General features: G+C 73.1%; 44 protein-coding genes, 1 tRNA gene and 2 pseudogenes (1 of these 47 running past the window's edge). 25 read left to right on the forward strand and 22 right to left on the reverse strand.

Going from position 1 to position 57,671, the window contains the following annotated elements; genetic code table 11:
- Positions 1–508: 508 nt before the first annotated feature.
- Entirely contained in the window at positions 509–1,201 is a 693-nt protein-coding gene (locus tag ABD287_RS13105; RefSeq protein WP_344172738.1) for a hypothetical protein, read from the forward strand.
- Positions 1,202–1,252: 51 nt separating this feature from the next.
- Positions 1,253–1,492 carry a hypothetical protein gene (locus ABD287_RS13110; protein ID WP_344172740.1) on the forward strand — a complete coding sequence of 80 codons (240 nt, stop codon included), beginning with the start codon at positions 1,253–1,255 and terminating at the stop codon, positions 1,490–1,492.
- Between the two features lie 411 nt (positions 1,493–1,903).
- On the opposite strand, the gene ABD287_RS18555 is transcribed toward ABD287_RS13110, so the two are convergent.
- Positions 1,904–2,305 carry a transposase gene (locus ABD287_RS18555; protein ID WP_425565615.1) on the reverse strand — a complete coding sequence of 134 codons (402 nt, stop codon included), beginning with the start codon at positions 2,303–2,305 and terminating at the stop codon, positions 1,904–1,906.
- Positions 2,209–2,769, reverse strand: coding sequence for a transposase (locus tag ABD287_RS13115; RefSeq protein WP_344172742.1), 561 nt, complete (start codon positions 2,767–2,769; stop codon positions 2,209–2,211). The genes ABD287_RS18555 and ABD287_RS13115 overlap by 97 nt, the downstream gene beginning before the upstream one ends.
- Positions 2,770–3,018: 249 nt before the next feature.
- Between ABD287_RS13115 and ABD287_RS13120 the strand changes: the two genes are divergently transcribed.
- The 5 genes from ABD287_RS13120 to ABD287_RS13140 all read left to right on the forward strand — a co-directional run bounded on the left by ABD287_RS13120 (position 3,019) and on the right by ABD287_RS13140 (position 5,642).
- Positions 3,019–3,150, forward strand: a complete 132-nt coding sequence (locus tag ABD287_RS13120; RefSeq protein ID WP_344172744.1) for a hypothetical protein — start codon at positions 3,019–3,021, stop codon at positions 3,148–3,150.
- 47 nt (positions 3,151–3,197) lie between these two features.
- On the forward strand, positions 3,198–3,671 hold the full coding sequence (locus ABD287_RS13125; protein ID WP_344172746.1) for a hypothetical protein: 474 nt from the start codon (positions 3,198–3,200) through the stop codon (positions 3,669–3,671).
- Complete coding sequence (locus tag ABD287_RS13130; protein WP_344172748.1) at positions 3,668–4,426, forward strand: HAD domain-containing protein; 759 nt, start codon at positions 3,668–3,670, stop codon at positions 4,424–4,426. Before ABD287_RS13125 ends, ABD287_RS13130 begins: the two co-directional genes overlap by 4 nt.
- Positions 4,427–4,526: 100 nt before the next feature.
- Complete coding sequence (locus ABD287_RS13135) at positions 4,527–4,730, forward strand: hypothetical protein (protein WP_344172750.1); 204 nt, start codon at positions 4,527–4,529, stop codon at positions 4,728–4,730.
- Between the two features lie 738 nt (positions 4,731–5,468).
- The gene (locus ABD287_RS13140) at positions 5,469–5,642 is read left to right on the forward strand and encodes a hypothetical protein (RefSeq protein ID WP_344172752.1); all 174 of its coding nucleotides are present in this window, start codon (positions 5,469–5,471) and stop codon (positions 5,640–5,642) included.
- A gap of 88 nt (positions 5,643–5,730) precedes the next feature.
- Here the strand turns inward: ABD287_RS13140 and ABD287_RS13145 are convergent.
- Together ABD287_RS13145 and ABD287_RS13150 are read right to left on the reverse strand one after the other, a co-directional pair.
- Positions 5,731–5,807, reverse strand: a tRNA-Pro gene (locus ABD287_RS13145).
- Positions 5,808–5,872: 65 nt separating this feature from the next.
- On the reverse strand, positions 5,873–6,019 hold the full coding sequence (locus tag ABD287_RS13150; protein ID WP_344172754.1) for a hypothetical protein: 147 nt from the start codon (positions 6,017–6,019) through the stop codon (positions 5,873–5,875).
- A gap of 341 nt (positions 6,020–6,360) precedes the next feature.
- Here ABD287_RS13150 and ABD287_RS13155 point away from each other — a divergent pair, with 341 nt between their 5' ends.
- Positions 6,361–6,903, forward strand: a complete 543-nt coding sequence (locus tag ABD287_RS13155; RefSeq protein ID WP_344172756.1) for a hypothetical protein — start codon at positions 6,361–6,363, stop codon at positions 6,901–6,903.
- Positions 6,904–7,086: 183 nt separating this feature from the next.
- Here ABD287_RS13155 and ABD287_RS13160 read toward each other — a convergent pair whose 3' ends face one another.
- The 3 genes from ABD287_RS13160 to ABD287_RS13170 form a co-directional block, all read right to left on the reverse strand.
- On the reverse strand, positions 7,087–8,115 hold the full coding sequence (locus ABD287_RS13160) for a ketoacyl-ACP synthase III family protein (protein ID WP_344172758.1): 1,029 nt from the start codon (positions 8,113–8,115) through the stop codon (positions 7,087–7,089).
- A gap of 81 nt (positions 8,116–8,196) precedes the next feature.
- Entirely contained in the window at positions 8,197–16,653 is an 8,457-nt protein-coding gene (locus ABD287_RS13165; RefSeq protein ID WP_344172760.1) for an SDR family NAD(P)-dependent oxidoreductase, read from the reverse strand.
- A complete protein-coding gene (locus ABD287_RS13170; protein ID WP_344172762.1) occupies positions 16,650–22,328 on the reverse strand; it encodes an amino acid adenylation domain-containing protein in 5,679 nt (1,892 codons plus the stop codon). Before ABD287_RS13170 ends, ABD287_RS13165 begins: the two co-directional genes overlap by 4 nt.
- A 150-nt stretch (positions 22,329–22,478) precedes the next feature.
- Between ABD287_RS13170 and ABD287_RS13175 the strand changes: the two genes are divergently transcribed.
- Both ABD287_RS13175 and ABD287_RS13180 read left to right on the forward strand, forming a co-directional pair.
- The gene (locus ABD287_RS13175; RefSeq protein WP_344172764.1) at positions 22,479–24,221 is read left to right on the forward strand and encodes an ABC transporter ATP-binding protein; all 1,743 of its coding nucleotides are present in this window, start codon (positions 22,479–22,481) and stop codon (positions 24,219–24,221) included.
- On the forward strand, positions 24,218–25,975 hold the full coding sequence (locus ABD287_RS13180) for an ABC transporter ATP-binding protein (RefSeq protein WP_344172767.1): 1,758 nt from the start codon (positions 24,218–24,220) through the stop codon (positions 25,973–25,975). Before ABD287_RS13175 ends, ABD287_RS13180 begins: the two co-directional genes overlap by 4 nt.
- On the opposite strand, the gene ABD287_RS13185 is transcribed toward ABD287_RS13180, so the two are convergent.
- The 9 genes from ABD287_RS13185 to ABD287_RS13225 all read right to left on the reverse strand — a co-directional run bounded on the left by ABD287_RS13185 (position 25,941) and on the right by ABD287_RS13225 (position 38,817).
- Positions 25,941–27,335 (reverse strand): class I SAM-dependent methyltransferase, encoded by a 1,395-nt coding sequence (locus ABD287_RS13185; protein WP_344172769.1) that lies wholly within the window; start codon positions 27,333–27,335, stop codon positions 25,941–25,943. The two genes, ABD287_RS13180 and ABD287_RS13185, sit on opposite strands and share 35 nt — an antisense overlap.
- The gene (locus tag ABD287_RS13190; RefSeq protein ID WP_344172771.1) at positions 27,328–29,655 is read right to left on the reverse strand and encodes an ABC transporter ATP-binding protein/permease; all 2,328 of its coding nucleotides are present in this window, start codon (positions 29,653–29,655) and stop codon (positions 27,328–27,330) included. Before ABD287_RS13190 ends, ABD287_RS13185 begins: the two co-directional genes overlap by 8 nt.
- Positions 29,652–30,638: an ABC transporter permease gene (locus ABD287_RS13195; RefSeq protein ID WP_344172773.1), complete on the reverse strand. Its 987-nt coding sequence runs from the start codon at positions 30,636–30,638 to the stop codon at positions 29,652–29,654. The genes ABD287_RS13190 and ABD287_RS13195 overlap by 4 nt, the downstream gene beginning before the upstream one ends.
- The gene (locus ABD287_RS13200; RefSeq protein ID WP_344172775.1) at positions 30,638–32,212 is read right to left on the reverse strand and encodes an ABC transporter substrate-binding protein; all 1,575 of its coding nucleotides are present in this window, start codon (positions 32,210–32,212) and stop codon (positions 30,638–30,640) included. The genes ABD287_RS13195 and ABD287_RS13200 overlap by 1 nt, the downstream gene beginning before the upstream one ends.
- 98 nt (positions 32,213–32,310) lie before the next feature.
- Entirely contained in the window at positions 32,311–33,507 is a 1,197-nt protein-coding gene (locus tag ABD287_RS13205) for an MFS transporter (RefSeq protein ID WP_344172777.1), read from the reverse strand.
- A 296-nt stretch (positions 33,508–33,803) separates the two neighbouring features.
- Positions 33,804–36,770 (reverse strand): helix-turn-helix transcriptional regulator, encoded by a 2,967-nt coding sequence (locus tag ABD287_RS13210; protein ID WP_344172779.1) that lies wholly within the window; start codon positions 36,768–36,770, stop codon positions 33,804–33,806.
- Positions 36,771–36,800: 30 nt separating this feature from the next.
- Complete coding sequence (locus tag ABD287_RS13215) at positions 36,801–37,388, reverse strand: GNAT family N-acetyltransferase (RefSeq protein ID WP_344172782.1); 588 nt, start codon at positions 37,386–37,388, stop codon at positions 36,801–36,803.
- Positions 37,389–37,494: 106 nt separating this feature from the next.
- Positions 37,495–38,100: a hypothetical protein gene (locus ABD287_RS13220; RefSeq protein WP_344172785.1), complete on the reverse strand. Its 606-nt coding sequence runs from the start codon at positions 38,098–38,100 to the stop codon at positions 37,495–37,497.
- Between the two features lie 354 nt (positions 38,101–38,454).
- Entirely contained in the window at positions 38,455–38,817 is a 363-nt protein-coding gene (locus ABD287_RS13225; RefSeq protein ID WP_344172787.1) for an STAS domain-containing protein, read from the reverse strand.
- A gap of 421 nt (positions 38,818–39,238) precedes the next feature.
- Between ABD287_RS13225 and ABD287_RS13230 the strand changes: the two genes are divergently transcribed.
- Positions 39,239–39,553: an AbrB/MazE/SpoVT family DNA-binding domain-containing protein gene (locus tag ABD287_RS13230; protein ID WP_344172789.1), complete on the forward strand. Its 315-nt coding sequence runs from the start codon at positions 39,239–39,241 to the stop codon at positions 39,551–39,553.
- On the forward strand, positions 39,554–39,844 hold the full coding sequence (locus ABD287_RS13235; protein WP_344172791.1) for a hypothetical protein: 291 nt from the start codon (positions 39,554–39,556) through the stop codon (positions 39,842–39,844).
- 205 nt (positions 39,845–40,049) lie between these two features.
- On the opposite strand, the gene ABD287_RS13240 is transcribed toward ABD287_RS13235, so the two are convergent.
- Positions 40,050–40,979, reverse strand: coding sequence for an aminoglycoside phosphotransferase family protein (locus tag ABD287_RS13240; RefSeq protein ID WP_344172793.1), 930 nt, complete (start codon positions 40,977–40,979; stop codon positions 40,050–40,052).
- Between the two features lie 198 nt (positions 40,980–41,177).
- Here ABD287_RS13240 and ABD287_RS13245 point away from each other — a divergent pair, with 198 nt between their 5' ends.
- The 3 genes and pseudogenes from ABD287_RS13245 to ABD287_RS13255 all read left to right on the forward strand — a co-directional run.
- Positions 41,178–41,852, forward strand: a complete 675-nt coding sequence (locus tag ABD287_RS13245; protein ID WP_344172795.1) for a response regulator transcription factor — start codon at positions 41,178–41,180, stop codon at positions 41,850–41,852.
- Positions 41,849–43,201 (forward strand): annotated as a pseudogene (locus tag ABD287_RS13250) (sensor histidine kinase); the annotation flags it as partial. The gene ABD287_RS13245 and the pseudogene ABD287_RS13250, both read left to right, overlap by 4 nt.
- Before the next feature lie 231 nt (positions 43,202–43,432).
- A pseudogene (locus ABD287_RS13255) lies at positions 43,433–43,774 on the forward strand (GerMN domain-containing protein); the annotation flags it as partial.
- Between the two features lie 7 nt (positions 43,775–43,781).
- Here the strand turns inward: ABD287_RS13255 and ABD287_RS13260 are convergent.
- From ABD287_RS13260 to ABD287_RS13270, 3 genes are read right to left on the reverse strand one after another with little or no spacing between them, the layout of a single operon-like run.
- Entirely contained in the window at positions 43,782–44,651 is an 870-nt protein-coding gene (locus tag ABD287_RS13260; protein WP_344172797.1) for an ABC transporter permease, read from the reverse strand.
- A complete protein-coding gene (locus ABD287_RS13265; protein WP_344172799.1) occupies positions 44,638–45,585 on the reverse strand; it encodes an ABC transporter ATP-binding protein in 948 nt (315 codons plus the stop codon). Before ABD287_RS13265 ends, ABD287_RS13260 begins: the two co-directional genes overlap by 14 nt.
- A complete protein-coding gene (locus tag ABD287_RS13270; protein ID WP_344172802.1) occupies positions 45,582–46,748 on the reverse strand; it encodes a LolA family protein in 1,167 nt (388 codons plus the stop codon). Before ABD287_RS13270 ends, ABD287_RS13265 begins: the two co-directional genes overlap by 4 nt.
- Before the next feature lie 103 nt (positions 46,749–46,851).
- Here ABD287_RS13270 and ABD287_RS13275 point away from each other — a divergent pair, with 103 nt between their 5' ends.
- The 3 genes from ABD287_RS13275 (at position 46,852) to ABD287_RS13285 (ending at position 50,602) form a co-directional block, all read left to right on the forward strand.
- A complete protein-coding gene (locus tag ABD287_RS13275; RefSeq protein ID WP_344172805.1) occupies positions 46,852–47,526 on the forward strand; it encodes a response regulator transcription factor in 675 nt (224 codons plus the stop codon).
- A gap of 67 nt (positions 47,527–47,593) precedes the next feature.
- The gene (locus ABD287_RS13280) at positions 47,594–48,919 is read left to right on the forward strand and encodes a HAMP domain-containing sensor histidine kinase (protein WP_344172912.1); all 1,326 of its coding nucleotides are present in this window, start codon (positions 47,594–47,596) and stop codon (positions 48,917–48,919) included.
- 78 nt (positions 48,920–48,997) lie between these two features.
- On the forward strand, positions 48,998–50,602 hold the full coding sequence (locus ABD287_RS13285; RefSeq protein ID WP_344172807.1) for a histidine kinase N-terminal 7TM domain-containing diguanylate cyclase: 1,605 nt from the start codon (positions 48,998–49,000) through the stop codon (positions 50,600–50,602).
- A gap of 37 nt (positions 50,603–50,639) precedes the next feature.
- Here the strand turns inward: ABD287_RS13285 and ABD287_RS13290 are convergent, their stop codons facing one another.
- Both ABD287_RS13290 and ABD287_RS13295 read right to left on the reverse strand, forming a co-directional pair.
- Positions 50,640–50,936 (reverse strand): MoaD/ThiS family protein, encoded by a 297-nt coding sequence (locus tag ABD287_RS13290; protein WP_344172809.1) that lies wholly within the window; start codon positions 50,934–50,936, stop codon positions 50,640–50,642.
- On the reverse strand, positions 50,933–52,048 hold the full coding sequence (locus tag ABD287_RS13295) for a WD40/YVTN/BNR-like repeat-containing protein (protein WP_344172813.1): 1,116 nt from the start codon (positions 52,046–52,048) through the stop codon (positions 50,933–50,935). The genes ABD287_RS13290 and ABD287_RS13295 overlap by 4 nt, the downstream gene beginning before the upstream one ends.
- A 357-nt stretch (positions 52,049–52,405) precedes the next feature.
- Here ABD287_RS13295 and ABD287_RS18560 point away from each other — a divergent pair, with 357 nt between their 5' ends.
- From ABD287_RS18560 to ABD287_RS13330, 7 genes are all read left to right on the forward strand, one after another.
- A complete protein-coding gene (locus ABD287_RS18560) occupies positions 52,406–52,657 on the forward strand; it encodes a chorismate mutase (RefSeq protein WP_425565616.1) in 252 nt (83 codons plus the stop codon).
- Positions 52,654–53,496 carry a prephenate dehydrogenase gene (locus ABD287_RS13305; RefSeq protein ID WP_344172817.1) on the forward strand — a complete coding sequence of 281 codons (843 nt, stop codon included), beginning with the start codon at positions 52,654–52,656 and terminating at the stop codon, positions 53,494–53,496. Before ABD287_RS18560 ends, ABD287_RS13305 begins: the two co-directional genes overlap by 4 nt.
- Positions 53,497–53,694: 198 nt before the next feature.
- The gene (locus tag ABD287_RS13310; protein ID WP_344172819.1) at positions 53,695–54,159 is read left to right on the forward strand and encodes a chemotaxis protein CheW; all 465 of its coding nucleotides are present in this window, start codon (positions 53,695–53,697) and stop codon (positions 54,157–54,159) included.
- Positions 54,143–55,609, forward strand: a complete 1,467-nt coding sequence (locus ABD287_RS13315; protein ID WP_344172821.1) for a CheR family methyltransferase — start codon at positions 54,143–54,145, stop codon at positions 55,607–55,609. Before ABD287_RS13310 ends, ABD287_RS13315 begins: the two co-directional genes overlap by 17 nt.
- Positions 55,606–56,148, forward strand: coding sequence for a chemotaxis protein CheW (locus ABD287_RS13320; protein ID WP_344172823.1), 543 nt, complete (start codon positions 55,606–55,608; stop codon positions 56,146–56,148). The genes ABD287_RS13315 and ABD287_RS13320 overlap by 4 nt, the downstream gene beginning before the upstream one ends.
- Entirely contained in the window at positions 56,145–57,623 is a 1,479-nt protein-coding gene (locus ABD287_RS13325; RefSeq protein WP_344172825.1) for a methyl-accepting chemotaxis protein, read from the forward strand. Before ABD287_RS13320 ends, ABD287_RS13325 begins: the two co-directional genes overlap by 4 nt.
- A protein-coding gene (locus ABD287_RS13330) for a hybrid sensor histidine kinase/response regulator (protein WP_344172827.1) crosses the window boundary here: on the forward strand, positions 57,624–57,671 show its beginning. The gene runs 2,079 nt beyond the window's last position; the window shows 48 of its 2,127 coding nt (coding positions 1–48); its start codon is at positions 57,624–57,626; the stop codon falls past the right edge of the window.

Below are 57,671 nucleotides of genomic sequence, written 5' to 3' on the forward strand. Positions count from 1 at the left end.
ACCGAGGGCCCCGCGCCCTCTCCAACACCGTCCGTTATGGACGAGGTGCCCGTGTCGTCCCCGCCGACGATCACGCCCTTGCTGAGATCACCTCATTGTCACCCGGACATCTACCCTGTGATCATGGAAGCGGAGGGGATAGCTTTCTGTCTATGTCCTTTCTTTCTGTACTTCGTGGTGGTGTGGCCGTGGTGGCCGTCCTGGGCGTGGGTCTGGTGTTGGGCGTTCCGGCAGGGGCGTCGCCGGTCGAGGATGGCACGGTCGCCGGGACGGTGCTTGACGCCAACGGCAAGCTTGCCGCTGGCCGTCTTGTGGTCCTTCAGCCGGCCCGTGGCGGCCAGAATTTCAGCTCCCGCACGACCGAATCCGGCTCGTACGCGGTGAAGGCGCCGGCCGGCCGCTATAGGTCGAGATCATCACCGATCACGATTTCAAGCAGTACGCTCCGGGCAGTAAGGGGTGGGACGGCGCCACGATCTTCACCCTGAACGCCGGAGCGTCGCTAAAGGTGGATGAGAAGCTGTTGCCGAGGGGGTCGGCGTCCGGCACGTTTAAGCGCCTGGACTCCGAGTACCAGGGTGGGAACCGCGTCTACGTGCGGAGCGTGGCGGACCCGAACGAAACGTACGACACGCTCGTCGACCAGGAGACCGGTGAGTTTCGGTTCCCGAACCTGCACGTCGGCATCTACACCATTTCGGCGTCCCTCTGGCCTCAATTCGCGGGCGAGCAGTTCGTGCCGCACACCCCCGACCCGGCGAAGGCGCAGCGGTTCACCATCACGCCGGACGGCTCCGTGACGGCGTCTGACGTGTTCGCACCGCTGCGCACGATCACCGCGCATGTGAACGCGGCCGATGGCAAGCCGGCGGTGAAGGAAAGCGTGGACATCTTCCCGTCCCATTCGGGCTCTGTCGGCTGGACCTACCGGGACACGGACGCCAACGGGAACGTGACGTTCGATGCGCTGCCCGGCCTGTATCACTTCGCCACCAAGCCCGACGGCATCGGCAACTTCCGGCAGTATTTCCCCTCCACCCTGGTGCGGAGCAAGGCGAAGACGTACGAGGTGACCAGCGATGGGACGACCGACACGCCCACGGATACTCTGTTGCCGAAGACCACGGCATCCGGGCGTCTGGTGACGGCCAACGGCGAGCCAGTCCAGCGTGTGTATGTAGAGTTGGTGGTGGACGGCTAGGGGATCACTTGGAAGCGGGCCGACGATGATGGCCGGTTCAAGTTCCCCATCGTGCCGCAGTACAGCGACTACCGAGTTCGGTTCCGCATTTATGGAGAGAACGACAATTTCGTCGAGCAGTACGCCTACGGAAAGACGACGGCTGCCGCCGCTGACCCGGTCGCCGCGGTAGCGGGCAAGGACACGGTGGTGAATGATACCCTGCTGTCGGATCTGCGCCCGATCGCCGGCCAGAACCGGCAGGAGCACGTTGCCGCGGGCCACGTTGCGCCCGACGGCCTTCGTTCGTGACGTCTCGGCAGACGTTCGTGTTTAGTTGATGTTACTTCGATGGCCCGACACCCTCATGGTGGGTGTTGGGCCATTTCGCAGATGGGCTGCGGGAGACATCGACGTGTAACTACCGTCCGCTCTTCATCTTCTGAGGATCGGAGCAGCGCGATTCGCCGCGCAGGTCCGTGCGAGTCGGCTGGTCTGACGGCAGACAGATATGGAGTCGACCCTGAGCCAATGGTTGGCTCAAGCTACCTGTAAGGCGGTTCCGTCGGGAGCCGCAGGAGCAGTTGCTTGGCTGGGCTCTGCCGCTGCATGGATCCGCACCCCGCCACGTCATCGGGAAAACCGTCAAACGCGACCTGACCATCACAGCCCGCAAGCAGCAAAAGGTTAAAGAACAAGATTAGACCCTGGTAAATAGGCGTTTCAGGTATGGCGGTGGCGGGCGAGTCGGCGGGTCATGATGATGGTCATAGCCCATTGGGTCATCGCGGCGTGGTGTTGTGGTAGCCGTTCGTAGTCGCGGACGGTGCGCCGGCAGCGGTTGATCCAGGAGAACGTGCGTTCCACGCACCACCTGGGGGTAGGACGACGAAGGTGGTCTGCCCGGCGAGTTTGGCTACGACCTGGATGGTGAGTCTGAGCTGGGTGGTGGCCCAGCTGACGAGTTGGCCGGTGTGGCCGGAGTCGGCCCAGACCAGCCGGACGTCGGGGAAGCAGGCGCGTAGCGCCTACAGCAGCGGTGGGGCGCCGTTGCGGTCCTGTACGCCTGCGCCGGTGATCAGGACTACGAGCAGTAGCCCGCAGGTGTCCATGGCGATGTGCCATTTCCGTCTGTTGATCTTCTTGCCGGCGTCGTAGCCGCGTTGGGTCTGGCTGACGGTCTCCGCGCCTGGCACGGACTGCGAGTCGATGATCGCGGCCGTCGGTTTCCGGTGGCGGCCCTCGGCGTATTCGTGGACCTGTTCGCGCAGGTGGTTGTGTATCCGGGTCAGGGCGCCGTCGGCGGTCCAAATCTTGAAGTAGTGGTAGACGAGTTTTGGGGTGGGGAAGTCGGCGGGTGGGGCGTCCCACTGGGAGCCGGTGCGGTCCAGGTAGCGGATCGCGTCCACCACGTCGTGGCGTGGGTAGATGATCGGGCGTCCCCGCCTGGTCCCGGCCGGGACGTGCGGAGCGATTACGGTCCATTCGGCGTCGCTGGTGTCTGACGGGTAGTGGCGGGGCCGGGCGGTCGGGAGGTGATCGCCCAGGGTGGTCGCTGCAGCGACGCCAGCGACAAGGTGTACAGACACCGTTGGGCCTGCGGTCGGGCTGGTCGTCACTTTCGCTCCTACCGAGGGCCCTTCCTCATGTCACCTCACCACGCCGCACCCACGCATGATCGTCGATCGGCCGCGTGTCCGAAACCCACCCGAACCCCTTATTACCAGGCTCTAAGTGACGTCACGGACCCGGCGGCGCGGCTTGACCGAGCTGACGCCAACGGCACCTCCGCCGCGGGCGGGTTCGCCTTCTTCGGTCGCTGGGATGACACCCATCTCATGTACGAGCAGCGTGGGTTGCTGCCGCGCGGGAGCCTTGGTCGGCTGTGCGAGCTGCTGGTGGGCGACCCTGTCGACGACTGCGCGGTGAAGGCGCTATCGGAGCCGCTCGAAGATGGGGTCGAACGGTGAACGCTCACGAGCAAGCCGACACAGCGGCGCCAGGTGCCGTTCCGATCGTGGCGGGCATTGCCGCCCGAATTAGGGAGCTGATCGACAAGTCCGGTCTCACCGTCATCGAGTACGCGACACAAGCGGGCGTTGACCCGGACCGGCTCGCCTGCAACCTCGCCGCCGGGGGCGGTTTCTCTTTCTCGGCGCTCGACGTGGCGTTGATCGCCAACTACGCCAAGGTGTCTACCCGCTGGCTGCTTACCGGCGAGCGGCGCATGATCCGGCTCGTGACCTGCGGGCCGTCCAGCTGTCGGGCCGGCTGGCGGAAGGTCGGCGGTCGTTCGGGCGCGTACGTGCGCCTCGCCGAACCGGACAGCGAGCGCCATCATGTGCTCGTGCCCGTCGATCCGACAGCCGGCGACTACCAAGACCTCATCGACGCGACCGTCGGCGACCTGCGGCACCGCGCGGAAACCGGGCGGCGCGCACAGCTTGTGCTCGACACAATCAACGACAACCCGGAGGGAGCCCCGAAATGAACAACCTTCCCCCGATCTGGCTCCTCGACGTCGACGGCGTCATCAACGCCACCAAGCCCGAGTGGGGCGCGGCGCCCCATCGAGGCGACGCCTGGGCGGGCACCACGAGTTGGCGGATGCGGTGGGCGCCCGCCCTCCTCGACCGTCTGCGCGCCCTACGCTCGGCCGGACGTGTCGAGATCGTGTGGTGCAGCACCTGGTGCGCGTACGCCGACCAGCTCGAACGCCTGTTCCGCCTTCCTGCCCTGGACCGGGCGTTCACTGATCCCGTTGTTGGCCCGGAGGCGGACCGGTTGAAGATCGAGGCAGCCCGCAAGGTGCTGCGTGGGGGCCGGCGGCTGGTCTGGACCGACGACGAGGCTGTCCCAGAACCGGGCAGCCTGCTGCACGACGAGTTGACCGCCGACGGCCGGGCGCTCCTGATCCGCCCCCAGCCCAGGGTGGGACTGTCCCGCGAGGACATGGACAAGATCGAGGCGTTCGCCACCGGCACCGGCGCTGTTCGGCCGCCCGCCGCCCGGGCACTTCGGCTGAGGCGATTGAACGGGCGAGCGCCGCCCTGGGTGGTGGGCGGTGACCTCCTCGGGCGGGTTGTCCTCGTGGTGGCGTGCCCCCGCCGCGGCGATCGCCGGCATGAGAAGTCCGGCGCAGTGCGCCCGCTGCTGGTCGTACTACGACCTAGCCGCCGTCCGGGTGACCGCCAGGTACGCGGACTGTTCGGTGTGGTCGACCCCATGCTGTGCGCAAACCGTTGACGACCGGGCCATCGGGCGCGGCGACTACCTGTCCCTTACGAGCGACGGAAAGGAACGCCCCCATGGCGGTTTCGAGCGTGACGCCCTGTTCCACGAGCCCATGAGCGCCGACCGGGCCACCGCCATCTACAACGTCCTCGTCCAGCACGCCGACGCCCGACCTGACGACCGTCCCTACTTCGCTCACCGACAGGGACTCGCGCTGGGAGTTGCTCACCACCGGCGCCTGGTCACCAAGACCAGCGGCGGGCACCTGGAACGGTTGGCCGATGCCGACTTCCGGGCCACCTACGAGCCCGCCTGACATGCCCGCCTGGCTGCCCGTCCTGACTTTGCTGCTCGGTGGGGCGGGCAGCTGGGTCCTACGCCACCGGCTGCGTGACGACTGGGTTGATGGGCCCCGGTACGTGGGTCGGCGTCGGCGGCGGCGGGACCGCTGACGAGGCGAGCCGGGGGAGGGGCGCAGGGGGCACAACGGTGTGGTCGGGATCGGCGTCCGCAGATGTATTGTCGTGAACGTCGCAGATCCCTGTTCCCGCAGGTCAAGTGACAGATTCCCGGCAGAAGGCTTCCCCCGCGACCGTCGATCGTTGGCCTGATAGGCCCTCCGTGCGCGACCACCCCGACAACCGTCGACAGTGGACATCGCGTTTGCGCAGGCCAAAGCCCACACCCGGCCGACACGCCCTGACCGCCTCTCCGGGTTCGGCTACTGGCGGCGCCTACACCGAAGGCCACATTTGGCAGATCAACGGCTGAACCCCCGCCCGGGCAGCCGGTGCCATGCTCGGCGCTCCCACCAGCAATAGTCCCCTGGAGGAGCACCGATGAACGGCCGCACCAAGCGCGCCACCACCTACCTGGCCGAGCCGCAGCGAACCGCCGAACGCGCCGACCACACGGGCCGCCACTGGGCACGTCTCGGGGCAGCGGTCACGTTCGCAGTCTTGCTGGGTTTTGAGATCACGTCGTGGATCAGCACCGTGTTCGGGAATCCGCTCCCGCACGTCGACCATCCGCGGATCATCCTGAGGTGTCGGTGGTGTGGTTGCTCGTCGCGCCGATGTCCACCGACGTTCGGCAGATCGCCCGGCATGCCCATCGGCTGCCAGGGTCCGTGGTCGAGGCGTTCACCCTCGGGTACCGGCTCCGCTGCGAGCACGAGCACAGTGGTCCGACACGCCCGGGCGGGGACCACCGGGGGACCAATTTGTAGCAGGCCGCGCCCCCAAAGCGCCCCCCAAACGCGAATCGCCCCACCTGCCCAAGATCGGCTAGGTGGGGCGTTTTTGCAGGTCAAAGCGTGGTCGGGCTGACAGGATTTGAACCTGCGACCCCTTGACCCCCAGTCAAGTGCGCTACCAAGCTGCGCTACAGCCCGCTTCGTGGCACGAGACTAGCAGATCCGACCGGCGCCTCCATGAGGGCCCGCCGCCCGCCGGAGGCTTAGCCGCCGGCCTGATACACGCCGCTAGGCAGGTCGCTTGGGAGGGTGCGCGGTTCAGCCAATGTCGGCGCCGAGTCCCGGGCGCCGGTGGACTGCTCCATCTTGACGGCGGGATCTTCGACCTCGACAGCCGACTGCTGGAGCATCTGATGCGCCCCGAGTTTCCGGACGGGTCGGTTGCGCTCTTGTTCGTCCTCTGTAAGGGAATGGCGGCTTGGCGACACGTACCGGGGTCCCGTCGCAGGTTTCGATCTTTTCCAGGTTGGTCGTACGGTCGCTGCGGTGCCGCTGGGAGCAGCCCGCCGCCGGTGAAGTGCGGGCCCGCTGTGCGGCGCTTTGCCCACGAGTCAGGCGACCAGGTCTTGGCTCAGGCGACCCGATCTTGGCGTACGCGGATCTTCGGGCCATGGCCGAGTCGTCGCGAATCGGCTCGGCGGAGCCGCGGTCGCTCTATCGTGGGAATCGCACGTGACCGGGGACGGAGTCCGTGACTGTGCTCGTGGAGGGCATTGTGGTGGTGAAAGTCTTGTTGGGTTCGTTGACCGAGGCCGAGCAGGGGCTGGTTCGCGAGACCGACCGGGATTCGTTGGTCGCGCTGGACGAGGACAGGCTGGTCGAGCTGCACACGCGGGTGCGCCGAGCACGCGACAAGCACGTGAAGGTGTACCGGCGGCGGGCTGCCACGCGGGTGGGTGAGGTCGGCGGACGAGGCAAGGCCCGGCCGAAGAACACCCGGGACGCGGGCAAGGCAGAGATCTTCGAGGACGCATTGGCGCGGGTGAGCAGGCGGCTGGCGATGGCCGCGCAGGCCAGCGCCCGGGCATTGAAGGCTGAACGGCTGGCCGAGGCCACAGCCGCCCGCGACACTGCACCGCCCGCCACCTCCCGCCGTTCGGTCGCCCCCGCGGGTCGACCGGTGGCCGCTGCTGGTCGCCCGCCCCGCCCCGCCGATGCGCCACAGCGGCGTAAGCAGCACGCCGCCACCCGGGCGGCGGGCGCCCGTCGGCAGGCGCGGCGCGACAGTCGCTGACGCATGCTGGCGCCCGGCATTGCCGAGCCTGCGAACCGACGGTGCGACCCTTGTAGCTCTGGGCGGCGGGGGTCATGGCGTCCTGGAGCCGTGAAGACATGGCCCGCGCCACCAGTGTGGTGGCCAGCTCCGCCCCACCCCGGCCGATCCGGCCGGTGATGGTGGCGTGAACATGGGATCCGCTCACTGCGGTCTCGGACCGGCCTCCAGGACCAGGCAGGTGAACGTGAATCCGATACCCACGCCGATCAGGGCCAGCCGGTCGCCGGGCGCGACCAGCCGGTGGCGGACCAGATGGTCGAGCGCGACCAGCTGATCCACCGCGCCCAGGTGACCGACCCTCAGGCCCAGCTGGTGCAGTGTGCGGGCCGGGTCAAGGCGAAGCGGCTCGACGTAGGCGGTCTTGAACAGGGCCTGCCCGACGAACGGCGGGCACACCCACCTCAACTGGCTGAGTGAGGCGCCCGCCTCGGCGAGGGCCTGCGCCGTCACCCGTTGCACGCCGGCGATGGACCGGGCCAGCACCGACGCGGGCGTGTGCCGCCCGGCGGCGAAGAACTGGCGGGCCCGCTCCCGCAGCACCAGCGGGCGTAGCGCCGCAGTGGAGGCGCCGGTGAGCGGCTCGTCGCCGCGTTGCAGGCCGACCAGACCGGCGTCGGTGTATGAGGCGGAGGCCAGCAGCCGCAGCCGGCCACCGCCGCGGCCGAGGACAGCGGCGCCGGCGCCATCGCCGAACACGACGCCGGAGTCGACATTCCACCGGTCGAACTGGGGGGCGCTGAACCGGTCCGCCGCGGTGACCAGCGCCGCTGACGGGCCCGCCTGGCCCGCCAACTGTCCGGCGGCCAGCTCCAGACCCGCCAGGGCGCTGTTTGACAGGCCACCCAGATGCAGCGACAGGCCGGGCCACTGCTCACCGATCACCTCGGCGGCCACCGCGCACGCTGACGACCACAGGTCCAGACCCTGGAAGTAGACCGATCCGTGCAGGTGGAGACCGGGAGTTACCGACCCGCCGGCGTGGGCCATGGCGGCCCGACCGGCGCGCACCGCCATGTCAGGTGGGTCGAGGTCGGACTCGGAGACCGACACCAGACCGGCTTCGGCCGCGTCCGCGGGGGCGTACCGACCATCGGCGACCGCTTCGGCGACCGGGGTGAGGTCGCCGAGGACACTGCCGGTCCCGGTGATCCAGACATCGTCGTAACGCACTCAGCCCAGCCCCGCGGCCAGGTCTCGGATCGCATCGACCTCGACCGGAGAAGGGGTGTGCGGCCAGTGGGGTGGCACGGGTCACGCTCCGTTGGGGAGGGCGGCGGAGACCAGCGGGGCCAGCTCCGGTGAATGGATAATCGAGTAGTGGTGGCCGGGCGCCCGGTGGACGCGCAACCGCGGACAGTACGGCCCCCACCCGAGGTCGGGCTCGTCGTAGGCATCGTCCACGCCCATGCCGATCCGGGCGTTCCGTGGGGATGGGTCATCGGCGCGCAGCAGCACAACCGGAACGCTGTCGTCCAGGGCGACGGCGTGGTGGTCGGCCAGGTCACGCAGGTGCCGACTGAACGCCGCCAACCGCTGCCGTCTGCCATCGTTGGGGTGCATCAGACCGGCCTCGGTCAGGGCCTGGGTGAGGCCCGCGGTGTCCAGATCGTCGGGCAGGCCAAGCTCCAGGAAGGCCTCGATGGACCGCAGGTAGCGTAGGTGCAGCTCCGCCTCGGTGCGTGGCTGGTCCAGGCCCTCCAGCGCGATGATCCGTTCCGGACTGTTGGCGTCGATCATGACGACCAGGTCGACCGACGCGCCGTCGCGGCGCAGCGCGCCGGCCAGGTGGTGGGCGACAGTGCCGCCCATCGACCAGCCGCCGAGCAGATACGGCCCGTCACCGGCGTGCCGGCGCACAGCGTGGCCGTACAGCTCTGTCAGCGCGTCGATGCCGTCGGGCGCCCGGTGGCCGGCCAGCTCCGGGTCCGTCAGGGCCAGCACCGGCCGCTCGGTCACCAGTGACCGGGCCAGCTCGGCGTAGCAGCGCACATCCCCACCGGACGGGTGGAGCAGAACCAAGGGCGCCCCGGCGCCGTCACGTAGCGGCACGACGATGTCGTCGACGATCCGCGGCGTAGCCAGCAGGCGTCTGGCCACCTCGGAGCGCCCCTGCGGCTGCGCTGCCCGGGTCTGCGGATCGGGTGTGGACGGCGACGGTGACGCGGTCAGGGCGGCGGCCAACCCGGCGATTGTCGGGTCGGCCAGGAACCGCGCCGGCGGCACGGCCACCGCGCGGTCGGCGGCGACCCGGCGGAGCATCCGTAGGGCGCTCAGCGAGTCTCCGCCCAGGGCGAAGAAGTCCGCTGCCCGGTCGGTCGGCGGCACGCCTAGCAGCGGGCGCCACAGGTCGGCGATCTCCTGTTCGAGACCGGGCCGAGGGGGGCCCGCCTCGTGGGCGGAGTCGCGGCCCGCTGCGAGGGTCGCCGGTGGGTCGTCGGCATCTGGCAGCGGCAGCGCCGCCGACCAGGCGGCCGGGTCGGCGAGGGCGTGGGCATGGGTGGTCAGCCCGGCGAACAGCCGGTCGAGGTCCCCGGCGGCGAACACCTCGTCCACGCTGGCGAGCGAGAGCACCAGTTCCTCGCCGACCTCGTACAGCCGCAGCTCCAGCAGCACCTGTGGGGTTCGGATGAACTGGGTGTGATCCCGTTCGTCAACCCGGCCGAGCGGGCCGGCGCCACTGTCCAGCGCCCCGCCCAGGGCGGCGTTGAGGCCAAGGGTGCTCTGGAACACCACTGGGGCGACGGGCCGGTGGCTGCCACGCAGCCGGGCCAGCTCCCGCGACACCTCCACGCCGGTGGTCAGCTGGTGGGCCAGCGACTCGGTGATCTGCTCCTGCACCGCCCGCGCCGCGGCGGCGAAGTCCCAGCCCGGCCGCAGCTCCACCGGCACCAGGGCGGTGGCGGAGAAGGCGCCGATCATCCGGTCCACATCGGGATGCAGCGGGTGTCGGCTGAACTGCAAGGTGTTCATCAGGAACCGGCGGTGCCCGGCCAGGCCGGCCACCGCGACGGCATAGCCGGCCGCGAGCGCCGCCGACGGCGTCACCCCGTGTGTCGCGCACTGTGCGCGCAGCCGCGCCCAGCTGGCGGCCGGCAGGCGCGCCTCCCGGCCGCCCATGGCGTGGACGGTCACCGAGGCAGGTTCGGCGGCCAACGGCAGGGCCGGGGCGGCGGGCAGGTCGGCGAGCCGGTCGGTCCACCACTGGCGGTCGGCCCGCCACTCCGGTCGGTCCGCGGCCTCGGTGACCGTGGTGACGTAGTCGCCGAAGTCGATCAGGAGCGGGGCGTGTACCGCGTTGGGGTCGGCCAGGTACGCGAGCAGCTCCCGGGCGAAGATCTGCGCGGACCAGCCGTCCGCGGTGAGCAGGCTGAAGGCCACATGCAGCCGGCCGGCCCCACCGGGCAGCAGGGTGAGGCCGATCGCGAACCCGGGCCCGTGCTGGGGGTCCGGCCCGGTTGCCCCCATCCGCTCCCGGACCGCGGCCAGCCCGTCCCGCACGTCGTCGTCGGCGGCGTCGCGTAGGTCGACCACGCTCACCGGGGCCGTGGTGGCGGCGGGGTCGTCCAGCGACAGGATCCGCTGGGAGCCGTCGGGCAGCACCCGGGCGCGCAGCATCGGCTGGTGGGCCATCATCCGCCCGACCGCGTCGGTCAGGGCGCCCGGCGCCCGGTCGGCGTCGACGCCGGAGAGCGCGACGTCGGTGTAGTAGTGGGCGGAGTCGTAGGACAGCTCCCAGCCGCCCTGCTGCCCGACGAAGTACGCCTGCTGCAACGGCAGCAGTGGGAAGGGCGCCTCCGGGTCGGGCCGGCGTCGCAGCCGTAGCCCGGCGGCCACCGGACCGGCGCCGCCGGCACGGCCGTCCAGGAGCACGGCCAGCTCGGTGAGCGTGGACTCGGAACGGATCTCGGGCAGGGACAGCTCCACGCCGAGACGCTGGCGGACGAGGGCGGTCATCCGGACGGCTAGCAGCGAGTCTCCGCCGAGGCTGACGAACGTGGCATCGTCCGCGATGTCGTCGCGGCCGAGCAGGTCAGCCCAGATGCCGCGCAGGGGGTCGCGGGTGGCGGGGGCCGCCGTCGCGGCTGGCCGCGGGGCGGCCGGGCCGTCCCATGTGTGCTCCGGCGCGGACAGCTCGGTGAGGAGGTCGACGTAGTCGGCGAACGCGGTCGCGGCGTCGGCGGGGTCGAGGGCCGCGGTATTGACGTCCCACTGGAGCGCCAGCGCCCCACGGCGGGTGAAGACCTGGTGGTCCAGCCACACCTGGGGGGTCTGGCTGACGCCGTGGACCACCGGGCCCAGCCACTCGTGGTCGTGTTCGATGCCGTCGGCGGACCGTGCGATGCCGAGCATCCCGGTGAACACCACCGGGACGTTGCCCTGGTGGCCGCCGTGGCGGGCCAGCTCGGCCAGCAGCTCCAGGCCGCCGTACTCGCGGTGGTCCAGGTCGTCGAAGAGAAGACGCTGGGCGTGGCGGACCCGGTCGGCGAAGGTGGCCGGCCGCCGGTGGTCGACCTCGTGCAGCAGCAGGGAGGAGAACTCGCCGACGACGTTGTCCACGTCCGGGTGGATGGCGGGGCGGTCGAAGACGGTCAGGGTCAGGCTGAAGTGGTCGCTGCCGGACCAGCGGGCCAACGCGGTCGCGTAGGCCGCCAGCAGGGCCGCGGTGGGCGTCGCGCCCACGTCGGTGGCCCGCTGGCACAGCCGTTGCCAGGCTTCGGCGGGCAGCTCACCAGCGAGGCGCCGGAAGCGCGGCGGCCCGTCGTTGGTGTCGTGGACTGGCAGCGGCGGGGCCGGCGGCAGCTCCCGCGCGGTCCAGTAACGGCGGGCCTGCGCGTACCCCTCAGTCGTGCGGCGCTGCTCCAGGGCGGCGACGCAGTCGGCGAAGTCGACGCCGATCGGGGGCAGCAGCACGTCAGGGTCGCGGTACAGCGCGCACAGCTCGCGGTCCAGGATCAGGTAGCTGGCCGAGTCGCACACCAGGACGTCGACCGACAGCAGCAGCCGCGACGTTCCGTCGGGCAGGTGCACGACCTCGCTGACGATGAGTGGCCAGCGGGTCGGGTCGGCCACCCGGTGCGACAGCCGTTCCCGGCATGCGTTCAGCTCCGCGGACGCCTGGTCGGGCTCGTGTCCGCGCAGGTCGGTGACCGGGACCCGGTAGCGGGGCATGGTCGGCAGCACCAGGTTCTGCCCGTCGGCGGTGACGACGGCGCGCAGCATCGGGTGCCTCGCGATGACGGCGTTCCAGACCCGTTCGTAGCGCGGCACGTCCAGCTCGGCGCATTCGTGTTCCAGGTAGAAGTGGCAGCCGACGGAGCCCAGCGCGTAGTCGTCGGAGCGCCCCACCCGGTACGCGTGCTGGACCCTGGTCAGGGGGAACGGCGCCGTCGCCGCCGGGCGCGCGTCGGCGTCCAGCGCCGGCGCGGTTTCCGGTGTGGCCGTTGGCGCCGGCTGCGCGGCGCTGTCGAGGCGCTGCGGGAGCAGGGCGGCCAGCGCCGCCACCGTCGGACAGGTGAGCAGGTCGCGTAGCCGCAGCTGGACGCCGTGTGCGTCGCGTAGCGTCGCCAGCACCCGCGTGGCCAGCAGGGAGTGGCCGCCGAGGGCGAAGAAGTCGTCGTCGGCGGAGTCGACGGTCCGGCCCAGCGCCTCGGACCACACCTGCGCGATCAGGCGCTGCGCGGCCGTGGTCAGCGCCGCGCCGCCGGTGACCGGGCCGCTGACCGTGCGGGCGGGCAGCGCGGTGGCGCGTTCGTTCAGCGCCGCGGGTGACGCCGCGACCTGGTCGGGCGCCCGCCCGGCGCGGCCCAGCGCGGCGACGGTGGTCAGAGCGGTCAGGGCGTCGGCGGCGTCCAGCGCGTGCCGCATCGTGATCTCGGCGGCGGACTCCGCCTCGGCGGCGGTGCCGAATCGCCACCGGTCGAAGTCGATCGCGGTCCATCCGGGCTCGGCGGCGGCCATGGCGTCGAGGAATCGGCTGGCCGCCACGTAGGCGCCCAGGCCGAAGCCGCCGATCGTGCCCGCGGCCGACGACGCCAACAGCACCGTCGGGCGTTGCCCGGTCTGGCGCAGCGCCGCCCGCAGCGCCAACACCCCCTTAACCTTCGGGGCCAGCACCGCCGCGGTGGTGGCGTCGTCCCGCTCGGCCAGGCCGGCCAGGGCCACCACCACCGGCGCGTGGATCACCAGGTCTAGCCTGCCGTGGGCGGCGACGATCCCGGCGATCGCGGCGGCCAGCGCCGCTGTGTCGGTGACGTCGCAGGCGTGCGTCTCGACCCGGGCGCCGGCGGCGCGCAGTCGCGCGACCGCCTCCTGCCGGGGCGCCGGCGCGGCGGCCAGGTCGGTGCGACCGAGCAGGACGACGGTCGCGTCGTGCGCGCCGCACCAGGCTTCGGCCACGGCCAGTCCCACGCTGCCCAGACCGCCGGTGATGAGCGCCACCGGCGCGGCCGGCAGCTCCGGCGCCGCATCCGGCTGCCAGGACTGCCACTCGCGCAGCCAACGGCGGCCCGCCCGGCCGGCGACCTCCCAGCAACGCCGCTGAGGGGAGGCGGCCAGGTCGGCGGCCTCGGCGAGCACCGCGGCGGCGTCGACGGAGCGTAGGTCCAGGCAGCGCCACCTCAGACGGGGCAGCTCCTGACCGAGCACGCGCGGCAGGCCGCGCACCGCGGCGGCCACCGGGTCCACCGTCTCGGCGCCGTCGACAGCTTCGGCGTCCACGGTGACCTGCACCAGGGCCAGCGGTTCGTCGGCTCCGGCGCTGGCCTGCGCCAGTTCACCGTAGGCGTCCACCGCGCGGCGGACCCGTTCGTCGGCCGGCCCGCCGTCCAGCCCGATAAGGCTGAGCACGCCGGTGGTGTCGGCGTCGAGCTGGGTCGCCGGTTCCGCGCCGGCCACCCGCAGCGCGGCTTCCAACTGCGCGGCGTACGGCTGGGGTCCGACGACCAGCCACCGCTGCCCGGCCAACCTGGCCGACGGCAGCGGGGGCAGCTGACGCCAGGTGGGCAGTTGCAGCGGCGCGGCCGCGGACGGCTCGCCGGCGGCCTCGCCCGGAGCACGGTGGCCGGTGACACGAGGCTGCGGGTCGACCCAGAAGCGGCGGCGACTGAACGCGTACCCCGGCAGCGGTGTCCGGCGACGGGGGACGGCGAGGGTCGCGGCGTGGTCGATCGGCACACCGTGCTGCCACAGCTGTCCCAGCACGCCCAGCAGTTCGGCACGCCCGGCCGGCTCGTCGTCGGCGCGTCCCAGGGTGGTGAGCGCCGCCGGCACGGCCGACCGGCCCCGACGGGCCGCGAGGGAGGCGACCAACGCGCCGGGCCCGACCTGGACTACCAGCGCGGGGCCGTCGCCGACGGCGGTGTCCAGGGCGGCGCCGAAGCGCACCGGGGCGCGCAGGTGCCGCACCCAACGCTGCGGGTCGGCCAGGTCCGCCGGATCGGCGAACTGACCGGTGATGGTGGTGACCAGCGGCGTCTCGGCAGGCTTGGGGGACAGGCCGGCGGCGGCGCGGGCAAGGGCCGGCATCGCCGGCTCCACCAGACGCGAATGGGCGGCGACGTCCACCCCGACGAGGCGGGCGTCGAGCCCGCGGCCGGTCAGCTCGTCACGCAGCGCGCGCACGGCGTCCGCCGGACCGGCCACGGCGCAGGCATCGGTGGCGTTGACCGCGGCGATGTCCAGCGTGGGATAGCGGCCGAGCAGGTCGATGACCTGCTCCTCGGGCAGCGGCACCGCGAGCATCGAGCCTGCCGGCAGGCCGGCCATGAGCAGGGACCGCTCCGCCACCAGGGCGGCGGCGTCGCTGAGATCCAGCGCGCCGGCGGCGACCGCGGCGGCGTACTCGCCGACGCTGTGGCCGAGGACCACGTCGGGGCGCACCCCCCAGTGCCGCAGCAGCGCCCAAGTGGCCACGCTGACGGTGAACAGCAGCGGCAGTCCGGTCTTCGGGTCGCGGGCCCGCGCCACCGCCGCCGGGTCGTCGCCAGCGGCCCGCACGTCAGCCCGCAGATCCACCCCGAGGCGAGGGCCGAACGCCTCAGCCAGCTCGTCGACGGTAGCGGCGAACACCGGCTCCTGCGCGTAGAGCAGCCGTCCGACCCCGGCGAACTGCGACCCGCCCCCGGAGAACGCGCACACCAGCCGGGCCGGCGTGGTCATCGTGGTAGTCGAGGCAGCGGCCAGCGCGGCTGCCGCCTCCGCCGGCGGGGCGGCGACGGCGATCCGGTGCGGCAGCATCGCCCGCCCCACCGCCAGGGTATGCGCCACCTCGGCCAGCTGGACCGGTTCGCCGGCCGAGCCGGCCGCGGCGGGCTGAGCGAGGTGGTCGGCGAGCGCGGCGGCGGTCGCCTTCCCAGCGGCCGGCGTGGCCGCCGACACCAGCAGCAGCTGTGGACGGTCGTCCGGTGGGGCTGGGGCCGCGGTCGGGGCGGCGGCCAGCACCACATGGCAGTCGACGCCACCGATGCCGAACGAGCTGACGCCGGCCCGTCGGTCGTCGCCGGACCAGGCGCGCGCCTCGGTGACCAGCTCGAACGCCGATCCAGGCAGTTCCAGCGCGGGGTTGGGATCGTCGGCGTGCAGGCTGGCCGGCAGCAGGCCCTCGCGCAGGGCGAGCACCGCCTTGATCAGTCCGCCCACGCCGGCGGCGGAGTCGGCGTGCCCGATATTGCCCTTCACCGAACCCAACCCGCACCATGGCGCGACCGCCGGGCCGAACACCTCCCGCAGCGCCCGCACCTCGATCGGGTCGCCCAGCACCGTCCCGGTGCCGTGGCCCTCCACGTAGGAGATCTGGGCGGGGGAGGTGTCGGCGACCGCGAGCGCCTCGGCGATGACCCGTGCCTGGCCGGTCGCGGACGGGGCGGCGAAGCCCGCACGGGCCGGCCCGTCGTTGCCGACCGCCGATCCGAGGATGACAGCGTGGATGTGGTCGCCGTCAGCCAGCGCGTCGGCGAGCCGGCGCAGCACCACGACACCCGCGCCCTGGGTGAAGACGGTCCCGGTGGCGCCGGCGGCGTACGAACGGGTGCGTCCGTCCGTGGAGAACGGCCCGTCGGGGACGGCCAGGTAGCCGCGCCCCTGGGGCACCCGCAGCGACACCCCGCCGGCGAGCGCGGTGTCGCACTCCCCGCCGGCCAGCGCCTGGACCGCGAGGTGGACCGCGACCAGCGACGTGGCGCAGGTCGCGCCGACGGACACGGTGGGGCCGGTCAGCCCCAGGCGGTAGGCGACGTGCAGGGGAAGGTAGTCGGCGACGTTGCCGGTGTGTAAGGCGAGGCTGCCGGCCGGGTCAGCCCCGCCGAGCGGGTCGAACCGGTGGGCGAGGTTCGTGGCCAGATAGCCGGACAGGGCCGCGCCGGCGTACACGCCGACGCTGCCCGCGGTCTCCCCGCCGGCGTGTCCGGCGTGCTCCAACGCGTGCCAGGCGCATTCGAGGAACACCCGCACCTGCGGGTCGAGCAACGGCGCCTCGGTTTCACTGATGCCGAACGGGTCGGGGTCGAACTCCTCCTGGCCCGCGATCAGGCCGCCGACGGGCACGTAGGACCGGTTCCGCCGCAGCGTCGCCGGCACGCCGCGGTCGGCGAGCTCGGCGTCGGTGAATCGGGTCAGCCCTTCGCGGCCGTCGCGCAGGAGCCGCCAGAAGGCGTCCGCATCGGGGGCGCCGGGGTAGCGGCAGGCGAGGCCCACCACGGCGATCTCGGTCATCGGGACGTCCTTTCGGCGATCAGACGACGGCGCTGTCCCCGGCTGCGGGCAGCGTGCAGCGGGTCGTCCGACACAGATGGCGGGGCGGGGGCAGACGGCAAGGCGGGGACAGGCGCCGGTGCGGGGGCAGGTGGTGCGAACGGGGCAGGCTCTGCGACGGAGGCAGGTGGTGGGGCGGGCCTTTCGGCCGTGGCGAGGTGAGCGGCGGCGGCGCGGATGCTCGGGTGGGCGAACAGATCGAGGACCGACAGTCGGGGGGCTGCGGCCCGCAGCCGCTGGTGCAGGGTGACGAGGGTGAGGGAGGTGGCGCCGCACTCGAAGAACGAGCGGGCCGGGTCGAGGCTCATCGCCGGCACGTTCAGCAGGTCCGCCAGCGTGGTAGTGATCCGTTCCTCCCAGATGGCCCGTGCGGCCGCCGGGGGAGCGCCCCGTGGCGGTGACCCGGCGGCCCCGCGACTGTCGGGGGTCATGACCGGCCGGTTCGGAGGCCCGTCAGCCGGTCCGTTCTCGTTCGCCGCGGCCAGGTCGCGGCTCGCCAGCGACGCCGGGTCGGCCTGCGGCCAGGACGCCGGTTCGGTGAGGGTGAGGAGCAGCTCGCGGTAGGCGGTGAACAGGCCGTCGAGGTAGCCGGCCGGGAAGGCGGCCTCCACCGCGTCCCAGTTGACCCGAAGTTCCCCGCCCGCCTCGAACACCTGGCAGTCGAGCACCACGTGCGGTGTCTGGCTGATCGCGTAGACCGTCTCGCCGAACCCGGCCAGCAGCTGCGAGGCGTCGACCGCCGCGCCGCCGCCGTCCACGGTGCTACCCAGGCCGCTGGAGAAGACCACCGGCAACACGACCTGCCGACCCCGGTGCGCGGTCAGCTGCCGCAGCACCTCGTTGCCGTGCACACCGTGCGGTCCAGTCGTGTGCTCCAGGTCGCGCAGGAGCCGGTCGCCCAGCGCGCGGGCCCGGTCGGCGAGCAGCGGGTCGTCGCCGTCGACGTCGACGAGCGCGGTGGAGGTGTAGTCGCCGACGACGCCGGCATGGCCGGGCGGACGGTCGAATGTGGTCACCACCACGGTCCCGGCCGGCTGACCGGTGCCGGCGCGCAGCACGTCCGCGAACGCGGTCAGCAGCGCCGCCGCTGGCGTCGCCCCGTGGGCGGCGGCGTTGCCGCGCAGCGCGGACCATTGACCGGGGGTCAAAACGGTACGGCGCCGGTTGAACCGGACCCGGCCGCGGCCCGGCGGTCGGATCGGCAGCCGAGGGCCGTCAGGAAGGCTGCCGGCGCGGTCGCGCCAGTAGACTTCGGCAGCCTGCCGGCGGGGGTCGGCGGCCGTCGCCGCCACGGTGGCGGTCCAGTCGGCGAAGGTGGCGGCGGGGCCGGGCGGCAGGGTCGCCGGGTCGTCGTAGGCGCGGATCAGTTCGTCGGCGAGGATGGCGGCGCTGCGGGCGTCACAGAAGATCAGGTCCAGTCCGAGGTGGATGCGCCACCGTCGGGATCCCAACCGGGTCGCGGCCACGTGCAGGGTGGCCTCGCCGGTGGGGTCGACGATCCGGTGTGAACGTTCCCGGCGGAGGCCCTCCAGCTGTGCTGACTGCTCCGCCGGCTGGCGCCCCGACAGGTCGATCACGGTCAGCTCTCCGCCGCCGGCCGCCTGCACCTGCTGACGGGTGTCGGCGGTCACGACCGCGCGCAGCATCGGATGCCGGGCGACCACCGTGGCCAGGGCCTGGCGCAGCCGGTCGATGTCGAGGTCGTCGCGTTCGACCTCGGTGTAGTAGTGCGGAGCGACCGGGTCGCCGAGCCAGTGGTCGGCCCGTCCGACCAGATACGCCAGCTGCATCTCGGTCAGCGGGAAGGAGGCGGTGGGGGTGACCGCGGGGGTTCGGGGCCGCCCATCGAGCCGCATCTCGACGAGGGCGGGGCCGTCGGCGATCCTGGCCTGCGGCGGAGGCAGCCCGGCGCGCCTGGCCTGTTCGCTGACGGCGTCGAGCCAGTCCCCGGCGGCGCGCAACGCATCCGGCAGCGACCGGTCCGGATCCGCGCCGAGGCGCAACGTCAGGTGCAGCCCGTCGGGCGGCAGCGGCAGCCCGACTCTGTCGTCGGGCGGCATAGCCGGGCGGGTGGCTGCCGGCGTTTCAGCCGGCCGGGGCGCGCCGTCCACTGTGCTGGGGCGGCCTGCTGGCGCGACGCTGTCGAGCAGCGCGGTGATGCTCGGCGCGGCGGTGAGATCAGCGAAGGCCGGCCGCTGACCGGTGAGGTCCTCGATCAGATTGGCCAGCCGGACGACCTCCAGGGAGGTCGCGCCGGCCGGAATCAGCGCGAGGCCGAAGTCAGCCGTGCCGAGCATGTCGAGCAGCGCCGCCTCCATCGCCCCACGGACGCCGGGCGCCGCCGAGCCGGCCGCCACCGAGCCGGCCGCCACCGAGTTTGGCGCCGCGGGCCTGAGCTCCGCCTGGACGGCCGGAACCGAGTCGCCCGGGACTGATCCGCCCGGGGACGGCGCCGACCCGTTGGGCGCAGTCGCGCCGAACGGGTCGGGTAGCGCCCGGTGGTCGATCTTGCCGTTGTCCGTGACGGGCAGCGCCTTGAGCAGCACGAACCGGCTCGGCACCAGGTAGTCGGGCAGCTGCTGCGCCAGGTCCCGGGCGAGAGTCCGCTCGGCGTCGGGCAGCGCACCGTGCAACGAGACGTGGGCCACCAGCCGGGGCCGCCCGTCCGGGCCGGGGAGCGCGGAGGCGACGGCCTGCCGGACGGCCGGGTGCCGGACCAGCGCGGCCTCCACGTCACCGAGCTCGATCCGGTGCCCGCGCACCTTGACCTGCCGGTCGGTCCGACCCAGGAACTCGATGTTGCCGTCCACGCGCCACCGACCCAGGTCGCCGGTGTGGTACAGGCGCTCGCCGAGCACCGGGTGGACGGCGAACCGGGCGGCGGTCTGCTCGGCGTCGCCCAGGTACCCGTCGGCGAGGCCGTCACCGGCGATGAACAGCTCACCCGTCCGGCCCACCGGGCACGGCGCGCCCGCCGGGTCCAGGATGTAGAAGAACTGCCCGCGCAGCGGCCGGCCGTACGGGATGCTCGACCAGCGAGGGTCGACCTCGCCGATCGGGTAGGTGATCGACCAGATCGCGGCCTCGGTGGCCCCGCCGAGGCTGACCACCTCGGCGCCGGGAGCCAGCGCGCGGATCCGGTCGGGCATCGCCACCGGGATCCAGTCGCCGGAGAGCAGCACGAGGCGCAGGCCGCGCAGCGCCGCAGCGGCGGCCGGATCACCTTCGGCGTACTCCACCAGCATCTCCAGCAGCGCCGGAGCGGTGTTCCAGACGGTGACTCCGTGCTGCGCGACCAGCTGGCACCAGTGCTGGGGGTCGCGCTGGCGCGCCGGATCCGGCAGGACCAGCGCGCCGCCGGCGCCGAGCACGCCGAAGATGTCGTATACCGACAGGTCGAAGCTCAGCGCCGACAGCCCCAGCACCCGGTCGCCCGGTCCGACCCGGTGCCGCGTGGTGATGTCGTCGATGGTGGCGCGGGCGGCGCCATGGCTGACGGCCACGCCCTTGGGCACGCCGGTCGAGCCGGAGGTGAAGATCGCGTAGGCGCGTTGGGTCGGATCACCCACGGAGGCCGCCAGCTCGACGGCGGCGTGCTCGCCCACTGTCACGGTGGTCAGCCCCGGCGGAAGCACGGCCGGCGCGTCCGGGTCGATGACGGCCCGTCGGATTCCGGCCCGTCGGCAGACCGCCTCGATCCGCGCCGCCGGCCAGGCCGGATCCACCGGAACGTACGCCGCCCCCGCGTCGAGCACGCCGAGCACTGCCGCGATCTGGTCCGGGCATTTGGGCAGAGCGACGAGCACCGGCTCCGCGGCCGCCACCCCCGCGGCGCGCAGCGCGGCCGCGACGGCGCCGGCGCGGCCGGCGAGGTCAGCGTGGCTCCATGGCGGCCCTCCGCCGAGCACCGCCGGCGCGTGCGGGGCCCGGGCGGCCACCGCACGCGCCGGGTCGTGCAGCAGCGGTCCGGCGTGCGGATAGGGGGTTGGCTCGGGCGACTGTCGTGGCTGGAAGGTGGGGTCCCAGCCCAGGTCCGGCGCCCGCCACGGCGCGTCGGTGGCGGCGAGCGCGGTGAGCAGTCGGTGGTGGGCGTCGGCTAGGCCGTCGACGTACCCCTCGGGAAAGGCGCGCACCACCGCGTCCCAGCAGATGCGGAGTTCGCCGCCCTCTTCCCAGACGAGGTGGTCCAGCGCCACCTGCGGTGTCTGGGAGACGCCGTACACCTCCTCGCCGAGCCACTCCGCACCGTCGGTCGGCAGTCCCACGCCGGAGGTGAACACGACGGGAAAGCCGGCCCCGGCGGTGGCGGGCAGGTCGCGCAGGACCTCCACGCCGGTCACGCCGGTGTGGTCCAGGGCCGCCCAGAACCGGGCGTTGACGTCAGTGGCGTAGTCGGCGAAGGGAGCGCCCGGCTCAGCCGCGGGCAGCCCCACCAGGGCGGTGCTGGTGAAGTCGCCGACGATGTCGTCCGCCCCGGGCACGTCGGGGCGGTCGTAGACGGTGGTGTTGAGAGTGAACGGGCCATCGGCGCCCCATCGCGCCAGCGCCAGCCCCAGCGCCGCGAGCAGGGTGGCGGTGGTGGAGATGCCGTGCCGGTTCGCCGTGGCCCGCAGTCGCGCCCACGCGGCGGCGTCGAGCCGGCGGCTGTGCCGGGCGAAGCGCGCGCCGGTGAGCGTCTCCGGCAGCGCGGCGTACGGCAGGTCCGGCGCTGGCGGCAGCAACGGCCCCTGCCCGCGCCACCACGCCAGATCCCGGTCGTGGCGGGCGCGCTCGGCCGGATCGGCTGCCCGCCGACGGACCACGTCCAGGAAGGTCAGCGGAGCGGCGGGCAGGTCGGTCTCCGGCGCGGCGACCAGCTGGCCCCACTGCCGTAGCAGCAGCCGCCAGCTGGCGAAGTCCAGGATCAGCACGTCGAATCCGACGAAGAGCCGGGTACGGCCGTCGGGGCACAGTGCGGCGTGCAGGTCGAACAGCGGCCACTGGTCGGTCGGCAGGAGCTGGTGCGAGCGCTGCTGACGCAGCTCCGCCAGTGCGGCGGCCGCCTCCTCGGGTGTGGCATGGCGCAGGTCGGTGCGCCCGATGCGCCACCGGGGCACTCGGGCGGCTACCCGCTGGCGGCCGTCCCGGCCGACGGTGGCGCGCAGCATCGGATGCCGCTGGACGAGTCGATTCCACGCCTCCTCCAGCGCCGCGAGGTCGGTTTCGGGGTCGGCGGGGCGCCGGTCGTACTCGTGGTACCAGAACGTCGCGACGCCGCCCAGCGGCAGTCCAGCTTCCCGGCCCGCCCAGTAGGCGGCCTGGACCGGGGTCAGTGGCGCGCAGTCGGGTTCGCCCGGGCCGACCGGATCCGCGCCGGGCCCCGCCGCCGGCGCGGTGGCGGGGGCGGCGTTGTCGGCGGTGGGATCGGCGAGGGCGGCCACCAGGTCGCCGACGGTGCGGTGCCCGAGCAGCGCGGTGAGCGGCAGCGTGACGCCGGTGCGCTCGGCGAGGTCGCGGCGTAGCCGGACGGCGGTGAGGGACTCCAGCCCGAGCGCGGCCAGCGGGGTGTCGAGGGTGATGTCCCCGGTCGTGCCGGCGAGCTGACGGGCGATGGCGTCGCGCACCACCGCGCCGGCGGTGTCTCGGTCGGTAGGCATGAGGTCCTCCGCTGGCAGGGGAGAGTCGACATATCAAAGCTTGACAATGTGGAGAGTCCGGAGTCTGCCTATATTGGAAATCAAAGTCAACAGTGCGCTACGCTCGCCCGATTCACCAGCTGAGTTGGCCAGAAGAGACGAGGTGGTCACGTGGGCATCAGCCTCTGGGCCGTCGCGCGCCCGGTACGGGTGCGACTGGTGGCTGCGTTGGTGTTCCAGTTCGTCGCCGCCGTCGCCTCGGTCGTGCCGCTCATCGCCGCGGTCGAGCTGGCCGCCGCCATCCTCGGGGCCCGCGACAGCCGACACGGGGCGTACGCCGTCGTGGTGGCCGTCGCCGGCCTCGCCGTCCGGGTGGCCGCCGGCGCCGCCGCCACCGCGCTGGCCCACCACGCCGACGGCGACCTCCAATGGGGACTGCGCCGTGACCTCGCCCGGCGCCTGGGCCAGTTGCCGTTGGGTTGGCTGACCGGTCAGGGCGCCGGCCGGGTGAAGAAGGCGGTGATCGACGACGTGGGCGCGTTGCACCACGCGGTCGCCCACGCCAGCCTTGACCTGGTGACCGCCGCCACCGCGCCGCTGGTCGCCGGCTGTTACCTGCTGACGACCAGCCCGGAGCTGGCGGCCGCGCTGGCCCTGCCGCTCGCCGCGGGCCTGTGGCTGCACCGGCGGGCGACGAGCCTGGCCGCCGCCCGGATGCCGCAGTTCCAGACAGCCACAGCCCAGCTCAACGCCGCCACCGTCGAGTTCGTCCACGGCATCGCCGTGGTCAAGACCTTCGGCACGGTCGGCCAGGCCCCGCAGGCGTTCCGGCGGGCCGCCGACGGCTACGCCGCCTTCGTCCGAGACTGGGCGCGGCAGGTGACCCGCCCGGCAGCCGTAGCGGAGGCGGTGCTCTCCGCGCCGGTGCTGCTGCTGGTCGTCCTCACGGCCGGGACGGCGCTACTGGCCGCCGGCCGCGTCGACGGCGTGGAGCTGATGGCGTTCGCGCTGCTCGGCCCGGGTCTGACGGCGCCGCTGCTGGCGCTCGGGTACGGCAGGGAGGAGATTCGGGCCGCGCGCTGCGCCGCCCAGCAACTGGCCGAGCTGCACGCCCAGCCGCCAATGCCGGTATCGGCGTCGGCGCCGCCGCCACCCGGCCGGGCCCCCGCGGTGGAGCTGCGAGGCGTGTCCTTCTCCTACGACGGTCTCCGCGACGCCCTCGACGGCATCGACCTGGAACTCGCGCCCGGCGCCCTGACCGCCCTGGTCGGTCGGTCCGGCAGCGGCAAGAGCACACTGGCGGCCCTGGTGGCCCGCTTCCACGATCCTGACGCCGGGCAGGTGCTGGTCGACGGATACGACGTCCGCGAGTTGCCGAGCGCCGAGCTGTACCGACGGGTCGGTTTCGTGCTCCAGCAGACCCACCTGCTGCGCGCCACCGTCCGGGACAACATCCGCCTGGCCCGACCCGACGCCGACGACGCGGCGGTGGTCGCGGCGGCCCGGGCGGCGGCGATCCACGACCGCATCACCGCCCTGCCGGCCGGCTACGACACGACGCTCGGGGAGGGCGTCTCCCTCTCCGGCGGAGAAGCGCAGCGGATCGGCATCGCCCGGGTGCTCCTTGCCGACCCGCCCATCCTGGTGCTGGACGAGGCGACCGCCCACATCGACCCGGACGCCGAGACCGCCGTCCAACACGCGGTCGGGGCCCTCGTCGGCGGGCGGACCGTTCTGGTGGTCGCACACCGGCTGCGCACCGTCACCCGCGCCGACCAGATCGTCGTCCTGGCCGACGGCCGTATCGCCGAGCGCGGCCGGCACGCCGACCTGCTCGTCGCGGATGGTCCGTACGCCGCGCTCTGGCGGGCGCAGCACCCCGCCGGTCGGCTCGCCATCGGAGCGGCCCGGTGATCCGTCGCCTGCTGGCCGCGCTACCGCGGGCGGACCGCCGGCGGCTGCGGGTCGGCGTGGCGCTGACCGTCATCTCGGCGCTGGCTCAGGGCGCGGCGTACGCCCTGGCGGTGCCCGTCCTGCGGGAACTGCTCGCCGGACGCCCCGCCGCGGCCTGGGCGCCGCTGGGGTGGCTGGCCGGGGCAGCCGCTGCGTACGCGTTGGCGCACGTCGCGGCCACCGTCTACGGCCGCCGGACCGGCTACGCGCTCGCCCGCACGCTGCTGCACCGGATGGGCAACCAGGTCAGCGGACTGCCGCTGGGCTGGTTCACCCCCCGCCGTAGCGGCGAGCTGGCCCAGCTGGCCACCCGCGACATCATGACGATCATGAGCGCACCGGGCCACCTGCTCGGCCCGGTGCTCACCGCGTTCGTCACCCCCGCCGCCGTCGCGGTCGTCCTGTGCCTGCTGGACTGGCGGCTCGGTGTCGCCGCTGTCGCCGTCGCTCCGGTGATCGTCGCGTCCTACTGGTGGACCGGCGCGGTGGTACGGCGGACCGAGCGGGCCGCCGCCGCGGCGGCGGCCGAGTCGGCGGCCCGGGTCGTGGAGTTCGCCACCGTGCTGCCGGCGCTGCGCGCCGCCGGCCGTTCCGACGACGGGCTGGCCTCGCTGGAGGTCGCTCTGAGCGAGCAGCGCGCCGCCGGGCGGGCGATGGCCCGTCGGGCGCTGCCGGCAGTCGCGGGGTTCGCCGTCGCCGTCCAGGCGGCGCTCACCGCGGTTCTGGTCGTCGCCACGGTGCTCGGCCTGGGCGGTCGGCTGGACGCCGGGACGGCGTTGGCGGCGCTGGTCCTGGCCGCGCGCTGCACCGAGCCGATGCTGGTGGCGGCGCAGCTCGGCGCGGCCGTCCGGATGGCCGGCAACGCCCTGGACCGGGTCGCCGCGCTGCTTGCCACGCCAGCGCTGCCGGCGCCCCGACGGCCACAACGCATCCATGGCGACGACATCGTCTTCACCGATGTGCGGATGATCTTCGGCGAGACCCGGGCGCTGGACGGGGTGTCCTTCACCATTCCGGCCGGGGGGCGCACGGCGCTCGTCGGCCCCTCCGGCGCCGGCAAGAGCACCGTCGCCGCGTTGATCGCCCGTTTCCACGACCCGGACGCCGGCACAGTCCGTATCGGCGGCGCCGATCTGCGGGAGGTGCCCACCCCGGAGCTGATGGCCCGGCTGTCGCTGGTCTTCCAGGACGTGTACCTGTTCGAGGGCACCCTGTGGGACAACATCGCCGTCGGCCGCCCGGATGCCGAGGCGCCCGCAGTGCGCGCCGCCGCGGCCGACGCCCGCGTCGACGAGATCGCCCGGCGGTTGCCGCAGGGTTTCGACACGCCGGTCGGCCCGGGCGGGGCGCTGCTCTCGGGCGGCGAACGTCAGCGGGTGTCGCTGGCCCGGGCCCTGCTGGCCGACTCCCCGATCGTGGTGCTGGACGAGGCCACCGCCGCCCTCGACGCCGAGAACGAGGCCGCGGTGACAGCGGCGGTCGAGCGGTTCACCGCCGGCCGGACCGTGGTGGTCATCGCGCACCGGCTCGAAACGATCCGCAACGCCGACCAGATCCTGTTCCTCGACGCCGGCCGGATCGTGGAGCGGGGCGCCCACGACGCCCTGCTGGCCGCCGGCGGCCGCTACGCGGGTTTCTGCGCCCAGCTTGCCGAAGCGGCAGGGTGGCAACTGCGCGCCGTCACCGCGGATCCGGCAGCCCCGGCGCCACAGTGATCTGGGGCGGGTCGGGCAGCCGGCCGGCGAGGTAGCGGCGGAGGCCGGCGGGGTCGGGGCGCAGCCGGGTACGGGCGGCGTGCACATATTGGCCGAGCGCGGCGACCGGGTGTTCGCGGTCGGGCAGCGCCCAGATGGAATCGAACCCAGCCGCAATCGCCGCCGCACGCCACTGCGTCACCGTCGGGAAGATCTGGTCACGCTCGGCGCGCCCGTCGGTGAACCGGGCGTCCGGGTCGGCTGCCGGCGGCGACATGAGGAACTCGGTCGAGGTCATGATCTGCGGGTGCTCCCGACTGGTGTCGATGAACACCAACCAACCGCCCGGCGTGAGAAGCCGGTACAGCGCCGCCATCAGCGCCCCGGTGTCGACCGCGTTGTGCAGCACGTTGGCCGCCAGCACGACATCGACGCTTCCGTCCGGGTAACCCTGCGCCGTCAGGTCGCTGTTGACATCGCACCTGCCGTACCGAACCCACGGCCGGTCGCCGAACATCTCGCGTCCGATGTTGAGGAAGAACGGCGACACATCGGTGAACTGGTAGTCGACCGGAACCGTCGAGTCGGCAAGCGCCGGTATCACCACAGCGCTGGTGCCGCCGACGCCCGCGCCGATCTCCAGCACCCGCAGCGGCGCGTCCCGGGTGTGCCAGGCGGCGACGTGGCGCAGCGCCGCCGCGGCGACGCCGTTGACATAGCGACTGGCCAGGTTCTCCCGGTAGGTGCTGTCGGCCGTGTCGGTGCGACCGTCGGGGAACATCAGCTGCTGAACCGTCACCTCGTCGCGTAGCAGCTGCGGCAGGCTGCGGGCGCAGCGGGCGAGGAACTGCCCCATCTGCTCCCCGTGCCCCAGCCCGGCCGTCGCGGCGCCCAGCCGGGCGAGGCGGGCGTCGAGATCTCCGTCGGCGCAGGGGCGCTCGGCCCGGTAGCTGGCCTCGCCGACAGCGGTGAGGACGCCGACCCGTGCCAGTTCGCGCAGCCAGCGCCGTGCCACCCGCCGGTGCCGGGGCGCCACGGCCAGGGCGGTCAGCACTTCAGCGACGGAATGCGCTGTGCCGGCCGTAACGAACAGGCCCGCCCGCGCCAGTGTCGCGCCCATCGCGGCGTGCGCGGCCGCGTCCAGGGCGGCCACCCGGTCGGCGACGGCAGTCCAGTCGACGGCCCCCAGCGCCGCGAGACCGGCAGCGTGCGCGACCTCCCGCGTGGCGCGGTCGGCCGGCAGCGTCGCGGCCGCTGGCTGGGCGAACAGCCGGTCGCCGACGGCGTGGGCGGCGGCGACCGCCGGATGCTGGGCCAGCATCCCGGCCGCGACGTCCAGGGGCACGGCCGCGGTCGAGGGCGAGGTGGCGAAGTCAGACATGGCGAGCGCTCCGATCGCTGGTCGCGGGCAGGGTGAGGGGTGAGCCGGGCAGACGGGCTACGACGGCGGGATCGTGGGTGACCACGACCAGCGCTGTGCCAGAAACGCGGCGGACCGCGTCCAGGGTGTCGACCACCGCCGCGGCGGTCTCCGCGTCCAGGGCGCTGGTCACCTCGTCGCACAGCAGCAGGCGCGGTCGGCAGGCGAGCGCCCGGGCGATGGCGACCCGCTGGCGCTGCCCGCCGGAGAGGGCAGCGGGGAGCCGGTGGGCGAGGTCGGGATCCAGGGACACCAGGGCGAGCAGCGAGTCCACCTCGTCGGCCAGCGCGGCCGGCGGCACGGTCCGGAACTGGCGTAGCGGCCGGGCGATGATCGCCCCGACGCGGTGGTGCGGGTTGAGGGAAGCGTACGGGTTCTGGGCGACGAGCTGGATGCGCCGCCGGAGCGCTCTGGGCCGGCTTGCCAGCGGGTAGGGCAGCGGGTCGCCGTCGAAGAGCATTTCGCCGGCGGCGGGCTCGACCAGCCCGGCGACTGTGCGCAGCAGGGTGGACTTGCCACATCCGGACGGACCGACGACCGTCACGACGCCGCCCACCGGCACGCTGAGACTGAGCCCGTCGAACAGCGTGCCGACGCCCGACCGGCCGACGGTCAGGTTCCGGACCCGCAGGGCCGGCGGGGCGCCGTCCACGGTCGACGGCAGGTCCGGCCCCGGCTCGGTTCGCGGCCTCGGCGCCACGCTCAGCGCCGGTGGCCGCGACGCCACGCCGGCCGGATCCAGCCGGACGACCTCGTCGGCGTAGCGGGTCACCGCGGCGTCGTCGTGTGAGATGAGCAGCACCGCGGCGCCGTCACGCCGAGCGCCGCGTACGACTTCGTCGAGGACGGCGGTCGTGGTGGCGGGGTCGAGCCCGCTGGTCGGCTCGTCCAGCACCAGGATCGGCGGTCGTCCGGCTACCGCCACCGCTACCGCCGCCCGCTGTGCTTGGCCGCCCGAGAGCGTGTGGGGCCGGCGGTCGACGAACGACCCGTCCAGGCCAGCCCGACGTAACGCCGCGACAGTCTGCGCCGCCCGTTGCGGGCGGGGCGCCCCGCGGGTGGCGAGGACGTCGCCGATGAGTCGCCGCAATGACCGGTGCGGTGGCAGCCCGGTCCGGGGGTCCTGGGCGACGTAGCCCACGGCGCGCGCCCGGAGTCGCCGGAGGCGGCGTCGGGGCACGGCCGGGCCGGTCGGCTCGCCGGCGAGGTGGGCGACACCGCCGGCCCACACCATGCCCGGCCGGACCGAGCCGAGCAGCGCCAACGCAAGGCTCGTCTTGCCGCAGCCCGACGGGCCGACCAGCGCGACCACCCGCCCCGGCCACAGCGTCAGGTTCGCCCCGCGGATCACTGTCTGTCCCGACCGGTCCCGCAGCTCCAGCCCCCGCACCGCGGCCAACGGGCGCGGTGCGCCGGACCCGTCCGCGTCGTCAGTTGTCGGCGCCGGCACGACGGGTCGCCCGTCGCGCGGCGCTCCGGCGTGCGGGGCCACGTCGCGGTCGCTGACCTGCCCGGCCGCCCAACTCAGCGCCAGAAGCAGAGAGAACAGGCACGCCGCGGGCGCCAGCACCGCTGCCGGCTGGATGCCCAGCCCGGCCCGGTTCTCGAAGACCATCAGCCCCCAGTCGGGGGTGGGCGGCGGCGCCCCGAAGCCCAGGAAGGCGGCGGTGGCGCCGGCGTAGACCGCTGCGGTGAACCGGATCGGCACGTCGGCGGCCAGCGGGCGGGCCAGGTACGGCAGCACCTCCCGCCCGAGCACCGCCAGACCCTTCTCGCCGCGTAGCACGGCCACCTCGACGTGGTCGCGGGCCAACGCGGAGCGGGCGACCGCCCGCACGGTCCGGATCACGTCCGGCAGCAGGATGCCGACCGTAGCCGCCGCGACTCCCAGCACGCCCGGCCCCATGGCCACGACCACTACGGCCAGCAGGACGAACGCCGGCAGGGCCAGCAGGACATCGGCGACTCCGCCGATGGTCGTGTCGATCCCGCCGGGGCGGTAGGCGGCCAGCAGGCCCAGCGCGGCGCCGACCGCGTAGGACACGACCGTGGCCAGGGCGGCGGTGAGCAGCAGTCGCTGCCCCCCGGCGACCGTGCGGCTGAACACGTCCATCCCGGCGTAGTCGGCGCCCAGCGGCCGGCCCGGGCCGGCGGGTCCGTAGGGAAGGTCCACCGGCGCGGCGAACGAGCCCGGGGCGAGGGCGGGACCGGCGAGCGCGGCCACCACCAGCAGCGCCGCGGGCGCCCACACCCACGCCCGGCGGACGGCGGACGGCGTCACCGGGCCAACTCCGGCGGGTCGAGCGTGCGGGCGACCAGGTCGGCGCAGAGGTTGACCGCCACGGTCGCCGCCGCCGCGAGCAGCGCCAGCGCCTGAACCACCGGCACGTCACGGTGGTTCACCGCCTCCACCATCGCCGAGGCCAGCCCCGGGTAGCCGAACAGGGTCTCCACGACTAACGCCCCGCCGAGCAGGTAGGTCAGCGTGCGCGCGAGCATCGGCAGCGCTGTCGGCAGCGCCGCGGGGAGGACGTAGCAGCGGACCACGCGCGCCTCCGGCACCCCGTTCAGCCGGGCGGAGGCGGCGGCGTCGGCGGCGCTGGCCACCGACACGCCCGCGCGGACGAGCCGTACCGTCGGCGCCAGGCTGGCCAGTGTCAAGGCGGCCACCGGCAGCACCAGCACGGACGGCTGGAGCAGCGGGCTGCTGCCCTCGGGCAGATAGGACACCGCCGGCAGCCAGCCCAGACCCACGGCGAAGACGCTGATCAGGGCCACCCCGACCACGAACTCGGGCAGCGCCAGCAGCACGACGCTGGCGGCGCCCACCACCCGGTCCGGGCGGCGCCGGGGACGCAGGCCCGCCCAGGCGCCGAGCAGCAGCGCGAGCGGGGTGAGGACGATGGCGGCCACGGCGGCAAGGATCACCGAATTGCCCAGCCGGTCGGCGATCAGAGCGGACACCGGGCGGCCGGAGATCAGCGAGGCGCCGAGGTCCCCGCGGGCGGCGCCGGCGAGCCAGCCCAGGTAACGGTCGACCGGCGGCTGGTCCAGGCCCAGTTCGGCACGCAGCGCCGCCACCGCGGCCGGGTCGGCCACCGGACCGAGCCGGGCCGATGCCGCGTCGCCTGCGGCGAGCGCCGTCGCGGTGAAGACGCCGACAGTAACGACGAGAAGAACGGCGAGCGCCCTGAGCAGCCGCCCGGCCGCCAGCCGCCCGGCGGACGCCGCACGCGGCGGTCGGGCCGGCGCCAGGTCATCCATCAGGCGAGGAACGCGTCTCGGAAGCTCGGCCAGGCGGCGTAGCCGCGCGCCTGCACGCCACGTACCCGGGCGCCGGCCAAAGCGACGATCGGCGCCCGGGCGTAGATGAGGTCTCCGCCGTTGTCGTGCAGGAAGCGCTGGATGTCGCCCAGGGCGGTGCGCCGTTTGTCTTCGGTGGTCGCGCCGCGCACGGCCTGCACGAGCGGGTCGATCGTCGGTCCGGTCATGCCGGTGAACCCGGCGAGCGCGCCGGCGCCGTAGTAGTACAGCACCTCCAACGGCAGTGGCTTCGGGTGGTTGTTGAGCGACTGCGCGGGTGTCTGGAGGTAGGCGGCCGGGTCGCGGAAGTAGTCGTTGGCGGGCACCTTGTCCAGGCGGATGCTCACTCCGGCGGCGCGGGCCTGGTCGGCGAGAGTGAGGGCGGCCTCGACCATGCCGTACTCGTAGTCGCTGGTCCGGAGGGTGAAGCTGAGGCCGCTGGCGCCGGCGGCGGCCAGCAGGCTCCTGGCCCGTTCGGGGTCGTGGCCGCGGGTCGGGAGGTCGGTGGCGTAGTAGGGATAGTGGGCGCCATGGCGGTCCTGGGCCGTTTCGCCCATGCCGAGGGTGACGGTGCGGACCATCGCGTCGCGGTCGACGGCGTACCGCATCGCTTCCACGACGCGGGCGTCGGTGAATGGCGGCTTCGCTCGGTGGAACGCGACGCCGAGGCTCGCCCACGCCGACTTCGGCGGCGTGAGCACCCGTAGGGCCTGGTTGGCCGCCTCGGCGCGGGCGGCGGGCAGCGGCACGCTGGCGGCGTAGTCGATCTGTCCGGCTTTGAGGGCGTTGACCCGGGCGGTGGCGTCGGGGATCGGGATGAGTTCCAGCTCGTCGAGGTACGGGCCGCCGGAGTCGGCGTCCCAGTAGCTGCGGTTGGCGGCCAGCAGGGCCGGCTTGCCGGGCTGGTGGCTGGTGATCGTGAACGGTCCGCTGCCGACGGCGTTGGCGAAGTCGGTGGCGCCAGCCGGGACGATGAACAGCGACTGGGTGAGGGTCAGGTCGAAGAAGGCGTTCGGCCGTCGGAGCACCACAGTGGCGGTGCGCGGGTCGGCGGCGCGACTGGCGGCGAGGTCCACATCGGCGAGCAGGGCGGACTGTGGGGCTTTGTGTTCGAGGTAGGCGCGGATGCTGAACAGCACGTCGGCGGCGGTGACCGGACGGTTGTTGGTGAAGGTGGGTCCGGAGCGTAGGCGGATGGTCCAACGGGACCCGGTGGCGTCCCCCTCGACCGACTCGGCGAGGCGCCACACCGGCTTACCGTCGTCGTCAAGCTCGCCGAGGGTGTCGAACACCGCCCGCGCCCGGACGTAGTCGACAGCGGTCATCACGGCGAACAGGACGTTGGCGGTCTCGGTGGTGCCACCGATGAAAGCCGCCCGCAGCCGGCCCCCGCGCTGCGGCGGGGTGTCCTCGGGCATCGCCGCGGCGAGCTGCTGGCGTGCGCAGCCGGCGCCGCCGAGCAGACCGGCGCCGGTGAGAGCGAGACCGGCGCCGGCGTGCAGCAGGCGACGTCGTGACAGGACAAGGCCGGGCATAGAGACCTTTCGACGCAGTCGGGGCACTGTAGCGCCACCGTACGGGCGGCACTTCAAGAACGGCAACTATGTTCAATAGCGCGGGTGAGTGGCGCTGGTCACCGGTTGTGCCCCGCCGGCGCCTGGCGAGGTGGCGTCGCGGCGGCTGGGACAAAGGCCGCTCCGAGTAGGATCGCGCATGCCGCGAGCAGCGCGGCGACTGGCCGCCACTGGTACAGGACGGTGCCGAGGATCGGACCGATGATGAAGGCGGCGGCGTTGGCGGCCCCGACCAGCCCGGCGACGGCCCCCTGCTGGGCCGGCGGGTATCCGAGGGTGGCTCCCGTCGTGTAGCCCGGCACCGCCAGGCCAAGCCCAACACCCACCGCGGCCATCCCGGCGAGGACGGCAGGCATACCGGACGCGACGGTGATGAGCACGCCGCCAACGGCGGCCAGTAGGGCGCCGACGGTGATGAGGCGCCGGGGCGACCACTTCAGCAGCCGGACCAGGACCGCCTGGGCGACGAGGTACCCGATGCCGGAGCTGACGAGAGCGAAACCGGTGAGGCTGGCGGTCTCGGCGTGCGTCGCGTTCAGGCGGTCCTGGATGAGGAAGCCGATGGTGATCTGAACCATGCCCAGCGCTACCAGCACGCCGAGTCCGCAACACAGGTAGGGCCACAGCTGGCGTTCCCGCCAGCTGACCCGTCCGGCGCCGTGGGGCGCTGTCGGTGTCGCGCCCGCGGGCAGGCGCGCCGCGACGACCGCGGCGGTTGCCAACAGCAGCGCCGGCGCCGCATACAGCGGGGCGTACAGGGACAGCCCGCCGAGAGCCCCGCCGATGAGCGGCCCGACGATCAGTGCCAGCCCCTGCGCCGCGCCCACCATCGCCAGCGCCCGGGTCCGTGCTGCCTGGTCGGTGATTGAGGCCGCGACGTATGACTGGGCGGCGACCGGCGCCCCGGCGATGCCGGCGCCGAAGACCACGGCCCGGCTGGCGATGAGCGCCGCCCACAGCGTCGCGCCGGTCAGGACGCCGGCCAGCCCGAGCGGGACTGCCACCGCGAACGCGGCAGAGCCCGCCGCCGCAAGACCGAGCGCGGCCAGCATGGTCGCGCGGTACCCGGTACGCCCCACCCGTCGGCCCCAGGCCGGGCTCGCCGCCATGACGACGGCGGCGGCGCCGGCTATCAGCAGGCCGAGGCCAGCTTCGCCGAGGCCGAGTTCGCGGGCGAGCGGGGGTAGCACCGGGGTCAGCGTCTGCTGGGCGGCGAAGGCGCCGAACACCGCGAACTGGACGATGGCCGGCCGCACGGGCGGCGCGGTAGGGGCTGCTGCCGGTTGGGCCACGGTCATCGGGCGCCGCCGGCGGCGGCGTGCGACTGGTCGGTTTGATCGAGCGCCCGGCACGTCGGGCGATGCCCACCGTAGGCGAGCGCGCGGTCGCCCGCGGCGCTGGCGTCCGAGCCTGCCTGTCCCGACCACCCGATGTGTCCAACCATGCTGCCTCCTGCGATGCCGTTAGTGGTAACGGATATCACTTTCATCTGGATAACTCAAGTTCTGTGTCCTCAACGTGTGGGGCGACGCTCTTCGCGCAGCTTCCCTTATCAGCGCCCCGTGAGCCCTGAACGACGTGCCGCGGCCGCGGCGGCGTCGGGGGAGTGCGCGGCGACGACCGCGGCGACCGCGGTGCGGCCGGTCACGCCGAGCTTGGCGAACACCCGGCGTAGATGCGCCTCCACGGTCTTGCGGCTCAGGTAGAGCCGTTCGCCGATCTCCGGGTTGCTCAGCCCCGCGCACACGAGCATGGTGATCTCCCGCTCCCGGCTGGTCAGGACGGTGAGCGGGCCGCCGTCGCCCGGCCCGTCCGCGTCGTGGGACCGGCGGCGCTGTCCGCCATCCATCCGGCGCTGCGCCCGCACGGCGTCCGCGTGCAGGCCGTCGGCGCCGCAGTCCCGAAACAGCGTCCGCGCCCGGGCGAAGTGCTCCCGCGCGGCCGGCACCCGCCCGGACGCGCCGAGCGCGGTCGCCGCTCCCAGGTGCGCGAGCCCGGTGAACACCCGGGCGCCGGCGGGTTCCAGCATGCTCGCCGCCGCGAGGGCGATATCCGCGGCCGCCGCTGGGTCGTCGCAGCCCGTCGCGTACGCCCTGGAGAGCAGGGCGATGCCCGAACGCACCGGCAGGTCGTGCCCCGCCACCGCGGCTTCGGCCCGGTCGGCCCAGCCGTGCGCGGCGATCGGGTCCCCGGCCAGCGCGGTGGCGGCGGCCATGACGTGGTGCCAGAGCGGGCGGCTGAGCGCGTCGATCCTGGCCAGGTGTGGCTCCACAGTCGCGGTGAACAGCGCGACGCATGCCCGCGGGTCCCTGTCGTGCAGGTGCATCAGCGCCCAGTCGGCGTGGGCGACGGTGCTGTGCCAGTCCGTCTCGGGTCCGGCGAGCGCGATGGCGTCCGCGATGTGGGTCCGTGCGGCGGACAGCTCGCCGCGCCAGATGGCGATCCAGCCCTGCTGCGAAAGCGCCTGGGTCCGCATCTCGGCGCTGCCGGTCAGCACCCCGGCTTCGTGGGCATCCTCGAAGCACTCGGCGGCCTCGGTCAGCCGGCCGCGCATCGCGAAGTAGGCGCCCTGGGCCATCCGCAGGAAGTTGACCAGATGGGCCTGGCCGGTGGCCCGCGCCACCCGCAGACCGCGGGCCAGGTGGCGTTCGGCGGCTGACCAGCGTTCCAGAAACAGCTCCGCCAGCCCCAGCCCGACCATGGTCTCCAGGCGCCGGCTGAGATCGCCGTCGGACATGGCGTCCACCCCGGTGGCCGCCGCGGTGGCCTGGGCCCGGACGTCGGCGGAGAGGTCACCGGCGCACAGGTGGACGAAGGCGTAGGCCGCCTGCGCAGCCGCCAGCAGCGACGGGTCGTCGAGCCCGCGGGCGATCGCCAACGCCGTGGCGGTGGGGTCCTCGCCCAGCCCGAACTCGCCGTGACTGAGCCGGGCCACCGCGAGTTCCAGGAGCAGCGTCGCCGCCGTGGCGCCACTGTGGTCAGGCAGCGCCGCCAGCGCCCGGGCCAGCAGGCCGCGCGCCTCGCTGTGGTGGCCCAGCAGCCGTTCGAGCATCGCGCAGAACCCGGTGAGCTGGGCGTGGTGCTCCCACCGGTCGGGTGGGAGTTGGTCGAGCACCTCGTGCAGCAGGTCCCGCGCGTCGCTGAGTCGGCCGCTGACGCCCAGCGCGCGCACCCGCATGGCGAGCAGCTCCAGCCGGACGCCGGCGGTGGCCGGATCGACGGGCAGCAGCCGCAGAGCAACGGCGAGCCAGTGCGCCGCCGCGGCCGGCGCCGTCGGCAGGCTCGCTCGCGCCGCGTTGATGAGCACGGCTACCGCGTCGCGGTCGCCCATGGTGGCGTACCGGCTCACGTGGCCCGCCAGCACCGCCAGGTCGGCGCCGCGCGACCGCCACGCCACGTACGCCCGCCGGTGGGCGCCGATCCGCCAGCCCGGATCGGCAGCCTGGTAGGCGACGCTGCGCAGCAGCGGGTGCCGGTACCGCAGCCCGGCCGGACCGGGGCGGACCAGATCACGGCGGCACAGCGCGTCCAGGGCCGCCTCGACCACCTCGTCGGGCAGGCCGCTGACCGCGGCCAGCAGCTCCGGGTCGACGGTGTCGCCGGCGACCGCCGCCGCGGCGGCGACCCTCACGTGGTCGGCGGCCAGACCGCCGAACTCGGCGAGCAGCGCCAGGTGCATCGCGGTCCCGGCGCCGTTCAGGGCGTCCGCGGCGTCGGCCAGGGGTGGCGCGGCGCCGTGCCGGTCGGCGCGGGCCAGCGTCTCCAGGTACAGTGGGTTGCCGGCGCTGCCGGCGTACAGCGGTGGCCGGCGGTTGGCGGGCACCGCCCACCCGGCCATCAACCGGTCGGCGGCGGCGGCGTCCAGGGCGGACAGCTCGACCAGCACCGCCTCGCCCCGGCTCGCCGCCGCGGTGAGCGAGGTGAGCAGCAGGGCGGGCGCCTGCCGTGGCCGGACGCCGACAGCGAGCGTCAGCCGCGTCAGGGGCGGATGCCGGACGAGGTGGTCGAGGAATTCGAGGGTTCCCGCGTCCGCCCAGTGCAGGTCGTCCAGGACCAGCAGCAGGCCGTGCGGCTGTGCGGCCACGGCTGCCTCGACCAGCGCCCGCAGCGCCCGGTACAACCGGAACCGTTCCACGTCGAGCAGGTCGGACGGCGGACCGGACGGGTCGAGCCGTGGGAACACGGCGCCCGCGTGGGTGCGCTGCTCAGGGGTCAGCCAGTCGCCGGCGTCGTCCGGCAGGTGACCGTCGAGCGCGTCCCGCAGCACCCCGAACGGCACCCCGCGCTCGTACTCCGCGGCTCGCGCCGACCGGACGGCGACGCCCCGCGCGCGGGCCGCGGCGACCACCTCCTCCAGCAGCCGGCTCTTGCCGATCCCAGGGTCGCCGCAGACCACCGCGGTCCACCTCCGCCCGGCCGTCGGTCGGTCGAGGCAGGCGACCGCGGCGGCCAGTTCGCGGTCCCGCCCGACGCAGGGCACGGCCCATTCATCCACGGTGGACAAGTCGTGCGTCGTCATCGGACATCCTGCCTTCGCGCCCCGGCCGGCTCAGCCGCCGGCGGCGTGGGCGGCCCACTCGTCGGCGAGGACCGCCAGGACGAGTTCGTCATGCCACCGGCCCTCGTGCAGAACACACTGTCTCAGGTGGGCTTCCTGGCGCATCCCGAGGCGCCGCATCACCCGGACGCATGCGGTGTTCCGGGCGTCGGTGCGGGCGCTGACCCGGTGCAGGCTGAGCCGGGTGAACGCGAGGTCGAGGAGCGCGGCGGCGGCCTCGGTGGCATAGCCACGTCCCTGTGCCTTCGGGCGCAGGATGACGCCGATCTCGCCGTGGCGGTGTTGGACGCTCGTCCAGCACAGGTCCACCTCGCCGACCAGCGCGTCGGTGTCCCGGTCGGCGACGGCCAGGACGAGGTAGTCGTTCTCCTCGGCGAGCCGGTTCATGGTGGTCCGCTGCCGGACGACGTCACGGACCTCGTCCAGAGTGGCGGGGGGCCAGTAAAGGTAGCGGAGGACGTCGGGGTCGGTGCGCATCTCGTACAGCGCCGCGGTGTCGGTCGGCGCGAACGGGCGCAGCCGGAGCCGGTCGGTGACGAGCGGTGATTCGACGGTGAGCATCGGCCCATGCTGACGCATCGGCGCTCCACTCGCGTCCGCATTTCGGCCCTTGACGCCGTCCCATCACGGCGGCTCTGGCGCGCTGTGACGGGACGGCGTCTGGATCGCGTTGCCTACCCGCGCGTCAGCAGGCGATGGCCTTGATCGTGATCGCCGGCCGGAGCGCCGCCGTGCCCATCGTGATCTCCACGCTGGTGTCGCCCTGTTGCTGCGGCATGGCGCTCATGCTGGTACGGAGCGTGAACGTGTCGGTGGCGCCGCAGCCGATGAGCGCGGTCGACCTGCTCCGGCTCTCGTTCCACTGTGTGTTCACCCCGCCGGGCCAGCTCTTGGTCAGCTCGACGTTGGCGCCGACGGGGTTCACCACGCCGACGGTGGCCTCCGCCGTGGCCTGACGGCCGGTCCTGATCTGTGCGCGTGCCGTCAGCTTGTCGAGCCGGAGGGAGAAGTTCGGGTTCATCTCCACGGTGATGTCGGCGCTGCACGCCTTGGACATTCCGGGCCAGGCGGAGGTCTGGACCTGGTAGCTGGGCATGGCCAGCTCGTACAGACCGCCACCTAGGTTCACCAGCTTCACGCCCTGCTCCTGGCAGCCGGCGGCGTTCACCGCCACGACGTTGATGGACTTCCACGAGCGGGTGGGGTCGGCGGCAGCCGGCGCGCCGCCGACGGCGGTGACCAGAAGCGCCGCCGCAGCGGTGACGCCCAGCGCACGCACGGAATAGGACATGGTTTCCTCCGGGATGATCGACGTGCGTACGGCACCCTGTGGGACCGAGCAGACCGCACGTGCACTCATCCCAGCCCATCCGCTCGCCGGAAAGGATCCGGCAGCTCCCTACAACCGGCTACGGGATGACCATTGTGGGGGCCGGCCCGAGCGGCGCGGATTCGCTCAGGCCGGCCCCAGCCCCGGCGCGAACCGCGCCCGGGCGCGCGCCGTTCCCCCTCGCACCGTTCAGTCGCTCTGGGTGGCCTGGGTCCGCCACCGAGCCGCGACCGTCCGCGGTCCCTCCAGGGGGTCGGCGGGACTGACGTGCTCAGCCGGGCGTTGCAGACCCGACGATCGCCTTGCAGGCTCTGCCTACGAGGCGGCCCGGACGACAGAGAGGGTCGCGGCGAGGTCCAGGACGAGATCAGCGCGGGTGAAGGTGAGATTGCGGCGTAGCCGTCCGGACGGGGAGACCAACGTCAGCGAGCCACCGATGCGGCGGATGCGACGGTGGGCGTCCAACAGCACATCGATCGCCGACACGTCCATGACCCGGCACCGACTGACATCGATGAGCAGTTGCCGGGGCCGCATTCGGATCGCCTCGTCGAGTTGGGCGGAGAGACGATCGGCGTCGGCGGCCTTGTAGTCGTCGACGAGCATCAGCTGGATCACCGGGATTGGACCGACCGATTCGACGGTAGGCGCGTCGGGCGGGCGTCCGTTTCCTGTCATGGCACCACCCTCGGCCAGATGTATGGCAGATACCACGCGGAAATATGACGGTTTCCTAACGGGCCGGGTCGCCTCAATCAGGGGGCCGACCGGAGTGCGCCGGAGACCGAACGGACTGTGTCGCCCAGTTGAAGCTGCGCCATAGCTGGGCTCGGGGCGTACCAGCGGCAGGCCGTCGGGTCCCACTTCGCGCCCGGCGCGCTTGGCGTCGTCCCTCTGCGCGAGGGCATGCTCAACCACACCCGGTCCGGTCGGGGGCTGAGGAGGATCGGTACAGGATTCCCGCTAAGCCACCCGTAGCTTTAGCCCAACACAGGGCCAGGGCTTGTCTCGTACGTGTATGAGGAGTATGAGGCAGGTGAGTATGAGATCTCATCCTTGTTGATTGCCATGCAGTAATTCTGCGAGGCATACTTACAGCATGACGACGATGGCTGGGCGTCCCGCCGATGGCGGTCGCCCCCTGTCCGCTCCCCTGCGTGAGCGTGGGGTGCTGACCATCCCGCAGTCGGTGCGTGACCAGCTGCAACTGCGCGCCGGCGACAACCTGCTCATCGACGTGCAGGACGGCCGGATCACGCTGACCCCGGCCGCGCTGGTCGCCCGCGACCAGGCGTGGTTCTGGACGCCCGAGTGGCAGGCCAAGGAGGCCCGGGCCGACGAGGACCTGGCCGCCGGCCGGGTGGTGCGGCACACCAGCGACGCCGACTTCCTCACGTCCCTGGGCGAGGAGTAGGTGCCGACCTGGGACCAACTCAACTGGTTTCGCGACGACTTGAAGAACCTGACCCCACAGCAACGAGAACTGCTGCGCACCGCGGTGGCCAAGTTCGTCGACGACCTACGCCGCGGGCGGTTCCGCGCTGGTCTGCGGGTCAAGCGGGTCCAAGGCAGCCGCGACGTATGGGAGATGACCTGGGCGGCCGACGGGCGATGCACATTCCAGTACGGCGACGAGGTCGTCGACGGCGAACCGCACATCATCTGGCGTCGGGCCGGCACCTACGACATCTTCAACCGGCCGTGAACCGGGAGGCCAACCCGTAGCGCCACGCCTGCTACGTCGACTCGACGCCGTACGTCCGGCACCACGACGCAGGCATCACGTGGGCCGCGGCCGACTCAGTTGAGGCCAGCGACGGGCGCGCCTCGCTCGCTGACGCCGGATAGGTTCGGCGGCCATGGCGACGCCAGCGCTGATACCCGCACCGACGTTGCGCGCCACCAGGGCGTCAGTGGTTTGCGCTATGGCCGGCGTCGATGAGGATCTCGGTAATGACGTGGTGCTGATCGGCGGCCTCGGTCGGGTCGTCCTCGTCGACGGCGCCGGCGAGCAGGATCAGGGCCTTCCATAGTGCCCAGCCGCGGGCACGCGCCCATGTGCCGTCGTCGGCGCCGACTCGGTCGCGGAACTCCGCTCGGCTGCGCCCGGTCAGCATCGTCCAGGCGATCACCAGATCACAGGCGGGGTCGCCGACGCCGCAGGTGCCGAAGTCGATGACGGCGGCGAGCCTGCCGTCGCGGACCAGCAGGTTGCCGACGGCGATGTCGCCGTGCAACCACACCGGTCGGCCGTCCCACGTGGGTTCCAGCGCCGCGTTCAGCACTTCGGTGACCGCGTCGCGGCAGATCCGGTCGCCGAGGGTGTCGATGGCCTGCCGGGCCGCCGGGGCGTAGCGGTCCAGCGGCCCGCCACGGAACCAGTTGTGCAGCCCCGGCCCGGGGCCGCCGGCCGGGTCGACCTGCTGCAACGCCACCAGGAAACCGGCCAGGTCGGCTGCAAACGCGCTCAGGTCGGCAACCATGCCGGGGCGGGCCGGCGCACCGTCGATCCACTCGTAGACCGACCAGTGGAAACGGAAGCAAGCACCGGGTGCGCCGTGTGCGAGCGGCACGGGCACCGGCAGCGGGACCCGGTGGGCGATGACCGGCAGCCAGCGGTGCTCCTTGGCTACGGCCTCGGCGTACTCGGCGGCGGTCGGCAGCCGAATGGACATGGTGTCGCCGAGGTGGAAGGTCTGGTTGTCCCAGCCGCTGGTGGCCACTGGCCGCACCGACAGGCCGGCCCACTGTGGGAACTGGGTGGTGATCAGGCGTCGCGCGACGTCGGCGTCGACGAGGCGGCGGTCGGGCAGGGGCATGGTGTCAGCTTCGGTGGTCACCACACCACTCGATCGGTTCCGGTTCCCGGATGGCAACCGATTTTGGCCACCCAGCGAGGATGACCGATGACGCCGCCGACCTGATTAGCAGGTCCATCGTCCTATAGCCGTTTCCGAGTACTCCGGTCGACCCCGATCACGGTGGGTCATCATCCGCCGGTGTGGGACATCATCCGATGAGTGCGACATCATGCAGTGATGAGCTCAGTGCTGGTGATCGACGATGACGACCGCATCCGTGCCTCGCTCGTCATGGCGCTGGAGGACGAGGGGCATGACCCCCGCGGCGCCGCCACCGCCGAGGAGGGGCTGACGTCACAGCGGCGCACCCCCGCCGACGTGGTCCTGATGGACCTGATGCTGCCTGGGCTCGACGGTTTCGACGCCATCCGCGAGCTTCGCCGCGCCGACGACGTCCCGATCGTCGTGGTGAGCGCCCGCTCCGACACCCACGACATCGTGGCCGCGCTGGAAGCAGGTGCCGACGACTACCTCGTCAAACCGGTGCAGATCAAGGAGCTGTCCGCCCGGTTGCGGGCGCTGCGTCGCCGCGGCCGAGGTCTTTCCCCCGGTGGCCCCGAGATCGCCAGCGGAGACCTGTCGATCCGACCGCTGGCCGGCGAGGTGCTGCGCGCCGGGCAGGCGATCCCACTCACCCGGACCGAGTTCCGGCTCCTGTGCGAGCTGGCCGAGCACCAGGGCCTGGTGTTGTCCCGACAGCAGCTGCTGCACCGCGTGTGGGACTACGAGCACGGCGACGAACGCCTGGTCGACGTCCACATCGGTCGGCTCCGGCAGAAGATCGAGCCCGACCCGTCGTCGCCGAGTCTGCTCGTCACCGTGCGCGGCCTGGGCTACCGGCTCCAACGGTGAGACAGCTCAGCCTGCGTGCGCGGATCCTGGTGGCGTTCTCGGTGGGTGCTCTGGCCAGTTGCGCCAGCATGGCGGTCCTGTCGTTCGAGCTGACCCGACAGATGCAGCTGGCCACCAGGGAGCGCTCCGCCGTGCGGGCCGCCTACCTGGACGCCCGGGTCGTGGGCGCCGGACTGGCCGCGGACCAGGCCGATGTGCTCGAGGTGCTCCGCGAACTCGACACCGGCGCGAACCGGCGGGCGTTGTTGCGCCGGGACGGCCGGTGGTACGCGCGCAGCGTCGACGTGGGCCTCACCGACGCGGTGCCGGCTGGCCTGGCCGCGGAGGTCGCCGCCGGCCGGCCGATGGTGCAGCGGGTGACGATCGCCGGCACGCCGCACGTCGTGACCGGCGTTCCGCTGCCCGGCGGCGACCAGTTCTACGTCGTGGACTCCCTGCGGGAACTCGACGCCACGCTACGACTGCTCTCCTGGATCCTCGTCGCCGTGGCCACCGGCACCACCCTCGCCGGCGCTCTGCTCGGCGCCTACACGGCCCGCAGAGTGGTCCGACCGCTGAGGAGTGTGACCGCCGCCGCCCGCGAGATCGGCGCCGGCGACCTCGACGCCCGTCTGGACCCGAAGGCCGAACCCGACCTCGAAGAGCTGGCCGGCGCGTTCAACCACATGGTCGAGGAACTGGCCCGACGCATGGAGCGGGACCGCCGGTTCGCCGCCGATGTCAGTCACGAGCTGCGCTCGCCCTTGCAGACCCTCACCGCGGCCGTCGACGTGATGGCCAATCGGCGTGACCACCTCGATCCCCGCGCCCGACGGGCACTGGACCTGATCGTGGAAGAGTCGTCGCGCTTCCGGAATCTGGTCACCGACCTGTTGGAACTCGCCCGGGAAGGCGCCGAACCCGAGCTTGAGCCGGTAGACGTGCTTGAACTCGCCCGACGGGCCTGCCGCAACACTGGCGTGGACCCGACGCTGGTCGTGGACCGCACCGACGGGGATGTGGTCTGGTCGCTGGATCGACGCCGCTTCGACCGCGTCCTGGCCAACCTGCTCGACAACGCCCGGCGCTACGGCGGCGGCGCCGTCCTCGTCAGCGTCGGCAGCCAGCCCGGTCGCCGATACGTCGAGGTCGACGACGGAGGGCCGGGAGTAGCCGTCGAGGACCAGGGGCGGATCTTCGAACGCTTCGTCCGGGGACGAACCGCCGGCACCCGTGGCAGCAACGACGGCGTCGGCCTTGGCCTCGCCCTGGCTCTGGCCCACGCGCACGCGCACGGCGGCGACATCACCGTCGAGAACCTGCCCGCCGGCGGCGCCCGGTTCCGGGTCACCCTGCCCAAGCCCGCCCAGGCGGGGCCACGGTCGTCCCTGGCCGCTGTGGCCCCGCTGCTGCTGGTCGGGGTGTTGGTGGGCGCGGTCGCCGGCTGCGGGATCACCGGGGAGGACAACCCGCGTGCGGTCAGCTCGCCGCCTCCGCTGAAGCCGCCCACCGCCGGGGACCAGGCCGACGGCGTGGTCCACAAACGGCTGTACCTGGTCCGTGACGGGCTGTTGACGCCGGTGCTCCGCCCCGCCGTCCGGACAGCCACGCCGGCCGAGCTGATCGGCGACCTCAGCGCCGGTCCCACCGAGCAGGAGGCGGCCGCCGGTTTCACCAGCGCGCTCGCCGGCGCCGATCTGGTCCGATCGGTGCAGGTGCAGGGCAGCGTCGCCGTGGTGGAGCTGGTCGCCCCGGCCGACGTCAACCGGGGCGACGAGACGCTCGCCTACGCCCAGATGGTGCTCACCCTCACCCAACGTCAGGAGATCAGCGGGGTGACGTTCACCGTGGGCGGTGTGCGGATCGCGGTGCCCCGGGCCGACGCGTTGTTGTCCGAGGGGCCGCTGCGGGCGGCCGACTACACCGCCCTGCTGGCGCGGTAGCCGCGCATCAGCTGGTGACGTCGCGCCCGGCGAACCGGGCCCAGGCGGCCGTGACGAAGATCAGCGTGTACGCCCCCGCGGACAGCAGACCGTCCTGTAACGGCTCGGTGGCGACCGGGTCCATCATGAGGCTGCCGAACGCCAGCCAGTGCACGTTGAGCAGGTACGGCTGTAGCCAGTCCAGCTGCGGGATGGTTCCCAGGATGAGGCTGGCGACGTGCACCAGCAGCACCGCGATCGTCGCTCCGATCGGTTGCTCGGTGAGGGTTGACACGAACAGGCCCACCGCGCCCAACGCGACGAGGCACACGGCCAGGTAGGCGCAGACGCCGAGCAGCCGTAGCGCGCCCTCGGCCATCGACACCTGGGCCCCGGACAGCAGGGTCATCTCGCCCCCGCCGAACAGGATCAGTCCAGCGACCACCCCGACGAACGCCACCCATGCCGTCGCCGCGGCGGCGAAGATCGCGATGGCGGCGAACTTGACCGCCAGCATTCTGGTCCGGCCCACCGGCACGACGAGCTGGTAGCGGAGGGTGCCGAGCTGCGCCTCGCCGGCGACGCTGTCGGCGGCGATCGCGGCCACGGCCAGCGGCAGGAAGAGCGGGATCTCGATGGTGAGCGCGGCAAGCGCCACGAACAGTCCGTTCTGGGTGATGCCGCTGAAGAAGTCCGGCCCGTCCGTGGCGGAGGGCGACGCCTTAGCCGCGATGGCGATGATCAGCGGCACGGTCGCCAGCACCGCCATTCCGACCCAGTTGCGTCGTCGGCCGAAGATGAGCCGCAGCTCCGAACGCAGCAGCCGGGTGCTCACCGCCCGAGCCGGCGCCGGCGCCGGTCGTACCGCTGCCGGTCGTGCCGCTTCAGCCACTGACATCGAAGCCCTCTCCTGTCAACTTCACGAACTGCTCCTCAAGGTCGGGTGACTGGACCGCGAAGCCGCGCACCGGCACCTGGTCGGCGACCAACCCGACGACGATCTTCTCGGGCGCGATCGCGCCCGGCAGTCCGGTGGCGCCGGTGGCGTCGTGACTCACCTCGGTCAGTCCCAGCTCCCGCAACACCCGGGCGGCGTCCGCGGGGGCGTCGGTGCACACCCGTACCCGCGGGGTGGCCGCGGCGCGCAACTCCGTCAGCGTGGACTGGGCCACCAGCCGACCCTGGCGCATGATGCCGGCGTGGGTGCAGATCTGCTCGACTTCGCTGAGCAGGTGGGTGGAGAGCAGCACGGTGCGTCCCTCCGCGGCCAGCGACCCGATGAGGTTGCGGACCTCCCGGGTGCCCTGCGGGTCCAGGCCGTTGGTCGGCTCGTCGAGCACCAGCAGGTCGCGCGGGGTGAGCAGCGAGCCGGCCAGCGCCAGCCGCTGCCGCATGCCCAGCGAGTACGCCCGGTACCGCTTGCCAGCGGCGGCGAGCAGACCCACCCGTTCCAAGGCGCCGTCGATCCGTTGGCGCGCGGTGCGCGGATCCGCGGTGCGGTCCCCGGCGTCCAGCCGGGCCAGGTTGGCCCGGCCGGACAGGTACGGGTGGAACGCCGGGCCCTCGACCAGCGCGCCCACCCTGGGGAGCACCGCGGTGAGCCGTTCGGGGGCCGGCTCGCCGAGCAGCTCGTGCCGTCCGGCGGTGGGTTGGATCAGCCCCAGCAGCATCCGGATGGTGGTGGTCTTGCCTGAGCCGTTCGGGCCGAGGAAGCCGTACACGGCCCCTTCGGGGACGCGCAGGTCGACCTGGTCCACGGCGACCTGCTGGCCGAACCGCTTGGTCAGGCCCTGGGATCGGACCGCCAGGCCGTCGGCGGCGGCGTCGGTCACTTCGGGACGCCGGGGCGGACGGTGATCCGGGCCGCCGGCTGACCGGCGGTGGCCGTCAGGGTGTCGGCGTTGACCGCGCCGACGAGCAGCCGTCCATCGTCGGTGAGCAGCGCGCTGAACAGTCGACCGTTAAGCAGGCGGCCCGAGCCCCAGGGCCCGCGGACGGACGGCAGCGCCGCGATCGCGGCCGACAGCGGGGTGCTCTCGGACGCGGCGGCCAGTTCCTCGGCCGGAACCGGAAGCACCAGCACACTCATCCAGCCCTCGCCGACCACCGTCGGCTTGCCGGCGTCCGCCACGGCGCCGGCGGCGGCGCGGTCCGGGACACTGGGGGCGTTGGCCGGCGGCGTCGACGGCTCGGCCCGATCCTCGGTGACCTCGGCCCCGGGCGGCGGCGTGAACCGGAACTGGCTCGCCTCCGGGCGGCTGAAGTTCACCGCGGTGAACGCGGTCTCCAGAGCCGGCTTCGGGGCGCCGGCCGCGAAGACCTGTACCCGCAGCGGCAAGTGGTGCTCACCGTCGATGGCCACCCGGACCTGACCAACCAGGGACCGGCCGTCCCGCGGCCGCAGCACCAGCTCGTACGCGGATCGTCCGGCCACCCGCACCGGCGGCTCCACGGTGACCTCCGTGGTCGGCCCGACCCCGCGCAACGCTAACTCGGCAGCCTCCTGCGGGGAACGCGGCAGGGCCGTCTCCATCGCGGTCCCGGCCTGGGCCGTGTTCGCGGGCAGCGTGCGGTGGGTGGCCTTGTTGGCCCGACTGTCCCAGGTCCACAGGTCCCGGCCGGACCGGATGATGTCAGTCTGTCCGAGCGTGCCGATGACCGACAACCGGGCCGCGTCGGGTCCGGCGTACCAGATCCGCAGGGTATGTGAGCCGGCGGCCAGGCTGAGCAGGCTGGCCGGGTCGGCGCCGGCGGGCTGGCCGCCCAGCCCCGGGACCATCGGCAGGCCCAGGTCCGCCTGGTGGGCGACGGTGCCGGACAGCCCGTCCAGCCTGGCCTGCTGAAGGTCGACCAGCAGCTGGGCGGGGCTGCGCTCGGGAAGCGCCGCGGCCGACGCCGCCAGCGACTCGGTGAGGACGCTGCCGCCGAGCACGACGGTGACCGCGGCGGCCGGCGCCAGCCAGCGCAGCCGGTGGTGTTTGGTGAAGAGGGACATGAGGACTCCTTCGGCTCGACTGCCCCCATCCTGCGCCGGCCCGCCTGAGAGCCGCCTGAGAAGCTGAGTTCCGGTTCAGCGACCGGTGTGTCAGGCTCGCCGCATGCGGTTGCTGTTGGTGGAGGACGAGGCCCGCCTGGCCCACGCGTTGCAGCGGGGCCTACGCGCCGACGGCTTCGCGGTCGATGTCGCGGGCGACGGGCCGGGCGGGTTGGCCCGCGCCCGCGAGGGGGGATATGACGCGATCATCCTTGACGTCATGCTGCCGGGCCTGTCCGGGTACCGGATCGTCAGGTCGTTGCGCCAGGAGCAGAACTGGGTGCCGGTGCTGATGCTCTCGGCCAAGGACGGCGAGCACGACCAGGCCGACGGACTCGACTGCGGCGCCGACGACTACCTGACCAAGCCGTTCTCGTACGTGGTGCTGGTGGCCCGGCTGCGGGCGCTGCTGCGGCGTGGGGCGCCGCGGCGCCCCGTCGTCCTGACGGCCGGCCCGGTGACGTTGGACCCGGGCAGCCGCGCGGTCACCTACGCCGGTGCTCCGGTCGAGCTGACCGGCCGGGAGTTCGACCTGCTGGAGTACCTGATGCGTCGGCCGGACACGGTGCTGACCAAGACCGAGCTGCTCGACCACGTCTGGGACGCCAGCCCGCAGACCGACCCCAACCTGGTCGAGGTGTATGTCGGCTACCTGCGCCGCAAGCTCGACCGCTCCCTCATCGCGACCGTCCGTGGATCGGGGTACCGGCTGGTCAGCGCCGCGTCCGGTGGCGTCTGAGATGACGGCGCCGCGTCTGCGCTGGACGCCCGACCGGCTGCTGCCTCGCGGGTTGCGGGCCCGTCTCATGGTGATCGGCGCCGCCGGCCTCGCGGTCGGCTTCGCCGTGGCCGGTTTCGGTCTGGTCACCGCGCTCGGCGTGGCGTTGCAACGCGCCGCCGACAAGGAGGCGTTGAGCACCGCGCATGATGTCGCCGCGCTGGTCGCCGTCGGCGCGGCGCCGAACCCGCTGCCGGTCGCCGGTGGCCGGTACGTGCAGCTGATCGACGGGGCCGACCGGGTCAGGTCGGCGTCGCTGGGGGCCGACCGGCTCACTCCGTTCGTCACCCCGGACGAGTTGTCCCGGCTCCGCGACGGCGGCCGGCTCGTGGTGGACGGCTCGCGGCTGGCGCTGGTCGGCCCGGTCCGCCTGGTCGGGGCGCCGGCCGGGCCGGATGCCACGGTCGCCGTCGCCACGCCGATGGCGGACATCCGACAGAGCGTCAGCGCGCTCAGCCGGGTGCTGTGGCTGGCGTACCCGGTCATCCTGCTGGCCCTGGCGCTGCTGGCCTGGCGGGTCACCGGCGCGGCGCTGCGGCCGGTCGAGGTGCTGCGCCAAGGCGCCCAACGGATCACCGGCGCCGCCTCCGAGGAGCGGCTGCCGGCGCCGCCGGCCGACGACGAGATCGGCCGGCTGGCGACCACCCTCAACGACATGCTCGACCGGCTCGCCGCGGCCCGCGCCCGGCAGCGGGCGTTCGTGGCGGACGCCGCGCACGAGCTGCGGAGCCCGTTGGCCAGCCTGCGTACGCAGATCGAGGTGGCGGGGCGGCTCGGCGAGCCGGTCCCGTCCGTCGCCGACGACCTGCTGTCCGACGTGGACCGGCTGTCACGGGTGGTCGAGGATCTGCTGCTGCTCGCCCGGGCGGAGGACGGCCCGGCTCGCCCCGACCGGCTGGCCCCCGTCGCGGTACGGCCTCTGGTGACGGCCGCGGCCGACCGACTGGTCGCCCCACGGGTCCCGGTGACCGTGACCGCCGGGCCCGCGCCGACCGTTCCGGGCGACGCCGACGGCCTGGCGCGCGCGCTGGACAACCTGCTGCACAACGCCGTGCGGCACGCCGCCACCCGGGTCGAGTTGTCGATCCGTGAGCTGGCGGACGTGGTCGAGGTGTCGGTGACTGACGACGGCCCCGGCATCCCGGCCGCCGACCGTGAGCGGGCCTTCGACCGGTTCACCCGGTTGGACGAGGCCCGCGCCCGCGACGACGGCGGCTCCGGCCTGGGGCTGGCCATCGTCCGGGAGATCGTGCGGCGGCACGGCGGCGCCGTGAGCCTGCACGAGGCCGGGCCCGGCCTGCGCGCCGTCCTCTGTCTGCCGGCCCTTGCCGACGGCGAAGCCCGCCCCGGCTAGCCTCGAAGCCCGTTCGTCTGACGATTGCGGTGGCACAGCCGGTGAACGAGCGCATGCCGTGCTGGTCGGAGGTGGGCAATGAGCTTGGTGGCGAGCCAGTTCGCGCTTGCGGCCGTCGTAGCCGGCGCAGTGTCGGTCCTCTGCTGGAAGCGACGTCATCTGTCAGTGTCGCTGCGGGTGCTGTCCTTCAACACCGCGGGCATCGTGGCGTATGCGGTCTGCGAGCTGGTCGCGGTGAACTCCCGGGGCCCGGTGGCCGTCCAGTCGTGGAAGCTCGCCACGATTCCGGGGCTGCTGGCGCTGGTCGCCGGCCTGTTCGTGCTGTCGAAGGCGGTGATGGACCGCGGTTGGGCGCCCTCCCGGCGGCTCATCGCCGCATTGTCGGCGATGCCCGTTCTCATCCTGGCGGCGGCGGCGACGAATCCGTGGCACCACCTGTTCTTCGTGTCGGTGCTTCCGGCAGAGCCGGGGTCGATGCCGTTGGTCGAGCCGGGCCCGTTCTTCTGGATCCATGCGGCCTACAACCAGATACTGATCTTCGTCAGCATGTGGGGGATCGCCTGGGCGTGGTGGCGCAGCAAGGGGACGCACCGTCGGATGCTCGGAGCGCTCCTCATCGCCTCGTTGGCGCCGGCCGGCGCGCGGATGTTCTGGTACACCGGCATTCACCCGGTGGACTTCATGGCGCTGGGCTTCACGGTGCTCGCTGTCGTCGCGTACGTCGCCGTCAGTCGACACTGGATCGAACGGATGCCGCTGGCCCACAAACGGGTGTTCGAGAGCGTGAGCGACGCCGTGCTCGTTGTCGACACCGACGGCAGGATCGTGGACCTCAACGAGTCCGCGGTGGAGCTGCGCCGTCGGCTGCTGCCGGGCACGGTCGGCGACCCGGTGGGAACCCCGGTGGGCGAGATGTTGATGGGGCTCACCCCGCGTGACGGCATGGCCTCGGACCGGACCCTTGCCGACGTGTGGGGATCAGGTGTCGATCTGCACGTTCGGGTCCGGGCCATCGCCGACCGGCGCCGGGGCTCCATCGGCTGGACGTTCGTCGCCCGGGACATCACCGAGATGAACCGTCAGCGCCAGGACCTGGAGCAGGCCAACTCGCAGCTACGTGCCCAGTTGGAGACGATCGAGGCGCTGCGGGCCGACCTCGCCGAGCAGGCGATCCGCGATCCGCTGACCGGTCTGCACAATCGGCGTTACCTGATGGATCATCTCGACCGGGTGGTGGTGGGCCTTGTCGGCACCGGGTTGCCTCTCAGCCTGGCGATTCTCGACGTGGATCACTTCAAGAAGGTCAATGACGAGTGCGGTCACGGCGCGGGCGACGCCGTCCTCGTCGAACTGGCCCGTCTACTGGAGGAGGGTCTGGGAGTCGACGACATCGTGGCCCGTCACGGGGGCGAGGAGTTCGTCGTGCTGATGCCGGGCACGCCGCCGGAGGCGGCCCGTCAGCGGATCGACCGGATGCGCCGTCGGATCGCCGGCTCGGCGGTCGAGTGCGACGGGCGGATGTTGTCGGTGACCGTCAGCGCCGGCATCGCCACTGTGGTCGGCGCACCGCACCCGTCCCGGCTGTTCCACGCCGCCGACTCCGCGCTCTACAGCGCGAAGCGGCTGGGACGGAACCGGGTCGAGGTGGCCGGGTACCCCGGTGGCCAGCCGAGCCGGGTCTGACCGCTCCCGGACCCGGCTCGTCAGCGGTCAGAGCGGGTCAGCCGCCTGCCATGGCGCCGATGACCAGGAAAGGCTCCGTTCCGGAGACCACGGCATCGGGCAGCGGCTCGTCGGGCGAGTCGTTCGAGAGGTCCTCCGCGCACGCGTAGAACCGGACGAACGGCCGCCGCTGGCCGGTGTCCCGGCGCCGGATCGTGCCGCCGAGCACCGGATACCGGGCCTCCAGAACGTCGAGAACCCGGCGTTGGGTGACCGGCGCGGCCACCTCCAGCCGCACCTCCCCGCTCACCTTGGCGAGGTTCTTCAGGTGCGCCGGTAGGACGACCCGGATCACGGCAACGCCTGAACTTCCACCGAGAGCACGGCCGGCAGGTCCCGCACGATCGGCGCCCAGGTGTCGCCGCCGTCGGCAGAGCCGTAGACCTGCCCGCCGGTCGTCCCGAAGTAGATCCCGCACGGGTCCAGAGTGTCGACGGCCATCGCGTCGCGCAGGACGTTGACGTAGCAGTGTTCCTGCGGCAGGCCGGCGGTCAGCGGCTCCCACTCGTGGCCGCCGACGCTGCTGCGGTAGACCCGCAGCTTGCCGTCCGGAACGTAGTGCTCGGAGTCGCTCTTGATCGGTACGACGTAGATGGTCTCCGGATCGTGGGCGTGCACCGCGACCGGAAAGCCGAAGTCCGACGGCAGGTTCCCGCTGACCTCGCGCCAGGACTCCCCGGCGTCGTCGGTGCGCATGACGTCCCAGTGCTTCTGCATGAACAACGTCTCGGGCCGGGACGGGTGCATCGCGATCCGGTGCACACAGTGGCCGACCTCGGCGTCCTGGTCGGGGATCTGGCCGGAGCGCAGACCGCGGTTGACCGGTTGCCAGGTCGCGCCGCCGTCGTCGGTGCGGAACACCCCGGCCGCCGAGATCGCGATGTACATCCGCTGCCGGTTCACCGGGTCGAGGATGACCGTGTGCAGACACATCCCGCCCGCCCCCGGCTGCCAGCCCGGAGCGGACTTGTGGGTGCGCAGGCCCGCCAGCTCCTCCCAGCTGTGGCCGCCGTCGGTCGAGCGGAACAGGGCGGCGTCCTCCGCGCCCGCCCACACGGTGTCGGGGTCGTCCGGGGCCGGCTCCAGATGCCAGATCCGTTTGAACTCCCACGGGCGCATCGTGCCGTCGTACCAGAGGTGCTCGCCGACCTCGCCCGCGTAGCCGAAGTCGTTGCCGACCGGGTTCCAGGACCTGCCGCCGTCGTCGGAGCGCTGGATGAGCTGGCCGAACCAGCCGTTGGACTGCGAGGCGTACAGGCGGTCAGGGTCCGCGGGGGAGCCGTTGAGGTGGTAGATCTCCCAGCCGCCGAAGTGTGGTCCGCTGACCTGCCAGTCCCGCCGACCGCCGTCGGCGGTGAGGATGAACGCGCCCTTGCGCGTGCCCACCAACACCCGTACGCCGCTCATGCGCCACCTCGATCCCGGCCTCCGGCCGCTCGCGTTCGTCACGATGCTCTCCGGGCCATCCTTGACCACGCCACCGACACTTCCGGGAGGTTTCGACGAACGCGCCGGTCGCCCGTTGGAGGGGATCTGCCGGTTGCGCGCCGGTGGCTGATGGCGCCACCATGTCCAGGTGACGTCCGTGCAGCGCGCCGCCTGCTTCCCCGGTTATCTCCAGCCGGGTCCGAAGCCGGTGGTCGACGTCTGACAGCAGATCGCGCCACACCCGGCCCCGGGCTCGTCGAGCCTGGGGCCTCTCTTCGTCAGCGTCCCGCGCTCGACTCCCGGTTTGGCCGCCAGCCACCACCGAGGGAGACAGCCATGCACGATCAACCCCAGGACATCGACGAGCTGCGCGGCCGGATCGACCGCATCGACCGCACCCTGCTCGACCTCTGGCACGAACGCAGCGGACTGTCCCGCAAGATCGGCGAGGCGCGCGTCGCCAGCGGCGGAACCCGCCTCGTGCTCTCGCGTGAACAGCAGGTCCTCGCCCGGTTCAAATCCAGCCTCGGCGACGACGGCGTGGCCCTGGCGCTGCTGCTCCTGCGCGCCGGGCGGGGACCGTTGTGAGCCTGCGGATCGCCGTGGTCGGCGCCGGTCTCATCGGCGGCGCGATCGCCCTGCGCCTGCGTGACCGGGGCGCCGCGGCGCGCGTCTGGGACCGCGACCGCGCGACCCGGACGGCGGTCGCCGCGGCCGGCCTCGCCTGCGGGCACGACCTGGCGGACACCGTGGCCACCGCCGACATCGTCGTCCTCGCCGTCCCGCTGCCCGCCCTTCCCGACCTGCTGGACGAGGTGATGGCGTTGGCGCGCCCCGACGCGGTCGTCACCGACGTCGGCAGCGCCAAGACCGCGGTCACCGCCCGGGCCCGGGATCGGCGCTACGAGCGGTTCGTGGCCGGTCACCCGATGGCCGGCGGACCCCGTGCCGGGTTCGACCCCGAGGCGGCCTCGCTTCTCGTCGGGGCGGCCTGGGCGCTCGATGACGACAGCGCCGACCCGGCAGCGTACCGGCGCGTCGCGGATCTGCTCGCCCGGCACTTCGACGCCCGGATCGTCCCGGTCTCCGCCGGGCGCCACGACGCCGCGGTCGCTCTCGTCTCCCACCTGCCGCACCTGCTCGCCGCCGTCCTCGCCAACACCGCCGCCCCGGACCAGATCGCTCAGCTGCTCGCGGCCGGCAGCTACCGGCGGGCCACCGCGTCGGCGGCCTCGGCTCCATGCCGCAGCGCCGCGATGGTGTGGGAGAACCGCGACGCCGTACGGGCGGCGTTACGGGCCTTCGCGGCTGCTCTCGCCGACGCGGACCTGGCGCTTCAGGCGCCCGACGACGCCGCCATCTGCGCCGTGTTCGCCAGCGCCCACGCCGCGCTGACCGCCAGTCCGGCTTCCGCCCGTCTCGGGTGAGTGGCCGCGGCCCGTTCGAGCGCCGGACGTTCGCTGGGCGGCTGAGGCCCGCGCGCCAACCAGGGTAGATCGCGGGCTCGGTACCAGACCCAGGTTGCGGCTTTTGCCGGCTGCCCCGCGAGGGCAGGGCTAGCCTGACACCAGTTCGCGAAATCTGGCGATAACGACCATTGAAGCCTCAGCGGATGGCGGTCGCTCGTGTCCGTGATCGGTAAACCGACCGCGCGTCGGTCGTCGCTGCTCTTCCGGGCTGGCGCCCTGCTCTGCGGGGTCCCGATGGAGGACGTGGTGGAGACCATGCGGCCGCTTCCCGTGCGCCCGCTCGCCGGGCTACCGCCGCATCTGCTCGGCGTCGGCGTGGTCCGCGGCCGGCCCACACCGGTGGTGGACGTGGCTGTCCTGGTCACCGATCGGCACGCCGAGCCGAGCCGGTTCCTCGTGGTCCGTGGCGAGCGCGGTCCGGTGGCGCTAACCACAGGCCCGGTGCTCGGGGTGGGTGAGGTGACCAGCGGCCGCGGCGATGCGCGGTTGGTGTCGTCGGTGGCGGCGATCGACGTCCGGGGCGACGAGCCGGTCCTGCTTCTCACGCTCGCCAACCTTGTCCCCGACGAGGTGTGGGCGGCGCTGCCGGCGGATTGGGACAGCCATGGCGACCCGGGCTGACCCGGCCGAGCTGGCCCAGTTCCGCGAGGTCCTCGCCGACCTGCTCGGCCTCACCTTCCCGGCCCGTAGCCACGACCAGCTCGCCGAGGTGCTGCGGCGGAGATCCGAGCACCGCGGCCTGACCAGGTCCGAGTACCTCACACGGCTCAGCACGCGCCTGGACCGGGACGAGTTGGCGGCCCTGGCCGAAGAGTTGACGATCAACGAGACCTACTTCTTCCGACACACCGAGCAGCTGCGCGCCTTGGCCGGCGCCGCGCTGCCGGCGCGCGTCCGCGCCCGGGCCGCCGAGCGGCAGCTGCGGCTGCTGTCGGTCGGCTGCGCGTCCGGCGAGGAGGCGTACACGCTGGCGATGCTGGCGCTGGAGGCCGTGCCCGACCCGTCGTGGCAGGTGCGGGTGCTGGGCGTCGACATCCACTCCGCGATGCTGCGTAGGGCGGTGGCGGCCACGTACTCGGCCTGGTCGCTGCGCGAGACGCCCCCCGCGGCGCGACAGCGGTGGTTCCAGCCGTACGGCCACGATTTCCAGGTCGCGGAGGCGGTGCGGCAACATGTGGTGTTCCAGCACCACAACATCACCGAGGACGAGCCGGTGGTGTGGCGGCGCGGCGCGTACGACGTGATCTTCTGCCGCAACGTGCTCATGTACCTGAGGCCCGAGGCGGCCGAGGGGGTCGTCGCCCGGATGACGCGCGCGTTGGCCCCCGGCGGGTTCCTGTTCCTCGGCCACACCGACTCGCTGGGCGGCCGGCCCAGCGGGCTGCGGGTGCGGCACAGCGACGACGCGTTCTACTACCAACGCCCGCCGGACACCGCGCCGCCGTCGGCAGGCGCTGTCGACCCGCCCGGGCCACCAGGGCTGTGGCATGCGGTGCCGGCGGCGGTTCCCGGCGCCCGACCGGCGGCGAGTGGCGCCGTCCAACCCGGCCCCGACATCGAGGCCAGCCAGCCGGCGCGCTGGCGGGAGGTGCTGGAGCTGGTCCGTCAGGAGCGATTCGCTGAGGCCCTCGGCCGGGTCGCGGAGCTGACCGGGGCCGGCCCCGACGGACTGACGCCGGCGTTGCTGCGGGCGTTCCTGCTCGCCCAGACCGAGGACCGTCCCGCCGCGGAGGCAGCCTGCCGGGCGCTCCTCGGCTCGCACCGCGCCGACGCCGACGCCCACCATCTGCTGGCCATGTGCGCCGAGGACGACGACCCGGCCGGCGCCGCCGAGCGGTACCGGCTGGCCGCCACCCTGGACCCGGACTTCGCCATGCCGTGGCTCCGGATGGGAGTGTTGGCCCGCCGTCGCGGCGACCCGCAGGCGATGCGCCTGGACCTGGAACGCGCGATCGCGCTCCTCGCGTCCGAACGCGAGCAACGGATCCTGCTGTTCGGCGGCGGCTTCGGGCGCCAGGCGCTGCGCTCGCTGTGCCGCGCCGAGCTCGACGCGTCCGGAGCCCGCCGATGAACGCCCAGACCCGTGGCCTGGCCGAGCGGCTGACGGATCTGCGGGAATCGTTCGACCGGTCGTTCGTCGATCCGCCGCGCCCGCCCGGCGGGGCCACCGAACACCTGCTGGCGATCCGGGCCGCCGACCATCCATACGCCCTGCGGCTCAACGAGACCGCCGGCCTGTTCGCCGATCGGGCCGTCACCCCGCTGCCCGGGCCGGTCACCGCCCTGTGCGGCGTGGCCACCTTCCGCGGCGTCATCGTCCCGGTCTACTCGCTGGCGGCGCTGCTCGGACGCCAGCCCCGCGCCGATCCGCGCTGGCTGGCGCTGGTGCTCGGCGCTCCGGCGCTCGCGGTCGGCTTCGACGCGCTCGACGGGCACCTGCGCCTGCCGGCGGAGGCGCTGGTGTTCTTGGCCCCGGGCAGCGAACGGCGCGGCTGTCTCAGCGGGCTGGCGACGCTGCCGGACCAACAGTTGAGCGTCGTCGACCTGGCGGCGGTTCGGGACACGATCCACGTCATGGCGGCACACCCGAAGGAAGGCGAAGTGGGATGACGCGACGACATTGGACCTTCGGGCAACGCCTCGCTGCCGGGTTCGGCGCGATGGTCGTGCTGACTCTGATCATGGCCGCGGTGGCCATCATCGCGGTGAACTCGGTCAGGTCGGGCAAGGATCAGGTGATCAACAATGGGATGCAGGTCCGGTTGCAGTCCGAGCAGCTCCTGGCGTCCGCGGGCGAGCAGGCGGCGGACACCCGGGGTTACCTGCTCACCGGCAACGAACAGGTCCTGGCCAAGGCCGAACGCGCGACCGCGGCCTTCGAAGAGCTCGTCCAGCAGCTGCGGGCCAATCCGAACGCCGGCCCCGAGTCGCAGGTCCTGCTCGGTGACGTCGAGGAGGCCCACGCCAGCTACCGGGTGGCCCTCGGCCGGGTGGTGGCGCAACGTCGGGCGGGCGCGCCGCTGGCGACCGTCGGCGCCAATTTCGAACGGACGGTGCTGCCTCAACGCGTCAACCTCGACCAGCAGGTGAACGCCCTCAACGAGAGCCTCACCACCCAGCTCATGCGGGAACGCGACGTCGCCACCGCGCAGGCCAACCGGGCGGTCGCGGTGGTGCTCGGGGTGGCCATGGTGGTGACCGTGCTCGGGGTGCTGATGGCCTGGCTGCTTGCCCGGATGCTGGGCCACCAGATCGGCGGGGTGGTCGGCCACATCCAGAGTTCCTCGGCCGAGCTGGAGGCGGTGGCGGCGCAGCAGGCCAACGGCGCCCGGGACCAGGCCACCGCCATGAACGAGATAACGACGACGACCAACGAGCTGTCGATCACCTCCCGGCAGATCGTCGACACCGCACAGCGGGTGTCGCGGACCGCCGAGCAGACGGCGGAGGCCGCGCGCACCGGCGACGCCACCATCGAGCAGACCCGGGTGTCGATCGCGGCGATCCGCCGGCAGGTGGACCTCATCGTCCAGCACATGCTGTCGCTGGGGGAGAAGTCGCAGCAGATCGGCGGCATCGTCGAGTTGGTCGCCGAGCTGGCCGAGCAGACGAACATCCTCGCCATCAACGCCACGATCGAGGCCAGCGGCGCTGGCGAGTGGGGGCGCCGGTTCGGCGTCGTCGCCGACGAGATCCGTAAGCTCGCCGACCGGACGTCCAGCTCGGCCAAGGAGATCCAGGCCCTCGTCGACGACGTGCGCGGCGCGGTGAACACCACGGTGATGGCCACTGAGACCGGCGCCAAAGCGGTGGACTCCGGCGCCCAACGGTTCGACGAGGTGACCGAGGCGTTCGAACGGATCTCACATCAGGTCGCCACGACCACCGACGCCGCCCGTGAGATCGAGCTGTCGACCCGGCAGCAGAGCACCGCCGTCGAGCAGACCAACATCGCGGTCGCCGACACCGCGCGGGTGACCCGGGAGACCGAGGCGAGCGCCACCGAGACCCGGCAGACCGCCGCGGAGCTTGCCGTCCTGGGGCGCGACCTCATGCGGTTGGTCACGGCGAAGGCGGGGTCGTAGGTGGTCGACGATCCGCTCCGGTACTTCCGGATCGAGGCGCGTGAACTG

This window comes from Pilimelia columellifera subsp. columellifera (assembly GCF_039532605.1).
Lineage (GTDB): Bacteria > Actinomycetota > Actinomycetes > Mycobacteriales > Micromonosporaceae > Pilimelia > Pilimelia columellifera.

What these genes read in the sequence shown, in the direction of transcription:
- ABD287_RS13165 (WP_344172760.1), bottom strand. Translation starts at nt 16,653, where the DNA reads ATGACCGAGATCGCCGTGGTGGGCCTCGCCTGCCGCTACCCCGGCGCC.
- ABD287_RS13195 (WP_344172773.1), bottom strand. Translation starts at nt 30,638, where the DNA reads ATGGATGACCTGGCGCCGGCCCGACCGCCGCGTGCGGCGTCCGCCGGG.
- ABD287_RS13315 (WP_344172821.1), top strand. Translation starts at nt 54,143, where the DNA reads ATGGCGACCCGGGCTGACCCGGCCGAGCTGGCCCAGTTCCGCGAGGTC.
- ABD287_RS18555 (WP_425565615.1), bottom strand. Translation starts at nt 2,305, where the DNA reads ATGGCACATCGCCATGGACACCTGCGGGCTACTGCTCGTAGTCCTGAT.
- ABD287_RS13270 (WP_344172802.1), bottom strand. Translation starts at nt 46,748, where the DNA reads ATGTCCCTCTTCACCAAACACCACCGGCTGCGCTGGCTGGCGCCGGCC.
- ABD287_RS13280 (WP_344172912.1), top strand. Translation starts at nt 47,594, where the DNA reads ATGGTGATCGGCGCCGCCGGCCTCGCGGTCGGCTTCGCCGTGGCCGGT.
- ABD287_RS13285 (WP_344172807.1), top strand. Translation starts at nt 48,998, where the DNA reads ATGAGCTTGGTGGCGAGCCAGTTCGCGCTTGCGGCCGTCGTAGCCGGC.
- ABD287_RS13185 (WP_344172769.1), bottom strand. Translation starts at nt 27,335, where the DNA reads ATGTCTGACTTCGCCACCTCGCCCTCGACCGCGGCCGTGCCCCTGGAC.
- ABD287_RS13320 (WP_344172823.1), top strand. Translation starts at nt 55,606, where the DNA reads ATGAACGCCCAGACCCGTGGCCTGGCCGAGCGGCTGACGGATCTGCGG.
- ABD287_RS13200 (WP_344172775.1), bottom strand. Translation starts at nt 32,212, where the DNA reads ATGCCCGGCCTTGTCCTGTCACGACGTCGCCTGCTGCACGCCGGCGCC.
- ABD287_RS13275 (WP_344172805.1), top strand. Translation starts at nt 46,852, where the DNA reads ATGCGGTTGCTGTTGGTGGAGGACGAGGCCCGCCTGGCCCACGCGTTG.
- ABD287_RS13230 (WP_344172789.1), top strand. Translation starts at nt 39,239, where the DNA reads ATGACGACGATGGCTGGGCGTCCCGCCGATGGCGGTCGCCCCCTGTCC.
- ABD287_RS13210 (WP_344172779.1), bottom strand. Translation starts at nt 36,770, where the DNA reads ATGACGACGCACGACTTGTCCACCGTGGATGAATGGGCCGTGCCCTGC.
- ABD287_RS13245 (WP_344172795.1), top strand. Translation starts at nt 41,178, where the DNA reads ATGAGCTCAGTGCTGGTGATCGACGATGACGACCGCATCCGTGCCTCG.
- ABD287_RS13170 (WP_344172762.1), bottom strand. Translation starts at nt 22,328, where the DNA reads ATGCCTACCGACCGAGACACCGCCGGCGCGGTGGTGCGCGACGCCATC.
- ABD287_RS13295 (WP_344172813.1), bottom strand. Translation starts at nt 52,048, where the DNA reads ATGAGCGGCGTACGGGTGTTGGTGGGCACGCGCAAGGGCGCGTTCATC.
- ABD287_RS13120 (WP_344172744.1), top strand. Translation starts at nt 3,019, where the DNA reads ATGTACGAGCAGCGTGGGTTGCTGCCGCGCGGGAGCCTTGGTCGGCTG.
- ABD287_RS13130 (WP_344172748.1), top strand. Translation starts at nt 3,668, where the DNA reads ATGAACAACCTTCCCCCGATCTGGCTCCTCGACGTCGACGGCGTCATC.
- ABD287_RS13225 (WP_344172787.1), bottom strand. Translation starts at nt 38,817, where the DNA reads ATGACAGGAAACGGACGCCCGCCCGACGCGCCTACCGTCGAATCGGTC.
- ABD287_RS13220 (WP_344172785.1), bottom strand. Translation starts at nt 38,100, where the DNA reads ATGTCCTATTCCGTGCGTGCGCTGGGCGTCACCGCTGCGGCGGCGCTT.
- ABD287_RS13150 (WP_344172754.1), bottom strand. Translation starts at nt 6,019, where the DNA reads ATGCTCCAGCAGTCGGCTGTCGAGGTCGAAGATCCCGCCGTCAAGATG.
- ABD287_RS13325 (WP_344172825.1), top strand. Translation starts at nt 56,145, where the DNA reads ATGACGCGACGACATTGGACCTTCGGGCAACGCCTCGCTGCCGGGTTC.
- ABD287_RS18560 (WP_425565616.1), top strand. Translation starts at nt 52,406, where the DNA reads ATGCACGATCAACCCCAGGACATCGACGAGCTGCGCGGCCGGATCGAC.
- ABD287_RS13215 (WP_344172782.1), bottom strand. Translation starts at nt 37,388, where the DNA reads ATGCGTCAGCATGGGCCGATGCTCACCGTCGAATCACCGCTCGTCACC.
- ABD287_RS13260 (WP_344172797.1), bottom strand. Translation starts at nt 44,651, where the DNA reads ATGTCAGTGGCTGAAGCGGCACGACCGGCAGCGGTACGACCGGCGCCG.
- ABD287_RS13135 (WP_344172750.1), top strand. Translation starts at nt 4,527, where the DNA reads ATGAGCGCCGACCGGGCCACCGCCATCTACAACGTCCTCGTCCAGCAC.